Annotated in this window: 60 protein-coding genes, 1 tRNA gene and 1 other RNA gene (2 of these 62 running past the window's edge); 27 read left to right on the top strand and 35 right to left on the bottom strand. The window is 54.6% G+C overall.

Going from position 1 to position 55,749, the window contains the following annotated elements; translation table 11 throughout:
* The 7 genes from rplS to ffh form a co-directional block, all read right to left on the bottom strand.
* Nucleotides 1-169, bottom strand: partial view of a 50S ribosomal protein L19 gene (gene rplS, locus ACILP4_RS01415; protein ID WP_125230085.1) — the start only. 224 nt of this gene lie to the left of the window's left edge; the window shows 169 of its 393 coding nt (coding positions 1-169); its start codon is at nt 167-169; its stop codon lies beyond the left edge, outside the window.
* Between the two features lie 7 nt (nt 170-176).
* A complete protein-coding gene (gene trmD / locus ACILP4_RS01410) occupies nt 177-917 on the bottom strand; it encodes a tRNA (guanosine(37)-N1)-methyltransferase TrmD (protein ID WP_395618970.1) in 741 nt (246 codons plus the stop codon).
* A gap of 154 nt (nt 918-1,071) precedes the next feature.
* Nucleotides 1,072-1,374, bottom strand: coding sequence for a type II toxin-antitoxin system VapC family toxin (locus ACILP4_RS01405; protein ID WP_395618969.1), 303 nt, complete (start codon nt 1,372-1,374; stop codon nt 1,072-1,074).
* 71 nt (nt 1,375-1,445) lie between these two features.
* Nucleotides 1,446-1,706, bottom strand: coding sequence for an AbrB/MazE/SpoVT family DNA-binding domain-containing protein (locus ACILP4_RS01400; RefSeq protein ID WP_395618968.1), 261 nt, complete (start codon nt 1,704-1,706; stop codon nt 1,446-1,448).
* Nucleotides 1,707-1,736: 30 nt separating this feature from the next.
* The gene (gene rimM / locus ACILP4_RS01395; RefSeq protein ID WP_395618967.1) at nt 1,737-2,231 is read right to left on the bottom strand and encodes a ribosome maturation factor RimM; all 495 of its coding nucleotides are present in this window, start codon (nt 2,229-2,231) and stop codon (nt 1,737-1,739) included.
* Nucleotides 2,232-2,234: 3 nt separating this feature from the next.
* Nucleotides 2,235-2,807, bottom strand: a complete 573-nt coding sequence (rpsP, locus tag ACILP4_RS01390; protein ID WP_395618966.1) for a 30S ribosomal protein S16 — start codon at nt 2,805-2,807, stop codon at nt 2,235-2,237.
* Between the two features lie 44 nt (nt 2,808-2,851).
* A complete protein-coding gene (ffh, locus tag ACILP4_RS01385) occupies nt 2,852-4,339 on the bottom strand; it encodes a signal recognition particle protein (protein ID WP_395618965.1) in 1,488 nt (495 codons plus the stop codon).
* A gap of 243 nt (nt 4,340-4,582) precedes the next feature.
* Between ffh and dapF the strand changes: the two genes are divergently transcribed.
* From dapF to ACILP4_RS01360, 5 genes are all read left to right on the top strand, one after another.
* Complete coding sequence (gene dapF / locus ACILP4_RS01380; RefSeq protein WP_395618964.1) at nt 4,583-5,389, top strand: diaminopimelate epimerase; 807 nt, start codon at nt 4,583-4,585, stop codon at nt 5,387-5,389.
* Between the two features lie 8 nt (nt 5,390-5,397).
* On the top strand, nt 5,398-6,651 hold the full coding sequence (gene mtaB, locus ACILP4_RS01375) for a tRNA (N(6)-L-threonylcarbamoyladenosine(37)-C(2))-methylthiotransferase MtaB (RefSeq protein ID WP_395619026.1): 1,254 nt from the start codon (nt 5,398-5,400) through the stop codon (nt 6,649-6,651).
* Nucleotides 6,648-7,577 (top strand): signal recognition particle-docking protein FtsY, encoded by a 930-nt coding sequence (gene ftsY / locus ACILP4_RS01370; RefSeq protein ID WP_395618963.1) that lies wholly within the window; start codon nt 6,648-6,650, stop codon nt 7,575-7,577. The genes mtaB and ftsY overlap by 4 nt, the downstream gene beginning before the upstream one ends.
* Nucleotides 7,574-8,203 carry an inner membrane-spanning protein YciB gene (locus tag ACILP4_RS01365; protein ID WP_395618962.1) on the top strand — a complete coding sequence of 210 codons (630 nt, stop codon included), beginning with the start codon at nt 7,574-7,576 and terminating at the stop codon, nt 8,201-8,203. Before ftsY ends, ACILP4_RS01365 begins: the two co-directional genes overlap by 4 nt.
* Before the next feature lie 142 nt (nt 8,204-8,345).
* The gene (locus ACILP4_RS01360; protein WP_395618961.1) at nt 8,346-8,909 is read left to right on the top strand and encodes a urate hydroxylase PuuD; all 564 of its coding nucleotides are present in this window, start codon (nt 8,346-8,348) and stop codon (nt 8,907-8,909) included.
* Nucleotides 8,910-8,959: 50 nt separating this feature from the next.
* Here the strand turns inward: ACILP4_RS01360 and pspF are convergent, their stop codons facing one another.
* Nucleotides 8,960-9,997 (bottom strand): phage shock protein operon transcriptional activator, encoded by a 1,038-nt coding sequence (pspF, locus tag ACILP4_RS01355; RefSeq protein WP_395618960.1) that lies wholly within the window; start codon nt 9,995-9,997, stop codon nt 8,960-8,962.
* Between the two features lie 165 nt (nt 9,998-10,162).
* Between pspF and ACILP4_RS01350 the strand changes: the two genes are divergently transcribed.
* From ACILP4_RS01350 to ACILP4_RS01320, 7 genes are all read left to right on the top strand, one after another.
* Entirely contained in the window at nt 10,163-10,351 is a 189-nt protein-coding gene (locus ACILP4_RS01350; protein ID WP_395618959.1) for a hypothetical protein, read from the top strand.
* Nucleotides 10,352-10,460: 109 nt separating this feature from the next.
* Complete coding sequence (gene pspA / locus ACILP4_RS01345) at nt 10,461-11,144, top strand: phage shock protein PspA (protein WP_395618958.1); 684 nt, start codon at nt 10,461-10,463, stop codon at nt 11,142-11,144.
* A gap of 3 nt (nt 11,145-11,147) precedes the next feature.
* Nucleotides 11,148-11,435, top strand: a complete 288-nt coding sequence (pspB, locus tag ACILP4_RS01340; protein ID WP_395618957.1) for an envelope stress response membrane protein PspB — start codon at nt 11,148-11,150, stop codon at nt 11,433-11,435.
* Between the two features lies 1 nt (nt 11,436).
* Nucleotides 11,437-11,820, top strand: a complete 384-nt coding sequence (pspC, locus tag ACILP4_RS01335; RefSeq protein WP_395618956.1) for an envelope stress response membrane protein PspC — start codon at nt 11,437-11,439, stop codon at nt 11,818-11,820.
* A 24-nt stretch (nt 11,821-11,844) separates the two neighbouring features.
* Nucleotides 11,845-12,144: a hypothetical protein gene (locus ACILP4_RS01330; RefSeq protein WP_395618955.1), complete on the top strand. Its 300-nt coding sequence runs from the start codon at nt 11,845-11,847 to the stop codon at nt 12,142-12,144.
* 15 nt (nt 12,145-12,159) lie between these two features.
* Entirely contained in the window at nt 12,160-12,396 is a 237-nt protein-coding gene (locus ACILP4_RS01325; protein WP_395618954.1) for a hypothetical protein, read from the top strand.
* A 24-nt stretch (nt 12,397-12,420) separates the two neighbouring features.
* Nucleotides 12,421-12,825, top strand: a complete 405-nt coding sequence (locus ACILP4_RS01320) for a SufE family protein (RefSeq protein WP_395618953.1) — start codon at nt 12,421-12,423, stop codon at nt 12,823-12,825.
* On the opposite strand, the gene ACILP4_RS01315 is transcribed toward ACILP4_RS01320, so the two are convergent.
* The 9 genes from ACILP4_RS01315 to ACILP4_RS01275 all read right to left on the bottom strand — a co-directional run bounded on the left by ACILP4_RS01315 (nt 12,813) and on the right by ACILP4_RS01275 (nt 20,581).
* The gene (locus ACILP4_RS01315; protein WP_395618952.1) at nt 12,813-14,153 is read right to left on the bottom strand and encodes a PepSY-associated TM helix domain-containing protein; all 1,341 of its coding nucleotides are present in this window, start codon (nt 14,151-14,153) and stop codon (nt 12,813-12,815) included. The genes ACILP4_RS01320 and ACILP4_RS01315 overlap by 13 nt on opposite strands.
* Before the next feature lie 10 nt (nt 14,154-14,163).
* On the bottom strand, nt 14,164-16,137 hold the full coding sequence (locus ACILP4_RS01310) for a TonB-dependent receptor family protein (RefSeq protein WP_395618951.1): 1,974 nt from the start codon (nt 16,135-16,137) through the stop codon (nt 14,164-14,166).
* Nucleotides 16,138-16,188: 51 nt separating this feature from the next.
* Nucleotides 16,189-16,518, bottom strand: coding sequence for a hypothetical protein (locus tag ACILP4_RS01305; protein WP_395618950.1), 330 nt, complete (start codon nt 16,516-16,518; stop codon nt 16,189-16,191).
* A 102-nt stretch (nt 16,519-16,620) separates the two neighbouring features.
* Nucleotides 16,621-17,154 carry a J domain-containing protein gene (locus ACILP4_RS01300; RefSeq protein ID WP_395618949.1) on the bottom strand — a complete coding sequence of 178 codons (534 nt, stop codon included), beginning with the start codon at nt 17,152-17,154 and terminating at the stop codon, nt 16,621-16,623.
* Between the two features lie 50 nt (nt 17,155-17,204).
* Nucleotides 17,205-17,837 carry a Yip1 family protein gene (locus ACILP4_RS01295; protein ID WP_395618948.1) on the bottom strand — a complete coding sequence of 211 codons (633 nt, stop codon included), beginning with the start codon at nt 17,835-17,837 and terminating at the stop codon, nt 17,205-17,207.
* 463 nt (nt 17,838-18,300) lie between these two features.
* Nucleotides 18,301-18,678, bottom strand: an RNA gene (gene rnpB, locus ACILP4_RS01290) — RNase P RNA component class A.
* A gap of 6 nt (nt 18,679-18,684) precedes the next feature.
* Nucleotides 18,685-19,377: an N-acetylmuramoyl-L-alanine amidase gene (locus ACILP4_RS01285; RefSeq protein ID WP_395618947.1), complete on the bottom strand. Its 693-nt coding sequence runs from the start codon at nt 19,375-19,377 to the stop codon at nt 18,685-18,687.
* An 84-nt stretch (nt 19,378-19,461) separates the two neighbouring features.
* Nucleotides 19,462-20,115, bottom strand: coding sequence for a histidine phosphotransferase family protein (locus tag ACILP4_RS01280; RefSeq protein ID WP_395618946.1), 654 nt, complete (start codon nt 20,113-20,115; stop codon nt 19,462-19,464).
* 64 nt (nt 20,116-20,179) lie between these two features.
* Complete coding sequence (locus tag ACILP4_RS01275; protein WP_395618945.1) at nt 20,180-20,581, bottom strand: Mov34/MPN/PAD-1 family protein; 402 nt, start codon at nt 20,579-20,581, stop codon at nt 20,180-20,182.
* A gap of 22 nt (nt 20,582-20,603) precedes the next feature.
* Here ACILP4_RS01275 and ACILP4_RS01270 point away from each other — a divergent pair, with 22 nt between their 5' ends.
* The 3 genes from ACILP4_RS01270 to mtgA all read left to right on the top strand — a co-directional run bounded on the left by ACILP4_RS01270 (nt 20,604) and on the right by mtgA (nt 23,289).
* The gene (locus ACILP4_RS01270) at nt 20,604-21,545 is read left to right on the top strand and encodes an RluA family pseudouridine synthase (protein ID WP_395618944.1); all 942 of its coding nucleotides are present in this window, start codon (nt 20,604-20,606) and stop codon (nt 21,543-21,545) included.
* A gap of 73 nt (nt 21,546-21,618) precedes the next feature.
* On the top strand, nt 21,619-22,524 hold the full coding sequence (gene rpoH, locus ACILP4_RS01265; protein ID WP_395618943.1) for an RNA polymerase sigma factor RpoH: 906 nt from the start codon (nt 21,619-21,621) through the stop codon (nt 22,522-22,524).
* A gap of 63 nt (nt 22,525-22,587) precedes the next feature.
* On the top strand, nt 22,588-23,289 hold the full coding sequence (gene mtgA, locus ACILP4_RS01260; protein WP_395618942.1) for a monofunctional biosynthetic peptidoglycan transglycosylase: 702 nt from the start codon (nt 22,588-22,590) through the stop codon (nt 23,287-23,289).
* Between the two features lie 54 nt (nt 23,290-23,343).
* On the opposite strand, the gene ACILP4_RS01255 is transcribed toward mtgA, so the two are convergent.
* The 9 genes from ACILP4_RS01255 to gatC all read right to left on the bottom strand — a co-directional run bounded on the left by ACILP4_RS01255 (nt 23,344) and on the right by gatC (nt 34,821).
* Nucleotides 23,344-25,857 (bottom strand): TonB-dependent receptor, encoded by a 2,514-nt coding sequence (locus ACILP4_RS01255; RefSeq protein WP_395618941.1) that lies wholly within the window; start codon nt 25,855-25,857, stop codon nt 23,344-23,346.
* Nucleotides 25,858-26,118: 261 nt separating this feature from the next.
* On the bottom strand, nt 26,119-27,390 hold the full coding sequence (gene clpX, locus ACILP4_RS01250) for an ATP-dependent Clp protease ATP-binding subunit ClpX (protein ID WP_395618940.1): 1,272 nt from the start codon (nt 27,388-27,390) through the stop codon (nt 26,119-26,121).
* 134 nt (nt 27,391-27,524) lie between these two features.
* Nucleotides 27,525-28,157: an ATP-dependent Clp protease proteolytic subunit gene (locus ACILP4_RS01245; RefSeq protein ID WP_395618939.1), complete on the bottom strand. Its 633-nt coding sequence runs from the start codon at nt 28,155-28,157 to the stop codon at nt 27,525-27,527.
* A gap of 166 nt (nt 28,158-28,323) precedes the next feature.
* The gene (locus tag ACILP4_RS01240) at nt 28,324-29,433 is read right to left on the bottom strand and encodes an energy transducer TonB (RefSeq protein WP_395618938.1); all 1,110 of its coding nucleotides are present in this window, start codon (nt 29,431-29,433) and stop codon (nt 28,324-28,326) included.
* A gap of 116 nt (nt 29,434-29,549) precedes the next feature.
* A complete protein-coding gene (gene tig / locus ACILP4_RS01235) occupies nt 29,550-31,049 on the bottom strand; it encodes a trigger factor (protein WP_395618937.1) in 1,500 nt (499 codons plus the stop codon).
* A 93-nt stretch (nt 31,050-31,142) separates the two neighbouring features.
* Nucleotides 31,143-31,227, bottom strand: a tRNA-Leu gene (locus ACILP4_RS01230).
* A 104-nt stretch (nt 31,228-31,331) separates the two neighbouring features.
* The gene (gene gatB / locus ACILP4_RS01225) at nt 31,332-32,798 is read right to left on the bottom strand and encodes an Asp-tRNA(Asn)/Glu-tRNA(Gln) amidotransferase subunit GatB (RefSeq protein ID WP_395618936.1); all 1,467 of its coding nucleotides are present in this window, start codon (nt 32,796-32,798) and stop codon (nt 31,332-31,334) included.
* Between the two features lie 126 nt (nt 32,799-32,924).
* Nucleotides 32,925-34,409: an Asp-tRNA(Asn)/Glu-tRNA(Gln) amidotransferase subunit GatA gene (gatA, locus tag ACILP4_RS01220; protein ID WP_395618935.1), complete on the bottom strand. Its 1,485-nt coding sequence runs from the start codon at nt 34,407-34,409 to the stop codon at nt 32,925-32,927.
* Between the two features lie 124 nt (nt 34,410-34,533).
* Nucleotides 34,534-34,821 carry an Asp-tRNA(Asn)/Glu-tRNA(Gln) amidotransferase subunit GatC gene (gene gatC, locus ACILP4_RS01215; RefSeq protein WP_125230048.1) on the bottom strand — a complete coding sequence of 96 codons (288 nt, stop codon included), beginning with the start codon at nt 34,819-34,821 and terminating at the stop codon, nt 34,534-34,536.
* Between the two features lie 140 nt (nt 34,822-34,961).
* On the opposite strand from gatC, the gene ACILP4_RS01210 reads away from it, so the two are divergent.
* From ACILP4_RS01210 to ACILP4_RS01195, 4 genes are all read left to right on the top strand, one after another.
* Complete coding sequence (locus ACILP4_RS01210) at nt 34,962-36,071, top strand: DUF3089 domain-containing protein (RefSeq protein WP_395618934.1); 1,110 nt, start codon at nt 34,962-34,964, stop codon at nt 36,069-36,071.
* Nucleotides 36,068-36,529, top strand: a complete 462-nt coding sequence (ruvX, locus tag ACILP4_RS01205; RefSeq protein WP_395619025.1) for a Holliday junction resolvase RuvX — start codon at nt 36,068-36,070, stop codon at nt 36,527-36,529. The genes ACILP4_RS01210 and ruvX overlap by 4 nt, the downstream gene beginning before the upstream one ends.
* A gap of 250 nt (nt 36,530-36,779) precedes the next feature.
* Nucleotides 36,780-37,775 carry an aspartate carbamoyltransferase catalytic subunit gene (locus ACILP4_RS01200; protein WP_395618933.1) on the top strand — a complete coding sequence of 332 codons (996 nt, stop codon included), beginning with the start codon at nt 36,780-36,782 and terminating at the stop codon, nt 37,773-37,775.
* Complete coding sequence (locus ACILP4_RS01195) at nt 37,772-38,989, top strand: dihydroorotase family protein (RefSeq protein ID WP_395618932.1); 1,218 nt, start codon at nt 37,772-37,774, stop codon at nt 38,987-38,989. The genes ACILP4_RS01200 and ACILP4_RS01195 overlap by 4 nt, the downstream gene beginning before the upstream one ends.
* Before the next feature lie 57 nt (nt 38,990-39,046).
* Here ACILP4_RS01195 and hisI read toward each other — a convergent pair whose 3' ends face one another.
* Entirely contained in the window at nt 39,047-39,406 is a 360-nt protein-coding gene (hisI, locus tag ACILP4_RS01190; protein ID WP_395619024.1) for a phosphoribosyl-AMP cyclohydrolase, read from the bottom strand.
* Nucleotides 39,407-39,534: 128 nt separating this feature from the next.
* Here hisI and purF point away from each other — a divergent pair, with 128 nt between their 5' ends.
* Both purF and ACILP4_RS01180 read left to right on the top strand, forming a co-directional pair.
* Nucleotides 39,535-40,992, top strand: coding sequence for an amidophosphoribosyltransferase (gene purF, locus ACILP4_RS01185; protein ID WP_395618931.1), 1,458 nt, complete (start codon nt 39,535-39,537; stop codon nt 40,990-40,992).
* A 2-nt stretch (nt 40,993-40,994) separates the two neighbouring features.
* Nucleotides 40,995-41,705 (top strand): SDR family NAD(P)-dependent oxidoreductase, encoded by a 711-nt coding sequence (locus ACILP4_RS01180; RefSeq protein ID WP_395618930.1) that lies wholly within the window; start codon nt 40,995-40,997, stop codon nt 41,703-41,705.
* A 182-nt stretch (nt 41,706-41,887) separates the two neighbouring features.
* On the opposite strand, the gene ACILP4_RS01175 is transcribed toward ACILP4_RS01180, so the two are convergent.
* The gene (locus tag ACILP4_RS01175; protein ID WP_395618929.1) at nt 41,888-43,285 is read right to left on the bottom strand and encodes a cryptochrome/photolyase family protein; all 1,398 of its coding nucleotides are present in this window, start codon (nt 43,283-43,285) and stop codon (nt 41,888-41,890) included.
* Complete coding sequence (locus ACILP4_RS01170) at nt 43,282-44,241, bottom strand: metal-dependent hydrolase (protein ID WP_395618928.1); 960 nt, start codon at nt 44,239-44,241, stop codon at nt 43,282-43,284. The genes ACILP4_RS01175 and ACILP4_RS01170 overlap by 4 nt, the downstream gene beginning before the upstream one ends.
* Nucleotides 44,242-44,398: 157 nt before the next feature.
* Between ACILP4_RS01170 and ACILP4_RS01165 the strand changes: the two genes are divergently transcribed.
* Both ACILP4_RS01165 and ACILP4_RS01160 read left to right on the top strand, forming a co-directional pair.
* On the top strand, nt 44,399-45,358 hold the full coding sequence (locus tag ACILP4_RS01165) for an alpha/beta hydrolase (protein ID WP_395618927.1): 960 nt from the start codon (nt 44,399-44,401) through the stop codon (nt 45,356-45,358).
* A complete protein-coding gene (locus ACILP4_RS01160) occupies nt 45,355-45,840 on the top strand; it encodes an RNA pyrophosphohydrolase (RefSeq protein ID WP_395618926.1) in 486 nt (161 codons plus the stop codon). The genes ACILP4_RS01165 and ACILP4_RS01160 overlap by 4 nt, the downstream gene beginning before the upstream one ends.
* Before the next feature lie 4 nt (nt 45,841-45,844).
* Here ACILP4_RS01160 and ACILP4_RS01155 read toward each other — a convergent pair whose 3' ends face one another.
* From ACILP4_RS01155 to ACILP4_RS01140, 4 genes are read right to left on the bottom strand one after another with little or no spacing between them, the layout of a single operon-like run.
* Complete coding sequence (locus ACILP4_RS01155; protein WP_395618925.1) at nt 45,845-46,372, bottom strand: hypothetical protein; 528 nt, start codon at nt 46,370-46,372, stop codon at nt 45,845-45,847.
* 35 nt (nt 46,373-46,407) lie between these two features.
* Complete coding sequence (locus tag ACILP4_RS01150; protein ID WP_395618924.1) at nt 46,408-47,589, bottom strand: RsmB/NOP family class I SAM-dependent RNA methyltransferase; 1,182 nt, start codon at nt 47,587-47,589, stop codon at nt 46,408-46,410.
* Nucleotides 47,590-47,592: 3 nt separating this feature from the next.
* Nucleotides 47,593-49,053 carry an IMP dehydrogenase gene (gene guaB, locus ACILP4_RS01145; protein WP_395618923.1) on the bottom strand — a complete coding sequence of 487 codons (1,461 nt, stop codon included), beginning with the start codon at nt 49,051-49,053 and terminating at the stop codon, nt 47,593-47,595.
* Between the two features lie 54 nt (nt 49,054-49,107).
* Entirely contained in the window at nt 49,108-50,592 is a 1,485-nt protein-coding gene (locus ACILP4_RS01140; protein ID WP_395618922.1) for a M28 family peptidase, read from the bottom strand.
* A gap of 196 nt (nt 50,593-50,788) precedes the next feature.
* Here ACILP4_RS01140 and ACILP4_RS01135 point away from each other — a divergent pair, with 196 nt between their 5' ends.
* The gene (locus ACILP4_RS01135) at nt 50,789-51,022 is read left to right on the top strand and encodes an NfeD family protein (protein WP_395618921.1); all 234 of its coding nucleotides are present in this window, start codon (nt 50,789-50,791) and stop codon (nt 51,020-51,022) included.
* Between the two features lie 37 nt (nt 51,023-51,059).
* Here ACILP4_RS01135 and ACILP4_RS01130 read toward each other — a convergent pair whose 3' ends face one another.
* Nucleotides 51,060-51,512 carry a hypothetical protein gene (locus ACILP4_RS01130; protein ID WP_395618920.1) on the bottom strand — a complete coding sequence of 151 codons (453 nt, stop codon included), beginning with the start codon at nt 51,510-51,512 and terminating at the stop codon, nt 51,060-51,062.
* A gap of 38 nt (nt 51,513-51,550) precedes the next feature.
* Nucleotides 51,551-53,152 (bottom strand): phosphoenolpyruvate carboxykinase, encoded by a 1,602-nt coding sequence (locus tag ACILP4_RS01125; protein WP_395618919.1) that lies wholly within the window; start codon nt 53,150-53,152, stop codon nt 51,551-51,553.
* 190 nt (nt 53,153-53,342) lie between these two features.
* Here ACILP4_RS01125 and ACILP4_RS01120 point away from each other — a divergent pair, with 190 nt between their 5' ends.
* The 3 genes in view from ACILP4_RS01120 to ACILP4_RS01110 are tightly spaced (each overlapping or abutting the next) and all read left to right on the top strand, a layout consistent with a single transcriptional unit that may run on beyond the window.
* Nucleotides 53,343-54,050, top strand: a complete 708-nt coding sequence (locus ACILP4_RS01120) for a response regulator transcription factor (protein ID WP_395618918.1) — start codon at nt 53,343-53,345, stop codon at nt 54,048-54,050.
* Nucleotides 54,019-55,602 (top strand): ATP-binding protein, encoded by a 1,584-nt coding sequence (locus ACILP4_RS01115; RefSeq protein ID WP_395618917.1) that lies wholly within the window; start codon nt 54,019-54,021, stop codon nt 55,600-55,602. Before ACILP4_RS01120 ends, ACILP4_RS01115 begins: the two co-directional genes overlap by 32 nt.
* A protein-coding gene (locus ACILP4_RS01110; protein WP_395618916.1) for an HPr kinase/phosphorylase crosses the window boundary here: on the top strand, nt 55,599-55,749 show its 5' end (the start). 323 nt of this gene lie beyond the right edge of the window; the window shows 151 of its 474 coding nt (coding positions 1-151); its start codon is at nt 55,599-55,601; the stop codon falls past the right edge of the window. Before ACILP4_RS01115 ends, ACILP4_RS01110 begins: the two co-directional genes overlap by 4 nt.

Here is a 55,749-nt window from a genome sequence, read left to right as displayed (position 1 = left end):
TGTTCGAACGCGCGATGCACACGCCTTCGTAATTCTGAATACGCGTGCGCTCACCTTCGATGACCTTCACGCCCACCTTGACGGTGTCACCTGCACGGAACGCAGGAATTTTTTTGTTTTCTGACAAAGCTGCAATAGCTTCGGCTTCGAGTGTTTGGATGAGGTTCATGCCCCATTTAATCCTTATTCTTTTGTCGCACGTCAGAGGCAGGCTGAACCCGGGCGTCTTTGTAACGCCCCCAAAGGTCCGGTCTGCGTAACCGAGTAATTTCCTCTGCCTGTTGTTTCCGCCAAGCAGCTATTTTCGCATGATCCCCCGATCGCAACACTTCAGGGATCATACGCCCTTCCCAATCATTGGGACGGGTGTAGTGCGGATATTCAAGCAATCCTTGTTCAAAGGACTCCTCGTCACCGCTGGAAGAGGCGCCCATTACGCCGGGAAGTAGCCGAATGCAAGCGTCTAACAGCATCAGCGCCCCGATTTCACCCCCGGATAGAATGATATCCCCCATGGAAACTTGTTCAATTTCTGGATGCGCGTCGAAAAGGCGCTCGTCAAAGCCTTCAAATCGGCCACATAGCACAGTTACGCCGGGTCCGGCGGCAAGTGCACGGATACGGCCTTGCGATATTGGCGTACCGCGCGGTGTCATCGCGATGATTGGGGATTCAGGCTGTACTGCAGACGCATGCTCGACCGCAGCGGCAAGAATATCCGCGCGCAATACCATCCCTGCCCCGCCGCCAGCGGGCGTATCGTCAACGGTGCGATGCTTATCGCCCGCAAAGTCACGGATCTGAATGGGAGAGCAAGACCACTTCCCCTCCTCCAGCGCTCGGCCAGCCAAGGATATTCCGAGCGGTCCAGGGAACATTTCAGGATAGAGCGTGAGGATTTGCGCGCGGAAAGTCATGACTAAGAAAATTGCCCAACGACGGGAGGTAACATAAACACGTTCGGCCGGACCATTGCTCTAAGTTTCGAGTGCCATTTTCTGTATATCAGGCACCAGAGCATCGTTGTTTGTGTGACGAATAATCCAATGGAAAATAATAACAAAAAATTCATCAAACCGTCCAATTCTCTACCTTCAACCCCGGCACGTCGGCGAAGTCGGAAGGATTGTTTGTCACAACCGCAGCACCTAAACTCACCGCATGCGCCGCGAGTAACCTATCAAAGCGCGCACGTTTGAACGGCAGCATTGCGTAAGCTTTTGCGGCCGCTTCATCGAACGGCTGCAAAGGGACTACTGCAGTGAACGCTTCTAGCGCTTCCGCCGTTGGCGGCTTCCCCTGCTCCATCCCTAACACAATTTCAGCATAGCTAATGACAGAAAGCCCGAGTTCTCCGGGTTCATATTGCGCCATATATTTCGCTATCCGAGGATATTGAGCCGTCGTCGCAAATATAGCAGTGTCAGCGTCGATCAAAAATCGGATCAAGGATTTTTTCGCAGACTGCTCGGGCGGGGCTCGAAATCTTCCTGCGGAGCAGGTACATGAACCATGCCTGCAGCCTTGCCCCAAAAGCCACTCACATCGATCTTTTTGCGCGGCTGGTCAGCAAGCTTGAAGATAAATTCGCTCTGCTCTTCACGTAAAATCATTTCGTCGCCGTCTTTCAAGCCGAGCGCCTTGGGCAGGCGCAATGCGACGGAATTACCCGACTTAAAAACTTTAGCTCTATATTCGTTGCTCATAACGCGCTCCGTATATACATGATGTATATACTAAATCACGAAAGCCGCGTCAATGAGTATCCGCTCACCCCATTGAGGCACGGCATCGACGGTCATAGGGACCATGAACTTTTTGCCGGTTTTGCCATCCACAGATGGCATCTGGATTTCCAGAACATCGCTTGCACCGAAATTTTCGACCGCAACGCAAATACCGAGGTCGCTGCCATCGGTGGATACGCACGGCAGACCTAGAAGGTCGCTGTAATAATATTCCCCCTCGCCCAATTCGGGCAAAGCCTCCCGCGGAACGGTGAGCAGCGTACTACGCAGCTTTTCTGCGGCATTGCGGTCGTTGATTTCGGCAAAACGCGCAATCGCGCCGTCTTTGGTTGGGCGGAGGGACTTAACCGTCAACGCACCATCGTTAAAACTTTTGTAGCGTTTCAAGCTGTCCACATTTTCTGCAAACAGCTTGAGACGGACTTCGCCCGTCACGCCGTGCGCACCAGAGACGGCGGCAAGCGTGACGGTTTTGTCAACCAAGGCTTAGCCCTCGGCCTTTTCTTCAGTTGCTTCTTCAGCGGCTGGCGCAGCTTCTTCAGTGGCAGGTGCTTCTTCAGCAACTGCTTCGGCTGGCGCAGCTTCTTCTGCGGCAGGTGCTTCTTCAGCAGCAGCTTCAGCAGGTGCAGCTTCTTCGGCAGCAGGCGCTTCTTCAGCAACTACTTCTGGCTCTGGCTCAGGTGCTGGAGCAGCAGCAGCTGCTGCGGCCGCTTCTTCAGCTTCTGCAAGCTTGGTCGCCTTATCTTCGGCGCGATCCTTGGCTTTCTGGCCTGGCTCGCCCTTATTCGGGTTATTTCTGGCCTTACGCTCTTTAACGCCAGCGACGTCAAGGAAGCGGGCTACGCGGTCCGACGGCTGTGCACCAGCGGCGAGCCAATGCTTCGCGCGCTCTGTGTCGAGGATTACGCGCTCTGCGCTATCCTTAGGTGCCTGCGGGTTGTAGCTACCGATACGCTCGATGAACTTACCATCGCGCGGTGCGCGGGCGTCGGCTACGACGATTTTATAATAAGGGCGCTTTTTCGAACCGCCCCGCGACAAACGCATTGATAATGCCATAAAACTAACTCACCTTTCTTAAAATATTCAAACTAAACAGTATATTATTTCTTCTTATTCAAAAGTCTTGCGAGGTCAGGTGGCATCCCGCCACCGCCGCCCATTCCGGGAAATCCGCCCATGCCAGGTGGCATCGCGCCGGGGGGAAGGCCGTGCATCCCCTCCATCGCGCCACCCAAATCGCCGCCACCTTTGCCGCCGCCAAACATCGCAGCAAGGCCCTTAAGCCCTCCCATTTTGCGGATGCGCTTCATGGCACTTGCCATTTCCTGGTGCATTTTGATCAACTTGTTGACGTCTTGCACCGTCATGCCAGAGCCTTTGGCAATGCGGATCTTGCGCTTGGCGTTCAATAATTCCGGCTTGGCGCGTTCTTTCGGTGTCATCGAACCAATGATGGCATCCATGTGCACCAGCAATTTATCGTTCATACCGCCGGCGTCCATCGCCTGCTTGGCCTTTTTCATGCCGGGCATCATACCCGCCAATGCACCAAGGCCGCCCATCTTAGTCATCTGGCGGAATTGGGTACGCAGGTCGTCCATGTCGAACTGGCCCTTGGCCATTTTGGCCGCGAGTTTTTCCGCGTCCTCTTTTTCGACCATTTCGGACGCACGTTCGACCAAGCCGACAACGTCACCCATGCCCAATATGCGGCCAGCAACACGGCTTGGATTGAATGCCTCAATGGCGTCAAGCTTTTCACCGACGCCCGCAAATTTAATTGGCTTGCCGGTAATGGCGCGCATCGACAGCGCCGCACCGCCGCGGGCATCCCCGTCCATACGCGTAAGTACGATACCCGTCAGATCAACGCGCTCGCCAAAGCTTTTGGCTACATTAACCGCGTCTTGACCCGTGAGCGAGTCCACGACCAGCAATATTTCCTGCGGCACAGCGACCGTCGCCACTGCCTGCATTTCGTCCATCAACTGCTGATCGACATGCAAGCGACCCGCGGTGTCGAGGATAAGGACATCAAAGCCCTGCAGCTTTGCCGCCTGCATAGCGCGTTTGGCGATGTCGACGGGCATTTGCCCCTGAACAATCGGAAGCGTCGCGACATCAGTCTGCGTGCCCAGCGTGCCCAATTGCTCTTGCGCTGCCGGACGATTAACGTCGAGCGACGCCATCAGGACTTTCTTGCCCTGCTTTGTCTTCAACATCTTCGCGATTTTTGCGGTCGTGGTCGTCTTACCCGAACCTTGCAGACCGACCATCATAATGATGGCAGGTGGCGCAACGGCCAAGTTCAGGTCGCTTTGTTCCGCGCCCAACATGTCAACCAGCGCATCGTTAACGATTTTGACGACTTGCTGGCCGGGTGTGACGGATTTCAGGACCTGCGCACCAACGGCTTGCTCGGTTACCTTGTCGATGAAGTCGCGGACAACGGGCAATGCAACGTCGGCCTCAAGCAAGGCAACGCGCACTTCGCGCATCGCTTCACGCACATCGGCTTCGTTCAACGCACCGCGACCGCGCAGGCGATCAAACACACCTCCTAACCGGTCGCTTAGCTTGTCAAACATCGACATTCCTTACCAAATCACCCCATTTGGGGCATAAACGAACAAAAAGCCGGTGAGCGAATCTTCGCCGACCAGCTTGGAAATAATGGATTTCCAACAAATTATGAATGGCACACGACATGCCTTGGAGGGGCGCTTACCAACAGATTTTGCAAAAGGCAAATTATTCCGTGTGACGAAGCCCCCGATATCCGGCTCCATAAGCGGTGGACACTCTGGCCCACAGCCCCTAAATCGCCGACGATGGCAAAAGGCGAATTTCACAAGATGCATGGGCTAGGCAATGACTTTGTCATTATCGATGCGCGCGTATCTCCGATAGAAATGTCGCCTGCCCGTGTGCGGGCTATTGCCGACCGAAAGCATGGCATTGGCTGCGACCAATTAATCCTTTTGACTAAGTCCAATGTCGCCGATGTCACCATGCGCATATTTAACGCAGACGGCAGCGAAGTTGAAGCATGCGGCAACGCCTCGCGCTGCGTGGTGGCCTTGCTGAAACAAGATCTAAAAATCGAAACAAAGGGCGGGATTATCTTTGGGCAACTGTCCGGCAACGACGTGACCGTTTCCATGGGTGAAGCGAAGTTCGAGTGGCAAGACATTCCGCTTGCTTTTGCCATGGACAGTGCCTCCCTACCCCTGGCGTGGGAAGAATTGCAAAACCCCATGGCAGTCAACATGGGTAACCCGCATGCCGTGTTTTTTGTGGACGACGCCGATGCGGTTGATCTCGCGCGGCTTGGCCCCATGATTGAGCATGACGCCGCCTTTCCAGAACGCGTGAATATCAATGTCGCGTCCATCGACGGCAATGAAATCCATCTAGTAGTATGGGAACGCGGCGCTGGTCTAACCGGCGCATGCGGCACAGGGGCCTGTGCCACCGCTGTTGCAGCCATTAAGCAAGGTAAGGTCCAATCCCCTGTTGTCGTGCACCAAAAGGGTGGCCGTTTGACCATCGCTTGGGCTCCGGGGCAGCCCGTGATCATGGCGGGCAGCGCGACTTATGTCTTTACCGGCCACGCCGACTGGGACGATTTTGGATGAACGCACCGCTGCAGAAACCTGAAGTCATCAGCATGGGATGCCGCCTGAACCTTGCCGAGAGCAACGCCTTAGCCGAGCAACTTTCCGGGCATGACGATATCGTCATTATCAATAGCTGCGCCGTTACCAATGAATCGGTCCGCCAAACGCGCCAGGCCATCCGCCAAGCGCATAAACGTCGCCCCGATGCCCGCGTATGGGTAACGGGTTGCGCAGCGCAAGTCGAACCTGAAACCTTCCAAAATATGCCTGAAGTCGCTGGCGTATTCGGCAATCATGAAAAACAAAATGCTGCTTTGCTGCGCGAGATAATCGAACGCCCTGACCGCCCGGTTGTCGTTTCGGACATTATGACCATCGCGCAAACAGCACCGCATTTGGTTACCGCTTATTCTGGCAAAACCCGCGCCTTTGTTGAGGTGCAAAATGGTTGCGATCATCGCTGCACCTTTTGCATCATCCCTTATGGCCGGGGCAACAGCCGCTCGGTTCCCGCAGGAAGCGTTATCGAGCATATCCAAAAGCTGGTGGACAGTGGTTTTCAAGAGGTCGTGCTGACAGGCGTCGACGTCACCAGCTATGGCCATGACCTTCCCGGACAGCCTAATTTGGGTTCATTGGTCGAACGCATCTTGAAGCTTGTGCCAGACCTTCAGCGCCTGCGTCTTTCATCCATTGACGGAGTCGAAATTGACGCGCGGCTGTTTGACCTGCTGACCGGCGAAGCGCGCGTCATGCCACATGTCCATCTGTCATTGCAGGCAGGCGACAACATGATCCTGAAGCGCATGAAACGGCGCCACAGCCGTGAACTGGCGATTGACCTTGTTGCGCGACTGCAGGCAAAAAGGCCGGACATTACCATTGGCGCTGACATCATCGCCGGTTTTCCGACTGAGGATGACGCCATGTTTGCCAACAGTGTCGATCTCGTGCGCCAATGCAACATCGTTCATGGGCATATTTTTCCTTACTCACCCAAAAAGGGCACGCCAGCGGCGCGCATGCCACAATTGCCGCCGCAGACAATCAAGTCCCGCGCAAAGATATTGCGCGATGCTGTTGCCGCCAAAAAAGCCGTTTGGGCCCGAGCGCTTATTGGCACCCAGCAGTATGTTGCCGTCGAAAGCGGCGGATACGCTGGTCATGCTGAAAATTTCGCGTATCTGAAGCTTGATAAGAGGATGCCGGAAGGCCGTGTCGTATCGGCCCGCATAACCCATATCCAAGACGAAGTTTTACAGGCAGAGGTTATCGAATGAGCGAAAATGCTGGGTGGACGAACCGTTTGTTCGGTGGCCTTAAAAAAACATCAGGTAAGCTGACCGAGAATATTGCTGGACTTGTCACCAAGGCGAAGCTTGACGCAAGCGATCTTGACGAGATTGAGGATGCGTTGATTGCCTCTGACTTAGGCCCGGCCATGGCGTCGCAAATTCGCGACAAGATTGCCGTTGGCCGCTTTGACAAAGGCATTGATGCCAACGGCATAAGGCAGATTGTCGAGGATGAAATTGCCTCGGTCCTGGCGCCGGTCGCGTCCCCGTTGGAAATTGATGCTTTCCCGCGCCCTCAAGTCATTTTGGTCATTGGCGTCAATGGATCAGGAAAAACCACGACAATCGCAAAGCTCGCTAATCTGTTCCTGGAACAAGATTATGGCGTCATGCTGGCCGCTGGCGATACATTCCGGGCAGCCGCCATTGGCCAGTTGAAGATTTGGGCTGAACGCATTGGCGTGCCGATTGTCACAGGCCCCGAAGGCGGCGATGCAGCAGGCGTCGTGTTTGACGCGGTCAAAAAGGCAACTACCGAAGGGATCGATGTCCTCATCGTCGATACTGCTGGCCGTTTACAAAATAAACGCGAACTGATGGATGAACTTGCCAAAATCCGGCGGGTATTGGGCCGCCTGAACCCGGCCGCACCGCATAATGTTGTGCTCGTGCTGGACGCCACTACAGGTCAAAATGCGTTGTCACAGATTGAAACCTTTAAGGAGGTCGCTGACGTGACCGGGCTTGTGATGACAAAATTGGACGGCAGCGCACGCGGCGGCATATTGGTGGCGGCGGCCAAACAATTCGGCCTGCCCATTCACGCCATTGGTGTGGGTGAATCGATTGATGATTTGCGGCCGTTTAACCCGCAAGATGTTGCCCGCGCGATTAGCGGCGGTTCGTTGTGAGCCAAACCACACAAACAACAAAGCCATCGGGCACATTGAACTTTGTCCTCGATTTCGGGCCATTGTTGTTATTCTTTGTCGCATCAAAATTGGGCAGTTCCGAAATCGATCCAAAACAAAGTGCAATTGTCGGCACTGCGGCCTTCATGGCGGCCATAATCGTCGCGGTAATCGTGTCCAAGTTCAAACTGGGCAAAATTTCCCCTATGCTAAAGCTGACGGCCGCGTTGGGCGTTTTCTTTGGCGCGCTGACCATATGGTTTCACGATGAACGCTTTATCCAGATTAAGCCGACGATCATTTACGCCTTTTTCGCTGTCCTTTTACTGGGTGGATGGTTGCGCGGCAAAGCGATGCTCAAATATGTGCTAGAGGCAGCCTATCAGGGTCTCAGCGAAACCGGCTGGTTAAAGCTGTCATTACACTGGGGCCTATTTTTCTTAGTGCTCGCGGGATTGAACGAGATTTTCCGTCGGCCCGAATGGTTTTCGTTTGATACCTGGCTCTCAATCAAAGTGTGGGGCGTGACCGCACTCACCTTTCTGTTCGCCTTAGCCAATATCCCTATGCTCATGCGTCACGGCTTAAAACTGCGCGATGATGCCGAGCTTCCGCCGCAGGGATAAGCGACGCTATTGGTCGGCGCGTGACGCGCCATAACAATGATCTGATGCAGCAGGCGCAGAAATTATGTGACAAGCCTCTGCCATCCAGATAGTCAGCATGCCATCAGGGGCAATACCACCTGAATGCCTACAGGAGGAAAAAATGGCGAAGTTTTTTGGAAATCTACATCTGGTGCTGGTCGCTGGGCTAGTGCTGGCATTAGCATTGATGTTCACTCTGCACGGCGACGGAATCACCGCGCAAGCAATCACGCGCTGGTTGCATACATTTTTCGGGATCGTCTGGATTGGATTATTATATTATTTTAATTTCGTACAAATCCCCACCATGCCAAAGGTACCTGCTGAGCTAAAACCGGGCATTTCGAAGCATATCGCGCCATCGGCGTTGTTCTTCTTTCGCTGGGGCGCGGCACTGACCGTATTGTTTGGCCTCATCATTGCCGTTCAAGCTGGCTACGCGCATCAAGCGTTTACGCTGCAAGATCCTTACAAGCTCATTGGCGTTGGCATGTGGCTTGCGGTCATCATGGCGTTCAACGTGTGGTTCATTATATGGCCAAACCAAAAGAAAGCGCTCGGCATCGTAGAAGCTGATGACGCGACAAAGGCGAAGGCAGCTACTACAGCGATGATGACATCGCGTCTGAACACATTGCTGTCGATCCCGATGCTGTACACGATGGTCAGCTTTAACGGCGGCTAAACCCGCGTATCTGGATTTCAAAGAAGGGGTGGCACATGCCGCCCCTTTTTTTATCCTAAAAGATCGTGCTTTTTCAACGTGTGACGTAGCTGGTCATAGCTGAGATTGAGCGCCTTGGCGGTCTGGCGTTGGTTGTAACGGCACTTTGCTAGCGCTTGCTCCAACACAGATTTTTCAAACTTCTCAGTTGCCTCTCGGAAATCCGTTACATCCAATGCTTGGCTGAGGTCCGTTGCGTAACGCGCCTCGGCGGCACTAGGTTGATTGTTAGCTTGCACCTGCGCAGGTGCAGACGCCGCCACCCCGCCGCGCCACGGGCTGTCAAACGGATCAAATTGAATATAATCGACTGGCTGTGCGGGGTCGGCCCAGCGATATACAGCGCGCTCCACAACATTACGCAGTTCGCGGACATTGCCCGGCCAGAGATGGTTTTCTAACGCGCGGGTTGCAACTTCGCCAAATCCGGGCCAGCCTTCCCAACCCAATTCCGCCGCCATCTTGCGTCCATAAAATTCGGACAGAACCTCAATATCACCTTCGCGCACACGCAGCGGCGGCAATGTGATGACCTCAAAGCACAGCCGGTCCAGTAAGTCGGCCCTGAACCGTCCCTTGTCGACCATATTAGGCAGATGCTCATTTGTCGCCGCTACAATGCGCACGTCAACGCGCATGGGCCGCGATGAACCGATCCGCGTAACCTCGCCATATTCGACCGCACGCAATAGTCGTTCTTGCGCACCCATGCTTAAGGTACCAAGTTCATCGAGGAACAAAGTGCCGCCATCGGCCTCTTCGAAGCGCCCCTCGCGTGCCCGTGTTGCACCAGTAAACGCCCCTGCCTCATGCCCGAACAATTCCGCCTCAATCAGCGTCTCTGGCAAAGCCGCGCAATTTATGGTGACTAAAGGCCCATCCCAACGCGAACTTAGGCGGTGAAGGCGCTCGGCAATCAACTCCTTGCCTGTCCCGCGCTCTCCTACCACTAATACAGGGCGATTGAGCGGCGCAGCGCGGCTTGCACGCTCCACGGCGTCCAAAAATGCCGTTGATTGGCCAATGAACTGAACATTGTCTCGATCCATTTTCAAATATTGGCATATTTCACCATAGAGTGGCAATAATTACCAGCAACTATCCATCGTAATTTTGCAGAAATGGCCCAAATACAACATAAACGCGAATTGGCACGGTCCCTGCAATATATCTTGCAAGTCAGCAAAACTGGCAAGCAGCACAGGATAAAAACAATGCGTAAGGATATTGAAACTAGTGATTATCTAAACGGACAAGATAGCCGCCTTTGGCTGGCGGTCGCTGTGTCCTTCATGATGATTTTTACAAGCTATGCCGTGTCGGTTCTAAACCACCGCAGCGCAGGCGAGATCAGCGCACACACCCAACCGAATAGGTCGATCGTTGTCAGCTATCTTGCTTGACTTCGATAACCTGCGACCGGAGTGCCTCAGCTCCCCCTCCCGCTCCCAAAGGCACCCGGTCGCCACTTTCTTGAATGAAGTTACCAATATACATTATCGGAGTTACCCCATGGGCATATTTTCACGAACCCGCGATATCATCGCTGCCAATGTGACTGACCTTCTCGACAAGTCGCAGGACCCCGCCAAAATGATCCGCATGATCATATTGGAAATGGAAGAAACGTTGGTTGAGGTCCGGGCCTCCGCCGCCCGCACGATTGCGGACCAGAAGGAACTGCGCCGCCATATCGACAAGTTGAACACTCTGGAAACCGACTGGACCGATAAAGCGCATCTGGCGCTTTCAAAGGAGCGTGAAGACCTTGCGAAAGCGGCCTTATTGGAAAAGCGCAAGGCAACCGACATGAAAGAGCAATTGACCGCGGAAGTCGATGTTCTGAACGATGCGCTCAAGGCCTCCGAGCAGGATATTCACAAGCTGCAGAAAAAGCTTGCCGACGCCCGCAGCCGCCAAAATGCACTGATGACGCGTTTGGAAAGCGCCGAAAATCAAGTCAAGCTGCGCACCATGTACAATGGTGACAAAGTCCGCGAGGCATTCTCGCGCTTTGATGTCCTCGAACGCCGCGTCGATGAAGCGCAAGGTTATGCCGACTCCCTGTCGATCGGGTCCGAAGCGCCGCGCACTTTGGGTGACGAAATCGCTGCACTTGAAAGCTTCGATGTCGTCGACGCTGAATTGGAAGAAATGAAAAAGGCCATGCAGGCCGACCAGAAGAAGGGAGCTTAAGCGATGGAAGATGTTCTTGTCCCCGTAATGGTCGTGGGAATGCTATTCGTCGCCCTCCCATGGCTTGTACTCCATTATGTGACGCGCTGGAAAACCGCTGCAACGCTGACAAATGATGATGAGCGGATGCTTGGCGACATGCATGAATTGGCGCGCCGGTTGGAAGATCGCCTCGACACCGTTGAACGCTTGGTCGCGCAAGAAAATCCCAATTGGCAACCACGCCGCATGGAACTTGATTCACCCGATTTTAACCCAGAAAATTTACGTAGGCCGGAAAGGAACCGCTGATATGTCAGGGAAACATACCAAATTCTATCTCGATAAGCAGAATGCCAAATGGAAAGGCGTTTGCGCCGGGATTGCCGACTACACCGGCGTTGACGTTCTGTGGGTTCGCTTAGGCACCGTCATGCTCACGCTAATGGGCGGCTTTCCTTGGACGCTGATCGCTTATGTCATCACGGCCTGGATGGCCAATCAAAAGCCAATCCATCTATACACCGACGACCGGGAAGAGCAGAAATTCTGGCAAGGCGTGCGCCAATCGCCGGCCCGTACCACCCGCGACATTCGTTCACGCTTTCGGGAAATCGACCATCGCTTGGCCGAAATGGAAACCTATTATGTCAGCAATAATAAGCAGCTGGCAGAGGAAATCGAAAGCCTGCGGTAACCAAGGGCATTGGAAGGAACTATAATGAATCTTGGTGGACCAAATTTCGTTATTGCGATTGTTGCGCTGTTGACAGTGGGTTGGCTGGTCAACAACTGGATCCGGGCCAGACATGGCTATCCTTTGGAAGATGAATGGGGCGGCAAGACTGCGCTAACCGATGGTGACTATCCCGAAGCCGAACGCAAAATCATGCTTTTAAGTCACGAGAATGAAACGCTCAGCGGTAAGATCGGGCATTTGGAAGAACGCGTGGCCGTGCTTGAGCGCATCGTGACGGACAAGGCCGTGCGCTTGTCCGAAGAAATCGAACGACTTCGTTAAAACAGGAGGCATGATATGGATCCCAATTTCTATATCATTATCGGCGCCTTTGCGGTGTTGTCCGTCGGCATTGTCTCTTCCTTGGGACTACGCGGATGGCGCGATTGGCTTGCACTGAAGCATGCTGAACTCGATATAGCGCGCCGCAGCGGTGATGCCCCAGTACCGTCGGCAACATCGCGTATCGAAGTCGCTGACTTAAAAGAGCGCGTCAAAAAGCTTGAGGCTATTGCGGCAGGGATTGATATCTGACCCCTGCGGCCATATGCGGGCCCCATGACCACACTCAGCGATATTCAAGAAGAATATGAATTCCTCGAAGCCGACGACCGTTACCGTTTGTTGATCGATCTTGGCCGCGAACTGGCGCTTATGCCGGATGCGCTGAAAACCGATGCGACATTGGTCCGCGGTTGCTCGGCAAGTGTCTGGGTGTATCCGGTCACCGACAACAACCAGCTTTCGTTTATGGCGGATAGCAATGCCGCGATCACCAAGGGCATCATCGCGCTGGTGCTCAAAACGGTGGACGGCAAAAACGCCGCCGAAATTTTAAGCACCGATATTGAAAATGCCCTCGCCCCGTTTGACCTGAAAAACCAACTCAGTTCAAACCGGACGCAGGGCATCCCCAATATGATTGCACTTATCCGCGAAACTGCCGCGCGTTATGCCGCCTGAGCTGGCCTAGCGCCCAGCCAAAGCGCAAAGGCTGGAAGGCGGGGCAGCAGCAACCGATCAAACAGCCATAATGCCAGCAGCGAAATCGCAAGCAACGGCAACAATATGGCCATCACAGCAATGATCACCGCAACACCGCGTATTTTTTGCGGTACAGCTGGGGCAATAGGCGCCCCAAGCGCATCAACCGGCTTGCGCCGTCGCCACATGATAAAGCCCGATATCACCAAAGTGATCAAGCCAAGCGCGGTGACAACACCCACAAGCTGATTGATCCAGCCAAAAAGCTGCCCCTCATGCCAGGCAATTCCATAATTGACTGCCTGATCAATGGCATGCTTATCCGCAAAGCCCGTGCGCGATACCTCCTTGCCCGTCGCAACATCAAAGGTGATGCTGCGGTTTAATGGCCGATTTTGGGCCTCCGACTTAATCGTCCACGCCATGGGTGTCGGGGGACCAAAACGCTCTGGCGCGCCCGGTGGCTTGACTAAAACGGGATGCGGTAGCTTTTCCAATTTCGCCTTGCCCACCATATCGGCGAGGCCAACAAGCGGTATCCCGGCAGACTGCATTTTCATCATGGCATCATGATCATGCTCTGCATGTGCGGCTTGACTGCCTGTTTTCCAGTCTTGTGCGCCTTGAACAAGGCCCAACTCCGCCCTAACTAGTCGAAAGGCATCGCCCCAGACACTCGCCCAGGGCAATCCTGTGGTTAGCAAAACAAGTGCGAGCCCGGAAACCCAGAAACCCGTCACCGCATGAAGGTCGCGCAGGAATAGGCGCTTGCCCCTCTTCAATCTGGGCCAAAGAACGCCGCTGAGACCCTGCCCCCGCGGCCACCACATATAAAGGCCGGTGAGGATCATCACAATGGCCCAACAGGCCGCCAGTTCGACAATCCAATCCCCCATTTTGCCTATCAAAAGCGAACCATGAATGCGCGAGACCGTTGCGGAAATACGACTTTCGGGGTCGATGCTTCCCAAAACTTTGCCCTGCGGCGACACATAGACGTCACGCATGGAACGGCCATCGGCTAGCCCGACATGTATCATTGCAGCGTCCCCGTCACGCGCGGGCAACCGATAACTGTGAAACTGCGCGCCCGGATTAATGTCCATGACCGCTGCCAATTGCGCATTGGGGGACACCGCCCCATTGGTCGAAAGGTTGCTAAAAGCGCGCTCCTCCCAACGGTCCAATTGCGGCTTAAACAAATAGATTGCGCCTGTTGTCGCCAGCACAAGAACAAGCGGCATGACGAACAAAGACGCATAAAAATGCCAGCGCCACATTGTGCGGTAAAATGACGTATTTTCCATGCCTTATCTCCTAGAACCGCGCACGAATACCGCCATAAATGGCGCGGCGTTCAACCGGATAATAAATAGCAGAAGTTGGCGTTGCCACGATTGCTGCTGACACATCGCCAATGGCTTTTACGCCTGCCAGGTTCCGCGCATCAACGAATATATCGACACCGTTTTTGATGCGCGCACCCGCGGACAAGCCCAACAGAGTATAGCCGTCATTTCGGGTTGTGTTCCGATAATCAGCCCAGGCACCTTGAGGCACCCATTCAACATTTGGCGATATATGGAGGCCATCACCACCAAGCCGAAGCTCAGACCGCAGGACATGCACGGGAACCACAGGCAGTCGGCGGTTGCCATATTGGACATCGCCCACGAATCTGAAGTCCGAATATTGCCAGATTTGTCTAAAGCGCAGCCAATTGGTTGGCGTGGCGCTAAACGCGGCTTCAACGCCCTGATGACGAGTCTTGTCTGCGTTAAAGGTTGTTGCTGGAATGTCCGGCCCGATTGTAAACTGAAGCATCTCATTTTTGATATTGGCGCGATACAAAGCGACATCCCAGCTTACACCGCCCAATTCCCCACGCGTTCCAAATTCCGTGGTCCATGCGGTTTGTACCCGCACCGGAACAAAGGCCGCAATTTGTGCGAGCTCGACAAAGGTTGGAAATTCAGCTGATTTGCTGTGGTTCGCAAAAAACTGGATTTTGGCGGTCGGCTCCCAAAGCACACCAAATTTTGGCGACACCGCGTCAAACGATGCCTTGCCGGTGACGGTTGTGGGCACAATTTGCGATTGCTGACGATATCCGTCGGCATAAATGCCGCCTGCGATTAAGGTGAGCTTTTCGATTGGGCTGACCCTGATTTCACCATAAATATTGGTCGTGCGGGCCGTCTGATCGGCATCAAATGTCAACGCGCCACGTTTGCCGTTGAGGTTCACGAAACGCTTTGCATCAATGGTCCCCCAACGGGATTCACCACCCAATGTAATACTCCAAACATCACCTGCGCGGTCATAGCGTGCGAACACGCCGCGATCTGACGATATTTGATCGACCACTTGGAAAATCGGGTGGTACAATTCCTTGGAGTTCAAAAAGGCCCCGACATCCAAATAGCTGTCGCCCCAGTCAAAACGGGTTCGGTTCTGGATACGTATCGAATTGATGTCGCGGGCCTGATCACCAATGAAATTGCCGCTACGTGGCGCATTCATGGCTGTTGCACGAGTCATGGCGCCCGGCAACTCCTGATCCAATGTCGTCATGCTGCCGTAAAATCGCGTGGATATAATGTCCGAAATGCGCAAGCCGACATTACCATTGAACCGAATGGAATTCCTCCGCGCATGTTGGCGATCGCCCTTATGACTATCTGCGCTGATTGCTGCCCAAGCATTGGCATCTTGGTCACCTGCACCGAACGATGCCAAACCGCGATAAAAATCAAAGCTGCCGACATCACCCCTAAGATATAGCCCCGCAGCATTATCCCCCGTTGGTGTCACGCCGTTAACTGCGCCGCCCAGCGTTCCGGAACCGAACCTCAACGCGTTTGCGCCGCGATAAACCTCCAAATGGTCGAAGAATATCGGTTCCAGTTCCTGAAAGTCGCCATTGTCATCGGCAAGATTAATAGGAATGCCGTCCTGCAATAACGTCAACCCGCGCATATGGAACCCGCGCGAGAGGCCAGAACCGCGAATGGAAATGCGGATTTCCTGCCCAAAACGTGGTTGCGTATATACGCCGGGAGAAAAGGCCAATGTATCGCGCAACGACACAACCGTCTTATCAGCATAATCCTGATGACTGACAATATCGGTACCGCCTGCGGTCTTCTGTGCGGTTACTTCAGCTTGGTCGGCCGCCGCGCGGCCTGTGACAATGATTGTGGCATCGGCAGCATCTTCAGCGGCTGCGGGTGTAATGATCGCACAAAAACTGCACGCCGCAGTGGCGCGCAAAATGGATAAAAATTTCATGATATTTTCCTAAATCTAAACGAGAAATAAGCCGCGAAGCAGCCCGTTGGTTTAGACGTAAGAAGGTGGCCCGATGGCCGGAGGTGGTGGTGCGGCGAGGCCAGAACCTATCGATACTTCGCGTTTGGCAAAAACCGGTGCCGCCAGCGCCACAGGATCCATATCAATTTGAAAAGCGGTCGCAGGAAAATCTGCCGTAATCGCGGCACCAGCAAAAGCACAAGGCTGGTGTTCAACCGATTTGCCTATTGAGGGATCTTCCTTGTGCAGCTTGCCCGATTTATCCATCCAGACAGTCTTGGTATCCATGCCCGCGCAGATGGTCAGAGCAAAACCACGTTCCGATGACGGCATATAACCGGACGGAATGATGACACGCATGGCCAGTGCCATCAGTACAAATACTGCAGCAAAGCTCCGTAAAGGTGTCGAAGAAAGACTCACACGCTTCCTATAGACTTGCATCTTGGTTCGAACAAGATGCTAGCCTCTCCACTCGCGACGTTCTTCCGCAACGCGCAGGACGTCATAGGCCGCTTGGCCCGCCTGAAACGCCTTGGCGGCATCGGCATTGCCTGGGTTCACATCAGGATGCGTTTCCTTGGCGATCTTGCGCCACGCCTTTTTCGCGTCCTCAAAAGTGGAATCGCTTTCGAGGCCTAATATATCCAACGCATGCATTTCATCACGACTGCGGCTGCCATCACCAGAGCCTGCCCAACCATAATGCGCGGATTCCTTGTAACCCGAAGAATCCCGACGCTCATTGGCCTCGCGTTCGTCAGCCTCTTCCTTGGTCAGACCCTCAAAATAATCATAACCGCGATTATACTCGCCTGCATGCTCTTCACAGAACATCCAGCGGTCGGGATTATTGGGAGATTTTGGCGCGGGGCAGTCTCCAGCCTTGTTGCAGCCATATCGATCACACAGGCGCACTTGCTGCGCATCACTGCTACTACCGTAGCCGCGCCAGCGGGGAAAACCCCAGTCATTTCGTCGTGTAGATCGGACCATGCCGCCGACTTAGCGACGGCATGGAAATTTTGCTAGGGGCGTAAACGCAATTATGCGCCGGATATACCGCCGCCCATCATCGGATTGCTAAAGTATGTCGAATAAAGCAGCCCCGCAACGATGCCAGACATGATGAGCGCGACAACGACATAAATGAGCACAATGACCACGGTAAAGCCGGCAATCTTTTCCTTTGGAACGCCCATTACAGGATTTAGCCCGCAATAAATCAGGTAAACCACATAAACAATCGCTGCAAAACCAAGCACTGCTCCCAAAAATGGTATCCAGCTTACCAACGCCACAACCCAAGTTGGTGTGCTGGCGTACGTCATCAACTTCATGGCCTGCACTTTGTCCGAAGTACCGTCAAAGCTTGGCGATACGAACTTAACGACCGTTCCCATTACAAACAACGAAACAAGCGACACAATGAAGCTCAGTATTGCCATGCCCGCGATAGCCGTAAGGTCCAACGGCATGCCGCTGCCAAACCCCATCATGTCTGCAGCTGATATACCCAATAGCCCGGTAAACAATATTGTGGAGACCAAAGGTATCAGCACCAAAGGCGCTGCGTAACCCTTGAACAGCCCCCCGATCGTTGCGGGCTCGGACGCAATGACATTCCATTCATACGTCGGCTTCAAAATGATATTTTTGGCACGTTCCACAATCGACATTGACTTAGCCCTCCAGAATTGGCTTGTTATGAAACAGAACATATTGGTGCCAATATGTAAATATTGACGTTCGCGTCAATTCGGGGGGAAGTATGATTATCTTATCCAGAGTTTTAGTCGCCATCATCGGCGTCATTGCGTTGCTCGGTGTTGGCCAGCATTGGTTCGACCTTGGCGCCGTAGCTGCGGAGCGCGGCATGCAAGCCATTGGTGACATTGGCCGTGCAAACCTGCGCGCAGATGTTGGCGGGCTGTTCCTAGGCATCTCGTGCCTCGCGCTGTTCGCTGCGGTGCGGCAGCATCAAGGCGCAATTCTCGCTGCTATAGTGTTGTTGGGCGCGACATTGATTGGGCGCTTCGTCAGCATCGCGATCGATGGCTATAGCGCAGCTGTCGCACCGCCAATGGTTGTTGAAGCGATCCTCATCGCTATCTTGCTATTTGTTTATCGCGCATGGGGTAAAAAGCCAGAGGGTCTGTAAGCCGGGTTCTGTCCTCCGCTTCGGAAAACCGAAGCGGATGTGCGACCATTCATCTAGGCGACGCATTGCTGCGGCACTCATGCAACCAACCCGGGCGACTGGCAGGAGGATGCCATATGCCGCCCCTATTCGGTTTTGCTCCCGGTGGGGTTTGCCCTGCCGTTTCTGTTACCAGAAACGCGGTGCGCTCTTACCGCACCGTTTCGACCTGGCCGCATCGAAATGCGGTGGACTATTTTCTGTGGCACTTTCCCTAAAATTGCTTTCGCCGGACGTTATCCGGCACCGTTCCTCGCTGGAGCCCGGACTTTCCTCCCCTTAGCAGTTACCCGCTAAGCGGCGGTCGCCCAACCCTCTGGCAGACGTCAGATAACAGAACTGCCCTCAACCGCCAAGAGCAAGCTGTGCAAGATAGCGCGAGATTCGCCGTCAATCACACCGTCAATGTTTGCGGGCCGAAACCGTCGCTGAAATGCCACTGTCGTCGCGCGGCCATCTGTTATGCCATAGCCATAACGTTCCAGTGCCAAAAGAAATGCAGCGTCAGACCAAAGGGGATCAACGAGATTTTCAGTTGGCCGTTTTATGGCAAGCCCAAGCTTAGCTAACCGTTCCCAGTCAAACAGCTCGCCTGGATCTTCTTTACGAGTTGGAGCGACATCGCTGTGTCCCACAACGTTGCGCGGTTGTATTCCATAAGTTCGTACTAATTCTGCGACCAATCGAGTCACGGTGTCCATTTGCGCCTCAGGAAACGGGCGGTAGCCAAACTCATGGCCGGGATTGACGATCTCAATGCCAATGCTGGCGCTGTTGCAATCGGTTACGCCGCGCCAATACGACAATCCGGCATGTTGGGCGCGCTGTTCTTCGCGCACCATGTACACCAATTGCCCATCTTCATCGACCACATAATGCGCGGAAACCTTGGACGCCGGGTTCGCCAGCCAGTCAATAGCCGCCGCTCCGGACTGCATGCCGGTATAGTGCAGCACGATCATATTGATGGGCAGGCTACGCTCGCCGAAATTGGGTGATGGGTTCCAGATCATAGTCATGTCCGGACCATAGGTAAGTCGGGAGCGACGCGCAATATCAGGCCCACACACTCTTTACGTTGCGTTGCGCTCGCGCGGTCCACTCTAATCTTCAGTGCGGATGAGCGCGCCAATCACCAGATGTTCGGCATCGGGCTCGGCCAATTGCAACATACCACCATCTTGAAAGGCCAGTGCATGTGCCATCCATGCGGCCGCGGTGCGGGGTTCCAGAGCTGCGGGGGCAAGCTGACCAGTCAGCGCCTCTCGAATAGCTGGCTCCATGAGGATTTTAGGCCCGCTTGCGCGAATAACAATTTCTTGCTCGCCGGCGCGCGCTTCGGCGCCCACGGACAATGTCCCGCCACGCACCAACGCGTCATTCGCCAATAAAACCAAATTCAGCAGTATTTTCACCGCCCGTTTGGGCATCATCTGCGCAGGCACAGCCCAATCAAGGACCGTCCGCCCGCTTGAAGTCACCATTGGCTCAATCACCAATCTTGCATCATTTGGGTCAACTTCAGCACCAAATCCGCCCGCTGCACCAAAGGCCAAGCGGAAAAACTTCAGTCTGTCGGCAGCTGCCTTTGCACTTTCTGCCAGCAAATCCATGCACCGTTGCCGCATTTCGGGATCATGTTCATCCGCCAAGAGCTCAAGGCCATTATTCATCGCGCCGACGGGGCTTAACAAGTCATGGCAAAGGCGCGAGCACAGTAGGCTGGCAAAATCGATTTCGGTTTTGGTTTCGGACATTACGAAAAATTCCTGAGGGCATCGGGCGGGTTAGCGCCGCTCATGGACCGAGTTGGCGGGTGTTTCAACCCTCGACTATTAATGCCACGGGGGTAAATCCGCTCACCTGCGTGCCTGCAACCACAGGCTGCCAAGCGGTGATCGCACCAGCGGCAATAATCAGCCAAAACCGCCCGTCTGGCGCGGCTTGCGCGACATCAGTTGCGGACGGCGCGGCGACGCCATTGGGGTGCGAGTGGAAATATCCCAACACAGGAATTCCGCCACTTCTCACGTCCTTGCCTGCAGAGAACAATGCGGCGGGATCGATTTCAAAATGCCTTGCAGGATCGGCTGCGACATTTTGTGCCAGCTGCACCGCAGCGACACGATCCCCCTCCCCCCGCAGTAAACCGCAGCATTCATGGTCCCCTGCACTTTCTGCCCAGTCCAGAAGTTGTCGCCAGTCGCTGCTTGATAAATGCAAAGCCATCACCCATGTCTAGGCGATGGTTGGGGAAATTACCACATTTACAGGCGTTTTGGGTGCCGGACGACTGGATAGCGCGCTTGCCGCTGCATTGCCGCAATATTCGCGCGCGCGCATTCAGGCTTTGATCGCGGATGCCGCGCTGCGCATCAATGGTCAGGTCTTTACCGACGCGGGCAGCAAGAAAATGGCGGGCCAGAATTTTGAATTTAATGTCCCTGCCCCAGTCCCCGATAAAGCAATGGCGCAGAACATTGCGTTGGATGTGGTTTTTGAAGATGAGCATTTGATCATCGTCAACAAGCCTGCTGGCCTCGTCGTGCACCCTGCCGCGGGTCATAGCGACGGGACGCTTGTTAACGCGCTGCTGCATCATTGCGAGGGCAAGCTATCGGGCATTGGCGGGGTTCAGCGCCCCGGGATAGTCCATCGCATTGATAAGGATACTTCTGGGCTTCTGGTTGTCGCCAAAAGCGATGCCGCGCATGAGGGGCTTGCGAAACTTTTTGCCGCGCATGACATAGAACGCAAATATATTGCGATCGTAAACGGTATTCCTGCGCCGCCAGCAGGCACGGTGCGCACACAAATTGGCCGATCCACCACAAATCGTAAGAAAATGGCGGTGCTGCCCGAATCAAAGGGCCGTCATGCCGTTACGCATTACCGCATGGTCGAAGCCTTTGCCAAAACAGCGATGGTCGAATGCACGCTAGAAACGGGGCGCACGCATCAGGTCCGCGTGCACATGGCACATATCGGCCATCCGCTCATTGGCGATGGCGTCTATTCTAATCGACAAAACCATTACAAAATTGGTCCAAATCAGGCCAAATTCGACCGGCAAGCATTGCATGCCGCCTCTTTGGGGTTTATTCATCCCATTACCGGCGGAACTTTACGGTTTGAATGCGGTATACCAGAAGACATGCAGCTTCTGTTAAGCAAGCTTCAGTTATAAAAGTTTCGAAGGGAACGCTTTGCCATCGGGTGCTTGATGAGGCCCGGCGGAAGGCACAATGAAAGAGGAAAACATGTCTGTTAAAAAGAATGTTCCGGCTACGATACCTGCCCTTGGGGGGGACGCGAGCCTTAATCGTTACCTAAGCGAAATTCGGAAGTTTCCGATACTCAAGCCCGAGCAAGAATATATGCTTGCCAAGCGCTTACAAGAACATGGCGACACCAAAGCAGCTGAACAGCTGGTGACGTCGCATCTCCGCCTCGTCTCGAAAATCGCAATGGGCTATCGCGGCTACGGCCTGCCGGTGTCCGAGCTGATTTCCGAGGGGAATATCGGATTGATGCAGGGCGTAAAGAAATTTGACCCCGATCGTGGCTTCCGCCTCGCGACCTACGCGATGTGGTGGATCCGCGCGTCGATGCAGGAGTTCATCCTGCGCAGCTGGAGCCTTGTCAAAATCGGGACCACCGCCGCGCAGAAGAAGCTTTTCTTCAACCTGCGCCGCATGAAAAACAATCTTCAGGCTTTTGAAGACGGCGACTTGAACCAGGAAGCGTTGCGCAAAATCGCAACGGACCTTGGCGTTTCCGAAGAAGAAGTGAACAATATGAACCGCCGCATGGCGATGGGCGGTGATACATCGCTTAACGTACCTATGCGCGAAGATGGCGATGGCCAGTGGCAAGACTGGTTAGTCGATGACACGCCGTTGCAGGACGAACGCGTTGCCGACGCGCAAGAAGGCGACATGCGCCATGCCTTGCTGTCCGAAGCGATGGACAGTCTGAATGAGCGCGAGAAGCACATTCTGACACAGCGCCGCCTGATTGAAGAGCCGCAAACGCTCGAAGAACTCAGCCAGACCTACAGCGTCAGCCGAGAGCGTGTGCGCCAGATTGAAGTGCGCGCTTTTGAAAAGCTGCAAAAGGCAATGTTGCGGATTGCGGGCGAAAAACGGCTACTTCTCACATATTAAAGAGGTTTATCCCTCAGTGTAAAAATAGATGACGGGCGGAAAGCACTGCGCTAGTTTTTGCAAATGACAAAAACCAAGCGCTCGCTTTCCGCCCGTATTCTTCGTTCCAGCTTTAAGGGCGCTGTCTACTTCATTGGCGGCACGGTCGCACTTACGGCCGTCTATGCCGTGGTCCCCGTGCCCACAACCTTGACGATGTTGTTTGACAGTAACGGGGCAAAGCGCGACTGGACGCCCCTTTCCGATATTTCGCCTAACCTCGTACGGGCAGTCATCGCAGCCGAAGATGGCAAATTTTGCAGCCATGATGGCTTTGACCGCGAAGCAATCGAAAAGGCGCTGACCCGCAACATAAAGGGCGGCCGCATGCGCGGTGGGTCAACCATAAGTCAGCAGACGGCGAAAAATGTATTCCTATGGCAAGGGTCGGGCTGGACGCGTTATCTGCGCAAGGTGCCGGAGGTATATTTCACCTTCTTGATCGAAAAAATCTGGGGCAAGCGCCGGATCATGGAAGTATATCTGAACGTCGCAGAGACCGGCATTGGCACTTATGGCGCCGAGGCCGGTGCCCAGCGTTATTACAATAAATCCGCCAAGAACCTGACCCGGATAGAGGCCGCGCGCTTGGCAGCCATCTTACCCTTGCCGAAAAAGCGGGCCGTCAACGGCGTAGGCGGTTTCACCCGCCGCTATGGCAACAGCATCTCCGCGCGTATCCGCGTTGTGAAACGCGACGGCCTCGACGCTTGCATCTACACATAAAAAAAGGGCGGAGCCGAAGCCCCGCCCTGATTTTCAGAAACCAAACCCAAAGGATCAGAACTGGAAGTTGATCGTTCCACTGACCGTGCGTGGTGCGCCAATCTGTGCAAAGCCCGGGCTACCTGATTGGAACGTCGCTCCACCACCTGAACCAACGTACAATTCATCAAACAGATTGTAGACGTTGAGCTGGAAGAAGGTCTTGTCGTTCAGACCCAGAAACTCGAGATTTACGCGAGCATCAAAGTTCACCAACCAATAAGCAGGCTTTTTCGCGCCAAATACAACCGCAGGCGCGGTGTAGGTAGAGTCAGTACCCAAACGGGCGTAGTCAGGAGCCGAAACATAAACAGGCAAGTTAGTGTCATAAATATAACGACCACCCGTACGTTTCGCGACGCCGCCAATTGACACAGGGCCAAGATTAACCTGCGAGCCTACACCAAAGCTATAATTCGGTGTGTCGTTCAATTTCTTACCAGCCAAAGGAACAGTCTGTGTGGCCGAACGCTTCACGTTATCCTTGATTTCACTCTCATTGAGTGAACCAAAAGCATAGACGTTGAAAAAGTCGACGGGTTGGAATGCTAAGCTGGCATCCAGACCATATACATCCACCTTACCAATGTTTGTGAAGATTGACTCGTTGGTCTCAACATCAAAAACAGTCTGCAGGCGGTTGTTATACTTCGTGAACCAACCAGAAACCATAGCCTGCACAGGACCGGAACGATAACGCAGACCGCCATCAAAGCTGTCAGTTGTTTCAGGTGCCGGCTTCACCCCAGCAGTGCCGGGTACGAAAAAGAAGCTGCTGTAAAGTGGATCGGTACCGGGAACGGAAAGTCCCTGCGCGTAGCTACCGAACAAGCTAACATTATCGACCAACTTGTAGGTAAATCCAACGTTTGGAAGCAGCTTGTTATAGTTAAACTCCCGGTTCTGTGGCCCTTGGCGGGTTGGGAAGGACGCCGCATAAGATGCATTCAGCGTGTTGCTACCGAAGCAGTCAACAAATCCGCTGGCGGAAGTTGTGAAGCAATTTTGTGTTAGGTCGCGCGTAAAGAATGGCAAACGTACGCCAATATCGAGCAACAATTTTTCTTCCATGAACTTGCCGTTGTAACGACCGGAAGCTTGATGCAATGTTGCGATCGACTTACGATCACGCTTTTGCAAAACATTGCCAGCCGCATCCTTCAAACCTTCGTTACAGAATACGTCTTCTGGTGTGCCGCCTGAATTCAACAAGCAAGTTTCACCGGTTTGGCGGTGGCGACCACGGTCGAATGTGTAAGAAACCTGGATCGACTGGGTATCGGACATGTCATAACGCAGGTTGGCTATTACGCCAAAACGTTGGGTCCGCGTATTGCTGGGTGCCAAGATTGCAACTTCGTCTAACAAGTCAGCATCGCCATTTAAATCGCTACCAAAGTAAGGACGCCCACCAATATATCCCGTGCGCCCTCCTTCTAAACGCTCACGCGCGTTCACAGTACCGCCCCCATTGGCCTTTACAGACTGGAAGCTAGGGTCAACTGTCAATGTCAGGGTGTCGGTAAGGCTAAACTTCGACTTGATACGCACGTTGCCTGTGTTCGAAGGGTTGAAACGACGATCAAACTCCGATCCGCAGCTTGTTGCAGCATCCGCTAAGCCAGGGCGCGCGATAACAAGTGTCGTACAAGGAAAGTTAATGTTATACTCCCGCTCATCCGTCGTTAAAGGAAAACGATTGGGAACGACGCGGTTTCCAGTGGTATCTTCACGCAGCGCTACCGAACCAAAGAAATTGTTACGATTCTGGTTATAATGCGCCGAAACTTGAACAAAATCGCCATTTTCACCAATAGGTTGGAAGAATGAAGCATTATACTGTTGCTTATCTACCTTACCATAATTGTTGAACGGATTATCGTTTGTTGCCTTCGAGGCTGAAACGTAGAAACGCGAACCGCTAGCGTTCAAATTTCCAGAATCAACGCTGGTGAAAACGCGCTTGAAATCAAACTGACCAGCAGAAGTCCCGACGCGAACTGAGAAATCTTCATTAGGACGGCGGGTACGATAGTTTACTGTGCCGCCAACCGCTGAAGCTGTTGGGCTATCTACGTCAGTTGAACCCAGGTTTACGTTAACTTGCTCAATCAACTCGGGATCCAATTGCTGGTTCGAATAGATTGCATAGTTTCCTGTGTCGTTCAAAGGAACGCCATCGAATGTTAAGCTGATGCGATCACCACCAAAACCACGGATGTTCAGCGATCCGCCAGACGAACCATAGGCATCGTTATTCGTAAAGGTAACACCTGGGATGGCGTTGATGGTATCCAAGACCGTTTGCCCTGGGTTCTGGCGCTGAATATACTCTTCAGTCAGGACCGATTTTGACTTCGGTGTGTCAGGAATCTGAACGCCACCAACATCCTGCGAACGCGACCCGGAAACAACAATCACTTCGTCTTCAAAGTCTACCGATCCAGTAGATTGCGCGAAAGCCGCGCTGGAAAAGCTGCAAATGGTAAGTGCAACAGCGCTTGCTGCAAGCTGGTAACGAATTTTCATGCTCTTAACCCCTATGATTTTCACATGCCGTAACTTCGACAGATATTGGTTTTTGGTCGAATCACGCGAACGAAATAGACCTTACGCTCCCTTTGGGGCTGGTAAATGTCAGTAAAATGACAGTCAGACCCGCAGATGCGAGCCGATTAGCCGAGAGCGCGGCGCAAGCATAGTTTTGCCTCACATCAAATTGTGCAAAGCAACATTTTCGTTAATTTTGTCGAAAAATGTGGCAAGTTTGCCACAGTTTCTCGGGCGCGATTAGGCGGCGTCTTCTTTGCTGGCTTTGGCAGACTTGGCATATACCAAAACGGGGGTCTTGCGGCCTTCAACAACGTCCTTGTCCACAACAACCTCGTCCACGCCGTCATAGGTCGGCAAATCGAACATGGTATCGAGCAAAATCGACTCCAGAATGGACCGCAGCCCACGCGCACCCGTTTTGCGTTCAATCGCCTTCTTGGCAACGGCTTCCAACGCATCATCGGTGAAGCTTAGGCCGACTTCTTCCATTTCAAACAGCTTGCGATATTGCTTCACAAGCGCGTTCTTTGGTTCTGAAAGAATTTTCACCAAAGCCGCGATGTCGAGGTCTTCCAGCGTGGCCGTGACCGGCAAGCGCCCTACGAATTCAGGGATAAGACCAAATTTCAACAAATCTTCAGGCTCAATCTGCTTGAGGATTTCGCCCGTGCGGCGCTCGTCCGGGTCGGCGACATGCGCACCAAAACCAATCGACTTGCTCTCCAGGCGGTTTGAAATAATCTTTTCAAGCCCGGCAAATGCACCACCGCAAATGAACAAGATGTTCGTCGTGTCGACCTGCAGAAACTCTTGCTGTGGATGCTTGCGTCCGCCTTGTGGTGGAACGCTAGCTGTTGTGCCTTCCATGAGCTTGAGCAAAGCCTGCTGGACGCCCTCCCCGCTGACATCGCGGGTGATGGAGGGATTTTCGGCCTTGCGGCTGATCTTGTCGATTTCGTCGATATAGACGATGCCGCGCTGCGCCTTTTCGACATTATAGTCCGAAGCTTGCAGCAGCTTGAGAATGATATTCTCGACGTCTTCACCGACATAGCCGGCCTCGGTCAAGGTTGTCGCATCCGCCATGGTGAACGGCACGTCAAACGTCTTGGCGAGCGTCTGCGCCAACAATGTCTTACCGCAACCCGTAGGGCCAACAAGCAGGATGTTGGACTTCGCAAGCTCAACATCCGCGCCTTTTGCGCCATGGTTCAAGCGTTTATAATGGTTATGGACGGCAACCGACAATACGCGCTTTGCCTGTGGCTGGCCGATGACATAGTCGTCCAATACTTCGCAGATTTCCTGCGGCGTGGGCACTTCGCCCTCTTTACGGCCGTTCAAGGCGCCCTTGGTTTCTTCGCGTATGATGTCGTTGCAAAGCTCCACACATTCATCACAGATGAACACAGTGGGCCCAGCGATCAGCTTGCGTACTTCATGCTGCGATTTTCCGCAGAAGGAGCAATAAAGGGTGCTTTTTGTATCGGAACCGCTCAACTTCGTCATAATATGTCCTGCTTGCACGCCAATTTTAAACGCACCTTATTGAACCAACATCCTAAAGATGCGTTCCGATTTGGCAATAGCCCAATGCGGGCTGCGCCATCACGGCAAATCTATGAAAATTATCGACGATAATATCAGCTTGCGTCGGTTTCCGCATTGGCCGGGCGCTTGTCGAATACCTCATCGACGATACCAAATGCCTTTGCTTCGTCCGCTTCCAAGAAGGTATCGCGGTCCATCGCCTTTTCGATATCTTGCAATGGTTTACCGGTATATTTTGCATATAGGTCGTTCATACGCTTGCGAATACGCAAGATTTCGTTTGCCTGAATCTGGATATCCGATGCCATGCCGCGTGCGCCGCCCGAAGGCTGATGCACCATGATGCGCGAATTGGTCAATGCGACGCGCATGCCGGGTTCGCCCGCCGCAAGCAGGAAGCTACCCATCGAAGCCGCCTGCCCGATGCATACCGTACCAACTTTCGGACGGATATATTGCATCGTGTCGTGAATCGCCATGCCCGCAGTGACCACGCCGCCCGGCGAGTTAATATACATCCAGATGTCTTTCTTCGGATTATCCGATTCGAGAAACAGCAGCTGCGCGGTAATGACGGAGGCCATATTGTCCTCCACTTCGCCCGTCACGAAAATGATCCGTTCGCGCAAAAGCCGCGAAAAAATGTCCCAGCTGCGCTCCCCACGGTTCGATTGCTCGATAACGACGGGGACCAATGCTTGGACGGGATCAAAAGGAACGTGCATGAAATACCTCTAAGAATTTATGTTTATGCGTCTTTGCCTACATCGGCGTGGGCAAGCAAAGTTTCAAGCACGAAAACGGTTTAGTTTGGGGATGAATTGGAGCGCTTGGTCGAGAGCCGCGGGTCCATCATTCACAAAATTGATTATTTCTTGTTTATTTGACGACTTAATCGAAATTCACTTGTGCCGCACGGTCCTGCTTCTGCATGGCGTAACGCACCTTTACAACGCAATTTCTGTAGCCCTGTTTGGATGCCGCCGTTGCGCTGCCAAGCACGATCCTTTGCGCAGCTTCGCCAAATTCGGCAGCAGGCTCGGCGGCTACGACCTTTGCATTACCGACCGCGCCCCATGGCGCCAGATCAAACGCAATGACCGCCCAGCCTTCAATATAACGCCGCCGGAAATTTTCCGGATAGACCAAAGTTGGCTGAGATTTCCACTCTACCGTCTGGAGGCAATCACTGTCTTCGGGGCGATATGCGGCGATCTCCTTGCTTTCCGGCGCGGTCAGCGTGCCGCTGCGCCGCCAATAAGGATAGAGACAGCCCTGCCTCGCACCCTTTGTAAAGCGTGATTGCGCCATGGCCTTCAAAGAGGCTTTATCAAGCGCAACATTGCCCGTTGTCCCATATATTCGAAGACGCACGGGTTTGCCTACGTCGTCAATGTCGAACTGCACCATGCTCCAGTCGGACCGGCCGGTTGTCGCGGGGATTTTTTCAAAATCGGGAGAAGCGCGCAATAAATAGGCTGGCCGCTCTGTGTTGCAATCTGATCCCGCGGGTGCAATCCGCTCAAACAGCTCTTTGGGTGGCCGAGTTTTTGCAAAAATCGCGTAGCCGATGAGGTCGTGGATGTCGGCCTCCGCGATGCTGCTACGCTTGGGCTGATAGACAATCGTGCATCCCTCTCGCCTAGAATTGGGTGCAAATTGGCTCGCCGCGAGAGATGGCGTCAGGTCGGCCATCACGCCATAGCCCACCGGATCGCCCGTTATGCCAAATGGGCGGCCATTTTCGTCAATGCGGAAACGCACATTCACGGGCTGGTCTGCATCGCTGCTGCTCCAGAAAAGGTCCGCCATGGGCGTTTGTACGCGCGAAATATCGAGCAGATCATCGCCGCAACGGCCTGACATAGGGACCATAGCAAGCACAGTCTGACGCCGTGTGGATCTTTCAATGGGGCTGACCGTCGTCACAATCGGGGACGGCGCAGGCGACGGCGATATGGTTATCGCTGGCGCGACCATGGCGAGAAAAAGGTTCAACATGAGACAACTTGTGCCATGCACCATTAGCGACCGCAAGTCGCCTTAGCCTTGGCAGATTCAAAAAGGGGGGGACGCATCGCATCCCCCCCTTTTTGCTTTATCGCATGATGCAGCGATTATTTCTTAGGCGCAGCCTTTTTGGCAGGTGCCTTTTTAGCTGGTGCAGCTTCTGCGTCCTTTTTAGGGGCGGCCTTCTTCGCAGCAGGCTTGGCGTCCTTGGCAGGTGCCTCGTCCTTTGCGGCTGCCTTTTTGGCAGGTGCCTTTTTCTTGGCGGCAGGCTTTGCATCTGGTTCAGCTTCAATCGCTGCTTCCAGAACGTCCTTAGTCACGGTCTTGTCCGTCACGGTCGCCTTTTCGAACAGGAAGTCGACAACCTTGTCTTCAAACATAGGCGCACGCAATTGCGCAGCTGCCATTGGGTTTTCCTGCAGATATTGCACAAAACGCTGACGATCTTCAGGGCGATATTGCTGTGCAGCTTGCTGCACAAGCATGTTCATTTCCTGCGAAGTCACTTCAACGCCATTGGCTTGGCCAATTTCCGACAGGAGCAAGCCCAAACGCACACGGCGGACGGCGATATCGCGATACTCTTCGCGCTCGGCTTCCATTTCCTTCTTCGCAGCTTCAGCATCTGCTTCGCGCGCAGCTTCCTGCTCCAATTGGGCCCAAATCTGCTCGAACTCTGCTTCGACCATCGAAGGCGGCACGTCGAAATCATGGCCGGCGGCCAGCTGATCCAGCAACTGACGCTTCATATATGTGCGCGTCAGGCCGTTATGCTCTTGCTCAACCTGAACCTTCATCAGCTCGCGCAGCTTGTCGATACCGTCTAGGCCGAACATCTTGGCAAGATTGTCATCGGCCTTGGCTGCAACGGGCTTGCGCACTTCGTTGACGACGATGTCAAAAGTTGCCGCCTTACCCTTTAGGTTTTCAGCGTTGTAATCGTCTGGGAAGGTTACGTTGAGAACCTTTTCGTCATTGGCTTTTACGCCAACCAACTGGTCTTCGAAACCGGGGATCAACTGACCAGAGCCAAGCTCAACGGCCATGCCTTCGCCCTTGCCGCCTTCGAAAGGCACGCCATCAACCTTGCCTTCAAAATCGATAACAACGCTGTCACCCATTTTTGCTGCATATTTCTTGTCAGCCGCTTCAAAGCTCTTTTGGCCTTCGGCAAGCTTCAGGATCGATTCGTCTACTTGTGCGTCGCTGACTTCGACCGTCAGGCGCTCCAGCGTAATGCCATCGATAGAAGGCGCTGCAATCGCAGGCAGAACTTCCAGATGGAAATCGACAACCGCGTCTTTGCCCGGCGCATAATCATCGCCCAAATGGACATGCGGCTGAGTCGCTGGACGCAATTTATTGTCGGAAATCGCCTTTTGGACGCCTTCTTGGATCGTGCTGTTCAGCGCGTCCTGAAGAAGCGAATCCTTATGCATCTTCTTGACCAGATTGGCGGGAACCTTGCCGGGACGGAAACCGGGCATACGCACTTGAGGCGCGATTTTCTTCACCTCGGCATCGATGCGGGATTCAACGTCCTTTGCGGTAATCGTCATGCGATAAGCGCGCTTCAGGCCTTCATTCTGTGTCTCGACGGTCTGCATGTTTTCTTCTCTATCTACGACAGGCCCGCTGGCCTGCCAAAAACTGTTAAATGGCTTTCGGGTTCAACGACAGCCCGGGATATCCCTTTTTCGTGGTGCGGGCGAAGGGACTCGAACCCCCACACCTTGCGATGCCAGAACCTAAATCTGGTGCGTCTACCAATTCCGCCACGCCCGCTTACGAAAAGCTGTCGTTTAACAAACGACGGGAGCCTCTAACGGGAAAGCCGCTGCGGGGCAAGGGGAGAAGCGGCGAAACCACCGCCCCCCTGCACCGCCTGCTTACCCTAAAGCCTTTTTCAGCAAATCGTTGATGATTTGCGGATTAGCCTTGCCCTGCATGGCCTTCATGGTTTGGCCCACGAAGAAGCCGAACAATTTGTCCTTACCGGATCGATATTCCGCAACCTTGTCTTCGTTCGCGGCCATGATTTTGGCGATTTCGGCTTCGATTGCGCCTGTGTCGCTGGTTTGCTTCAGGCCCTTTTCTTCGACGATTGCCGATGCGGCCTGCCCCGTTTCAAGCATGATTTCAAAAACTTGCTTCGCGATGCTGCCGCTGATCGTGCCATCGGCAACTAGACCCAGCAATTCTGCGGCTTGCTTTGGATTGACCGGGCTTTCGTCCAAAGTCTTGCCCATCTTGTTCAGCGCGCCGAACAATTCGGACATCAGCCAGTTCGAACCTTGCTTGGCATCCACGCCTTCGGCCAACAAATCCTCAAACCAAAACGCCGTTTCGGCCTCCACCGTCAGAACGGCGGCGTTATAGGCCGTCAGGCCCATCGCCTCATACCGTGCACGCTTGGCATCGGGAAGTTCAGGCAAGGACGCACGGCATTCCTCCAAAAACGCGTCGTCGAGTTCCACCGGCAATAAATCGGGGTCGGGGAAGTAACGATAGTCATGCGCGTCTTCTTTTGACCGCATCGACCGCGTTTCCATTTTGTTGGGGTCGAACAGGCGGGTTTCCTGCACCACTGCGCCGCCGCTTTCGATCAGGTCCACCTGACGCTGCGCCTCATATTCAATCGCCTGCATCATGAAGCGGATAGAGTTGACGTTCTTAGTTTCGGTGCGCGTGCCCAATTCGCCGCCTGGCTTTCGCACCGAGACATTGACATCGGCGCGCATCGAGCCTTGCTCCATATTCCCATCGCAAGAGCCGACGTAACGCAGGATCGAGCGCAGTTTTTTAAGATATGCGCCGGCTTCCTGCGGACTGCTGATATCAGGGCGCGATACTATTTCCATCAAGGCCACACCCGAACGGTTCAAATCAACGAAAGACATCGTTGGATGCTGGTCATGCATCAACTTACCCGCGTCTTGTTCGACATGGATGCGCTCAATACCGATTTTCTTGGTCGGGCTGTCGGGATCTTTTTCGTTCAGCGTAACCTCAATCTCGCCCTCACCCACGATCGGGTGATAAAGCTGGGAAATCTGGTATCCCTGCGGCAAATCGGCATAGAAATAATTCTTACGGTCAAAGCGTGACCAGCGGTTGATCTGCGCATTGATTGCCATGCCCGTGCGGACGGCCTGACGCAGGCATTCGCGGTTGGGCACGGGCAACATGCCCGGCATGGCGGCATCTACCAAGCTCACATGGCTGTTCGGCTCTCCGCCATAAGCCGCAGAAGCGCCCGAAAATAGCTTGGAATGGCTCGTCACCTGCGCATGGACCTCAAGGCCAATCACGACCTCCCATTCGCCGGTGTTTCCCTGGATGCGGTATTCACTCATCTTCTATCTGCTTTCCAGTTTTGCTATCAAAGCGCGCCTCGCCAATATTCCGCTTGCGCCCAATCCAAGAGATCAACCCTATCACGCTCCCTAATAGCAGCGTTAATGCTGTCTTCTGGAGATCGTTCACCACCACTCTCCAGCTTCCGCCGTAAATCCTGAACGTTGTTCAATCGCGAGGCCCGCGTTCAACACCGCCTGTTCATCGAGCGCTTTGCCGATAATCTGAAGTCCCAAGGGCAAACCCTCTTTGCTCAGGCCACCGGGCACGGACATGGCAGGCAGACCAGCCAGCGAGGCAGGCACCGCGAATACGTCGTTCAGATACATCGACAATGGATCGGCGTTCTTTTCACCCAATCCAAAGGCCGCGCTTGGTGCGGTTGGCGCGAGGATGAGGTCACAGCTTGCCCATGCATTGTCAAAATCACGCGCGATCAAGGCGCGGACCTTTTGCGCTTGGGTGTAATAGGCGTCGTAGAAACCAGCGCTCAACACATAAGTGCCGATCATGATACGGCGGCGCACTTCTTCGCCAAAGCCAGCGGCGCGGGTCGCGGCATACATGTCTTGCAGGCCAGCACCCTCCGGCAAGTCGCGCAGACCGAAGCGCACACCGTCATAGCGCGCAAGGTTCGATGACGCTTCTGCAGGGGCGATGATATAATAAGCTGGCAGCGCATATTTGGTGTGCGGCAGGCTGATATCGACGATTTCCGCGCCCGCATCCTTCAACCAAGCGATGCCATTGTCCCACATACTGGCGATATCTTCGTCTATACCGTCGAGGCGATATTCCTTGGGGATGCCGATACGCTTGCCTTTGAGGTCGCTGTTCAGGCCAGCTTCCCATGCGGGGACTGGCAAATCGAGCGAAGTCGAATCCTTAGGGTCAAAGCCCGCCATCGCCTCCAACATGATCGCGCAATCGCGCACGTCGCGGGCCATTGGGCCAGCTTGGTCCAAGGAGCTGGCAAACGCCACAACGCCCCAGCGCGAGCAGCGACCATAAGTCGGCTTGATGCCGCTAATGCCGACAAAAGCCGCTGGCTGACGAATCGATCCGCCCGTGTCGGTTCCGGTGGCCGCAGGGCAAAGCCGCGCCGCGATAGCCGACGACGAACCGCCCGAAGAACCGCCGGGCGCCAATGCGGCCGTGCTGCCGTCATTGCGCCGCCATGGCGAGATGACATTGCCAAAATAGCTGGTTTCGTTCGACGAGCCCATCGCGAACTGGTCAAGGTTGAGCTTGCCTAACATCCCTGCCCCGGCCTTCCACAAATTAGCAGAAACCGTCGATTCATAGGTCGGCACAAAGCCTTCGAGGATATGGCTAGCGGCAGTCGTCTGCACGCCTTCGGTGCAGAAAAGATCCTTCATACCAATCGGCACGCCAGCCATTTTGCCCAGCGGCTTGCCAGCGGCGCGGTCAGCATCGACGGCTTGCGCAGCCTCTATCGCCTTTTCTGGGGTTTCCACGATGAAAGCGTTCAAGGCCTTTGCCTTGGCGACATTAGAATTGAAGGCGGTCGCCACTTCAACTGCAGTAAATGCGCCGGAAGATACACCGTCACGGATCGCGGCAACGCCTAATTTGGTAAGTTCGGTCATACAAAATCCTCGTCATCCTGAACTTGTTTCAGGATAACACGCGATGGTTGAGCGTTATCCTGAAACAAGTTCAGGATGACGATGAGGGGGCAAAGAACGGCGGTACCGGGAGTGTGAAGGCCCATTATTCAATCACCTTCGGCACGCCAAAGAAGCTGCCTTCCTTGGCTGGTGCATTGGCGAGCACTTTGTCGCGCACATCGCCATCGGTCACAACATCATCGCGCAGGCGCAGCTTATTGGCGATGACAGCTGTCATCGGCTCGACGCCGGTGACGTCGACCTCTCCCAATTGTTCCACCCAGGCCAAAATGCCATTGAGCTCGCCGACCATTTTGTCAGCCTCAGCATCGCTAATCGCGATACGCGAAAGCCGTGCGATTTTGTTCACGGTATCTTTATCTACAGACATAAGCCCGCCGCTAGCATTGCGCCTGCATTGCTTCAACGGAAAAGCTTGGGGTAAAGACCTAATCTTTCAGCCCCCATTCAATTTTCCGATGCTATTTCCATCTAATAGGGTAAATCGCATCAAAATCTTGGGACATACACTTGGCACGTAAATTTCTTTATATCGTCGCAGCGCTCATCGTACTTGTCATTGCCGGTGGCTTTGTCATTCGTATTTATGAAAGCGAGCTGACCGAGCTTGCCTTTGTCCCGACGGCCAAGTTTGAACGACAACCCGCCTTTGATCCCAGTAAATATGCGGGCAATGACATGTGGTTTGCGCGCCCCGGCAAAACAGACAATCCCGCGGACTGGTTGCCGACTGGCGCAGCGAAACCCGAAATGCCAGGTTCAGCCGCGATATTCTTTGTGCATCCTACATCCTATATCGGCCGGGATTATTGGAATGCGCCGCTGAACGATGCAGAATCACAGGACCGCGCGCGTATGTTCCTGCGCGGCCTTGCCTCGCCGCTGGTCAGTGCAGGCGAAATGTGGGCGCCACGATACCGTCAGGCAGCAATTGGCGCGTTTCTGACCACCAAGCCAGAGGGCCAGCAAGCCTTGAATGCCGCTTATCAAGACGTCCTTTTGGCTTTTGATGAATTTGCGGCAAAGGTGCAAAAGGACCGCCCGATCATATTGGCGGGGCATAGCCAAGGCGCCCTGCACCTGACAAATTTGCTTAAGGACCGCGTGGCGGGCAAGCTAATCGCAAAACGCATTGTCGCGGTCTATGCCGTTGGGTGGCCGATATCGATGACCGCTGATCTGCCACAAATGGGCTTACCCGCTTGCGCTGGTCGTGATGACACAGGCTGCATCATGGCATGGCAAAGCTTTGCCGAGCCTGCCGAATATGAACGGATCGTCAAAGTCTATAACGCCACAACCGGATTTAACGGCACGCCGCGCAAGGACACGCCGATGCTGTGCACCAATCCGCTTAACGGCGGCGCGAAGCCTGCGGCTTTGATGGAGGCCAATTTGGGCACGTTGAAACCGGATGATAAGCTAGAGACCGGCGCGCTGATTGTCGGCGCAGTACCGGCGCGATGCGATGGCAAAGGCTTTTTGTTGATAGGTGATCCGCCGGAGATTGGCCCTTATGTCCTGCCCGGTAACAATTATCATGTCTATGACTTCCCCTTATTCTGGGCCAATGTGCGGGCGGATGCGACATGGCGATTGAAGAAGTATCTGCAGAAATGATTTTTGAATCGGTTGCCAGCTTCCGCGATCAACTGCCTAACGGCGGGGTTTTAATCGGGCTCGATATCGGCAGCAAAACCATCGGCACGGCCTTTTGCGATGCTGGCTGGACGTTCGCCTCGCCTGCGGACCTGATTAAGCGCGCCAAGTTTACGAAAGATAAATTCGAATTAAAGGCCGCTATTGCGACGCGGCCAACGCGCGGCATTGTGATTGGCCTGCCGCTCAACATGGATGGCAGCGAAAGCCCGCGAAGCCAGTCGAGCCGCGCCTTTGCAAAAAATATCGAAGATTTGGGTCTTCCCATTTTACTGCGCGATGAACGCTGGTCGACCCAAGCCGTCGAACGCGATATGATTGCCGCCGACATGAGCCGCGCCAAACGCGCCGAGAAAATCGACAGCGGCGCGGCGGCGTTCATCCTGCAAGGTGCGATTGATGCGCTGACCAGTGGGTGATGTTGGTTGGCGGGTTTATGGACGCCTACCGCTCCTGCATGATGAAAGTCAGAATAAGTCTAGATCGTCATCCTGAACTTGTTTCAGGGTCTATCGCGCAGCAAGCCCAGAGCTAGAAAGACTAAATAGACCCTGAAACAAGTTCAGGGTGACGGATAATTTTTTAGAACCGTGCTGAATGGCGCGCCGAAGCCCCAACCTTACAAAACATTTGAGTCTCACCCAAATCCCCGTTAAGGGCATCGCTTTAATGACATGGACATCACCTTTCGCAGCCGACAGCTTTCCTAGCGGGTCGGATGCCTTTCCGCACAAGCATTTGCTTGGTATTGCCGGACTTCAGCCCTGGGAAATTCTCTACATCCTCAAAGAGGCAGAGCAATGGGTTGCTCTCAACCGCGCAGGCGCTGCGAAACATGCGGACACGCTATCTGGCCTGACTATCATCAACGCCTTTTTCGAGAATTCTACCCGCACATTATTGTCGTTCGAAATCGCGGGAAAGCGGCTCGGCGCCGACGTTGTGAATATGCACGCAGCGCAGTCGAGCGTGAAAAAGGGTGAGACCCTCATCGACACGGCCATGACACTCAACGCCATGCGCGCCGATGCCATTGTGATTCGCCATGGTAGTTCGGGCGCTGTGCAACTTATCTCCAGCAAGGTTGACTGCCCGGTCCTCAACGCCGGTGACGGCAGCCACGAGCACCCGACGCAAGCCCTACTAGACGCGCTGACCATCATGCGCCGTAAGGGCAAGGTCGAAGGACAAACCGTCGTGATTTGTGGCGATGTCCTGCACAGCCGCGTCGCCCGGTCAAACCTGTTCTGCCTCAAATCATTGGGCGCAGAAGTACGCGTTGTCGCGCCCCCTGCCCTGATGCCGAGCGGCATACAAGCATTTGGCGCCATTCCCTTCAGCAATTTCGATGCCGCATTGAACGGGGCCGATGTGATCATGATGCTGCGTCTGCAAAACGAACGGATGCAGGGCGATTTCATCCCCTCACCGCGTGAATATTTCCATCTATATGGCCTCGACGAACGACGGTTGGCGTTGGCCAAGCCGGACGCGCTTGTCATGCACCCTGGCCCGATGAACAGGGGCGTGGAAATTGCCAGCAGCGTTGCCGACCATGTCGACCGCTCCGCCATTACCGAGCAAGTAGAAATGGGCGTTGCGGTACGGATGGCCTGTCTCGACATTTTGACCCGCAAAGCGCGCTGTCAGGAGGGTTGGGCATGACCAGCGTGAACATCCTTCAAGGCAATATCATCCTGCCCGGTGCGAAGAAGGCAGAGCTGTTGCCGCTGCATATCGCGGACGGCAAAATTGCATCGGTTGGCAAGGCTGACCAAACAGCAGACCATATTGACGCCAGCGGGTTGATCGTCGCGCCGGGCGTCATTGATTTGGGTGTTTTCAAAACCGACAAGCCCGCCTTCCGATTCGGCGGGATAACCCGCGCGGCATTGATGCCCGATCAATCACCTGTGCATGACGATCCAGCGACCGTGCGCTTTGCCGCATTAAAGGGTAAGCCTGATCTATGGGTGCACCCGCTTGCCGCCGCGACCCAAGGCCTTGATGGTCTGCATATGGCGGAAATTGCGTTGATGAAAGACGCTGGCGCTGTAGCAGTGGCGACTGGCCGCAAATGGATAGCTGACAGCGGCGTCATGCTCCGCATCATGCATTATTGCGCCGCTTTAGACCTTCCCGTCATTGTGCATAGCGAAGATTCAGGGGTGGCCGGCCATGCCGTCGCAACGGCAGGTGAAACCGCCACATTGCTAGGCCTTGCAAGCGCCCCCATTGTTGCCGAAACATTGGCTATCGCCCGCGACCTCTTATTGGCGGAAGAAAGCGGCGCGCATGTGCATTTCCGGCAAGTCACCACCGCACGCGGCCTCGATCTAATTCGCGCAGCAAAAGCGAAAGGCCTACGCGTAACCTGTGGCATCACGCCAGCGCATCTGTTCCTGTCGGACAATGCCATTTCGGATTTCCGCACCTTTGCGCGGCTATCACCGCCGCTGCGATCCGAAAGCGACCGACTGGCATGTATAAAGGCCATTGCCGATGGCACCATTGACGTCATCGCATCAGGCCATGATCCGCGCGGTCCAGAAGACAAGCGTCTGCCGTTTTCCGAAAGCGCGCCTGGCATGGCGGGAGCAGAGACATTGCTGGCGCTGTCGCTCAACCTCGTCCGCGATAATGTGATTTCGATGGGCCGTATGTTTGAATTGCTCGCGTCGAACCCTGCGAAGATATTAGGATTGAACGCAGGTCAAATAGGTGAAGGACAAGAGGCCGATCTGATCCTGATTGACGCTGATGCACCCTGGCAGGTCGATGGTGACCGCATGGCCGCACTGGCCGGCAACACACCCTTCGACCGTTTGCCAGTACAGGGCCGTGTTCGGAAGATGTTAAAGGGCGGCAAGCTTATTTAGCGTCAGGCAGATATTGCTTTAATATCCCGTGGCGGGCCTGCAGCATCGCTGCTGCGTTCAAACGGGCTCCAACCCGCCATCGGTCACCTTACGATAAAAGCAGCTTCTTGCGCCGGTATGGCAGGTTGGTCCTTGCGGCCGCGCGATGATCCACAGGGCGTCTTGATCACAATCGATACGCATGTCGACAATATGCAAGACATTGCCACTGCTTTCGCCCTTTTGCCAAAGCCGCTGACGGCTGCGCGAGAAAAACACGGCCGTGCGCGTTTCGATGCTTTTCGCAAGTGCCTCTGCATTCATATGCCCCACCATTAACACGGCACCATCGGCTTCATCCGTGATGACGGCAGTCACCAGTCCGTTGGCGTCATATTTGGGGTTAAGCGTCGATCCGCTCTCTTGTTCGTCGGTCATATCGGGTAGGTAACCCAAGCATCTTTGCCCCGCCAACATTTTCTTTGTGACAATCGCACGACAAGGGGGAGACAATTGTAAAAGCCATGCCTATAGGCGTCACAGCGAAGCGCAGCGGGATTCGATATATGCTGACCACCGACCCTTTTGATGACGACAAACTTCGCGAGGAGTGCGGAATTTTCGGTGTCTATGACACTGAAGGCGCCTCTGCTATGGTGGCTCTTGGCCTCCACGCGCTCCAACATCGCGGCCAAGAGGCTGCGGGTATTACCAGCTTTGACGACCATGATTTCCACACGCATCGGGCGATGGGCCATGTTGCAGGCAATTTTGACCGCGAAGAAATCATCGGCGGCCTCGTCGGACGATGTGCGATTGGTCATGTTCGTTATTCAACGACGGGCGAAACATCACTGCGCAATGTTCAGCCTTTATATGCCGATCTTGCCACGGGCGGCTTCGCTATTGCGCATAATGGCAATATTTCGAATGCGATGACCCTGCGCCGCGACCTTGTGCGTCGTGGTTCCATTTTCCAGTCGACGTCCGACACAGAAGTGATCATTCATCTGGTTGCGACTTCCGGTTACCGGACGTTGCTCGACCGTTTGATTGACGCGTTGAAGCGCGTAGAGGGTGCCTATTCGCTCCTGTGCCTGACGACAGAGGGCATGATTGCCTGCCGCGACCCGTTGGGTATTCGGCCATTGGTCATGGGCAAGCTTGGCGACACTATCATCTTTGCCTCGGAAACCGTCGCGCTCGATATCGTGGGCGCGGAGTATATCCGTTCGGTAGAACCTGGCGAATTGGTTGTGGTGCGCGGAACCGAAATTCAATCGCACAAGCCGTTCATTCCCATTTCGCAACGGCCCTGCATCTTTGAACATGTCTATTTCTCACGCCCAGACTCGATCGTTGAAGGCATCAGCGTCTATTCGGTCCGCAAGGCAATTGGCGCTGAACTCGCGCGGGAAAATGGCATTGATGTCGATTATGTCATTCCAGTGCCCGATAGCGGCACGCCAGCGGCCATTGGCTATGCCGAAGCGGCGAAAATCCCGTTTGAACTGGGTATCATCCGTTCGCATTATGTCGGCCGCACCTTCATTCAGCCGGGTGACGGCGTTCGCCATTTGGGTGTGAAGTTAAAGCATAACGCCAACAGAAATTTGGTTGCCGGCAAACGCATTGTCCTTATCGACGATTCCATCGTCCGCGGCACAACGTCGCTCAAAATCGTGCAGATGATGCGCGAGGCCGGTGCCGCCGAAGTACATATGCGTATCGCCAGCCCACCGACAATGAACAGCTGCTTTTACGGCGTGGATACCCCCGAACGCTCCAAGCTGCTCGCCAGCCGTATGGATGTCGAAGAAATGCGTCAGTTTATTCAGGCCGACAGTCTCGCGTTTTTGTCCATCGACGGCCTATATCGCGCGCTTGGCGAAGATTCGCGCCATGCGGACACACCGCAATATTGCGACGCGTGTTTCACCGGCGATTATCCAACCACCCTGACCGACCATGAGGAACATGCGGCAAGCGACCTCATGATGCTTGGCGAGCAAAAACTGGCATAACTATGACCAAAGCATTTGAAGGCAAGATTGCGCTCGTAACTGGCGCAAGTCGCGGGATTGGTGCGGCGACGGCGACGGCATTGGCGGCGCAAGGCGCGCATGTCATTTTGACTGCACGTACGGCCAAAGACCTTGAGGCGGTTGAAGACGCAATTTTTGCTGCTGGCGGTAGTGCGACCATTGCGCCGCTCGATTTAACCGATGGCGACAGCATCGCCCGTCTTGCCGCCGCAGTTACCGAACGTTGGGGCAAGCTCGATATCCTTGTCTTGAATGCGGCCATGCTGGGGACCTTAAGCCCCGTGCCCGCGATTGATGGCGCGGAATTTGCACGATTGTTCACATTGAACGTCACGGCACAGCAAGTGATGATCGCATCGTTCGATGCCTTGTTGCGTAAAAGTGATGCAGGCCGACTGGTTGCGCTGACCTCCTCCGTTGGCGCCAGCCCACGTGCGTTTTGGGGCGCATATGGCGCGTCAAAGGCGGCGTTGGAAAATTTGGTCGAATGCTATGGCGATGAGGTCAAAAACCTTTCGCAGGTGCGCACCGCAATCGTCGACCCAGGCCGCACGCGCACCGCGATGCGGGCAAAGGCCTATCCGGGCGAAGACCCGTCAACGGTCAAAGAGCCATCGGTTGTTGCAGATGCAATACTACAGATACTGCAGACCGAATTTGCGACCGGGCATCGGTTGGTGGTTGCGGGTTAAGAAGTTTTTTCGTCATCCTAAACGACCCATCGTCATCCTAAACGACCCTCAGTCATCCTAAACGACCCTCAGTCATCTTGAACGCCCCCTCGTCATCCTGAACTTGTTTCAGGATAACAAGCGACATTGGTTCGTTATCCTGAAACAAGTTCAGGATGACGACCGATAATAGGCGGATGGTCCTATCCCTTCACCACAGCATGGGCCTGTAACGCACGTTCACGCGCGGCTTTGTGACCTATGATCTTGCGTGGATAGTTTTTAGGACGCGCGCCATATTCATCGGGGTCGTGGATATAAGGTTCTTGCAACGCTGCCAATTCAGGCACCCATTCACGGATATAGCGCGCGGCATCGAATTTCTCTGATTGCGACAAGGGCGCCATGATACGCACGAACATATTGCTGTCGACACCTGTTCCAGCCGTCCACTGCCAATTGACGCTGTTGCTGCCATAATCGGCATCGACCAACGTATCCCAAAACCACTTTTCACCTTCGCGCCAATCGATCAGCAGATGTTTGACCAGAAACGATGCCGCAATCATGCGCACGCGGTTATGCATCCAACCCGTCGCCCATAATTGCCGCATGCCGGCATCGACGATGGGATAGCCCGTCCGACCCTTAGTCCAAGCAACAAAATCCGCCTGAACCGCCGGATCAGAAAGGTCACGCCACGGAAGATTATCAAATGCATCACGCGCATTTTTTGCGCCATATTCGGGCATCTGGACAATGACATTCTGCGCATAATCGCGCCAGACCAGTTCTTTCAGAAACACATCCACCGAACCGCCCTGATCCATGGTTGCATGCCAGCAGGCGGCAGGTGATATCTCGCCAAAGTGTAAATGCGGAGACAGAAAGGAGGAGCCTTCTACCGACGGCAGGTTGCGTTTCTCGTCGTAAAACTTTGCCTTATCGACAAAGGCCGTGAGCCGGTCTTGTGCGCCTGCCGCACCAGGCGTCCACATGTCTCCCATGTCGCCCGACCAATCGGGCTTCGTCGGCAGCAAATTCCATGCGGAGAGACTATCGCTATCGGGCCAACTATCTGGCGCGGCAATTTTTGTTGGAGCGGGATGCGGCACTGGCGGCGGCATATGCTGCCACAAAGCGCGCATGAACGGGGTGTAGATCTTATACTGCCCACCGCTGCCTGTGGTCACGCTGCCGGCGGGAAGTAGATAATTACCGTCATGGCATATCAACGCCGTACCTTCGCGCAATCCGTTCGCCACCGCTTTTTCGGCATTGCGCCACCAAGGTTCATAATGGCGGATGCAATGAATGACCGACGCATTGGTTTCTGCGGCCAAGGCGCGCAAAATCTCATCAGATTTACCTGTGCGCAGGAGCAGCTTTGAACCTAACTTCTGCAAATCCGCATCCAACGCGGTCAGGCTATGGTGCAACCACCAACGCGATGCAGCGCCCATTTTGCGATGTTTCGGCGTATCATCGTCGAGGATATACACTGGAATGACCGGCGCGCCGCTCGCAACGGCCGCTGTCAATGCGGGCTGATCCGACAGGCGCAAATCACGGCGGAACCAGAGTATCACGGGCGCTGTCATTTGCCGTCATCTCCGATCGGAAAAGTCTCAGAAAAGCGATCACCGACCATCGGGTCGACAAAGCGTTGGTCGGAAACTTTCAACGCCTTCCTATCGCCCTCACGCACGATCTGCGCGACGGGCATGCGAGACCAAAACAGCAATGGAGACTGCTCGGTTACATTTTCTGCGAAGGACTGCTTATCCGCCACGCCCATATAATGCGCGCGCGCCGCGTCATCGATGCGGACGGTGCTGAAAGCGGTGTAGATGCCCTGCCCATAAAGTCTGTCATTGCGCCACAGCATTTCCCGCTTCCAAAATTGGACAGGAACGGGGTTTGCCACGACGAGGGTGGGCACAATATCATGCTTTTGCTGCACGGCCTCCGCCGTCAATTGCTCGGCGCGGTTCGTTATCAGGCCATTGGCGAGAATATAGGCGCAGATGGCTGTGAAGCTCACCAGAGCCGGCGCGCGCCAGCTTGCGCCTTGCCGCTCACGCCGCCGTGAAATCCAAACGCCCGCGATCAAAGCCGCCCACAACCAAATATCAATGATGAACAATGTATCGCCATAGAACCACTGACTGGAAAAGGGTTCCAAGAAGCGGATGCCATAGCTGTTGAACCAATCAAACAAGGGATGGCTGAGGCAACCGATATAGGCCAAGGCAAGCAGCCAGCCCTTATGCAAAGGCAGCCGCTTCTCCGGTCGCTTCCCCCGCTGGGTTTGCCAGCGGTCATAGCACAGCATGATGCCCCACAAAATCAGCGGCAGGACCAGCATTGCAATCGGCCCATGCGTCAACCCACGCCGCAAAGCGAGATGCTGTTGCCCGCCAAGCAAAGTCGCCACAGCGTCAATATCGGGAATGTTCGCCGCAATGATAAGCGTCGGCATCGCAAGGCCGGTTTTCCGCTTAAGTCCCATTTGGCCAATAAGCGCACCGACAAGGCTATGTGTGAGATTATCCATAGGCCCGCTGCTGGCGCAATGGTTCCGGAATGGCAATACGGCGTTATCGCTATGCTGATTTTCTGCACCCCGCGGCGCGAACCACATCGTCTTGCGACCCAATAAGCTAGACCTGTCCTATTCAGCGCCCTATCATCCAACCAACATGGAGAATGAGATGACTGAAACAACACCCTTTGTTCGCCCTGATGTGGCCCTGTTCCTGCAATTTTTGAACGCGGCGCCAGGTCCTAAATTTTGGGAAGTGCCCGCAGCAGAAGCGCGTGCGATCACGTCGGCGATGCGCGATGTTGCTGATGCGCCTGTCGGTGAACTTGCCGTCATTCGCGATATAGACATTCCCGGCCCTGCAGGAACGATTCCCGCGCGGGTTTATGACCGCCGTGCTGATCGGGGCCCTGGCCCTGTCATGGTGTTTTACCATGGCGGCGGCTTCGTCATTGGCAGCCTGTATAGCTATGAGCCTTATTGCGCCGAAGTTGCGCGCTTGCTTGACCTGCCCGTCATTTCCATCGATTATCGCCTATCGCCGGAACATCCCTTCCCCGCCCCTGCGGAAGATTGCGAAGCGGCAACGCGGTGGATTGCATCTAGCCCCGCGGAACTTGGCCTTACGGTAACTGGTCTCATCACCTCGGGCGACAGCGCGGGCGGAAATCTGACTATTGTGACCAGCATGGCGCTGCGCGACAAGCCGGCTGCTGTGCCGGTATTGGTGCAGTTTCCCATTTACCCTGTCGTCACGCTTGACCCCGATTGGCCAAGCATGCGGGCGTTTTCCAGCGGCTATTTGCTGACCGAAGAGGGCATGGCCTATTTCGGCGAAGGCCATGCAGCTGTGCCGGGTGACTATCGCTCTGAACCTCTCAATTTCCCGCAAGAGGGTATGCCCCCCAGCCTCGTCACCACCGCCAGCCTTGACCCCTTGCGTGATCAGGGTCTTGCTTATGTCGAAAAGCTGAAACAAGCGGGCGTTAAAGTGCAGCACATCAGCGCCGACGGCAACATCCACGGCCATATCAACATTCGCCAAGCGATTCCGTCGGTTCAGGCCGATGTCGAAGGCTATATCAATGCTTTGAAAATCATGCTCGCTGAAGTATCGCCTGCCGCATGACCACTCGTTTTGACGACCTTCCCTACCGCCCCTGCGCGGGCATCATGCTTACCAATATGCAAGGCAAGATTTTCGTAGGGCAGCGCATGGACCGGCCCCAAGGCACAGACGCTTGGCAGATGCCACAAGGCGGCATTGACGAAGGCGAAGAAGCGGAGGCCGCGGCTTTACGCGAATTGTTCGAAGAAACCGGCGTCCGCGCGGACTTGGTCGACATTCTCGCCCGCAGCAAAGAAGAGCATTTCTACGATTTACCCGACGATATGATTGGGCGGATCTGGAAGGGCAAATATCGCGGTCAGCGGCAGATATGGTTTCTCATGCGGTTCAAGGGCAGAGATAGCGATATCAACATTGAAACCGAGCATCAGGAATTCACAAGCTGGCAATGGGTGGACGCGCTTATGGTCCCGCAACTCATCGTGCCGTTTAAAAAGCGGCTATATGAGAATATTCTCGCTGAATTTGCCGACCTGATTTAGGCGATCAATTCGCCTTAGGCTCCGGCATTGCGCCCAATTTCGTTTTTAGGTCAATGGCACTTGCCTGCGCCTGTTCCTTGCGTGACGCTGCTTCGATAGCTATCGACAAGCGAGCAACGGAGACGCAATCTGTGCGACACACCGTTGTCAGGCGGGCCATATTCTTTCGCGCCTGTTCCAGCGCGCCTTTAGCAATAAAGGCATTGGCTTGCTCGGCCAATGCGATCTGGTCATTTGGATCAATCTCCAGCGCCTCTGTATAAAAACTGATGGCCTTGCCGTTCAATCCTTGCGTTTGAACCGCCCGCGCCATGCCGACATAAGCGGCACGGTTGCGCGGGTCGACTGCGAGCGCGGTTTCATACCAACCGATTGCGCTATCTACGCGGCCAGCTTTGGCTTCCTCGTCGCCGGTTTTCACCAAAGCGATGGAACGGGCGTCAATGTCCGCGTCCGCCCGGCCGCTGATGCTGGCGCTCGACATGATGGCGAGCGTGAGTGACAGAGCAATCGCCGCGGGTGAAAAACGCATACATTTTATCCAAAAATTTTCGGTCCGTTTCGCTATCACAGCTTTTGGAGCCTCGCGAAGAAAAAGCCGTCGCTGCCGTCATGTAAAGGCGTCAGCAACACACCGTCACCATCGGCACGCCCCATGGAAACACCAGCATCCACCGCGCGCCAGCCATTATGCGATTTCAAGAACGCTGCCACTTGCCCCTTGCCCTCATTTTCGATGAGCGAGCATACCGCATAGACTATATGCCCGCCACGCGCGACCATTTCCGAACCAATGTCCAACAGCTTGGCTTGTTCATCGACCACGCGCTTCAACCGTGCAGCATCCAAGCGCCAGCGCGTTTCGGGGTTCCGCCGCCAAGTGCCACTGCCTGAGCAAGGTGCGTCGATCAGAACAAGATCACATTTATCCTTAAGATCAGACAGCATGTCTTTCTCTTTATTAGGATTTAACAAGCGCGTTTCAACATTACTTGCCCCTGCCCGCGCGGCGCGTGGCTGTAACTGGTCCAGACGGTTGCGGTTGGTGTCGGTCGCTATAAGGCGCCCCGCGTTTCGCATCGCTGCGGCCAAAGCAAGCGTCTTACCGCCCGCACCAGCGCACAGGTCAAGCACGGTCCCAAGCCCCTTGGCCTGACACGCCTCAACAATAATCTGGCTGCCCAAATCCTGTATCTCAACTTGTCCATTTTCGACTGCGGGATGACTGTCGATTGCGGTGCCACCGGGCAAGCGCAGCGCAAAGTCGAGCGCTGGCAATATTTCCGCCTCTGGCAACAAAGCCGCAACTTCCTCCCGCCGGGCCTTTAACGCGTTGACCCGTAAGTCCATGGGCGCGCGATCGAGCAAGGATGCTTGCTCGGTTTCATCGATATGTGCGGAGAATAAAGGCTTTATCCATTTGGGCAAAGCACCGCCCGTCGAACGCGCCTCTGCTGGGTCAATGATCGCCGGGCCATAATCGCTGCCGTCGAACAGTGCCGCAAGCTCCGAATCCGCATCCGCCATTGCGGCGAAGGCCGAGCGTGCAGTCGCAGGGCGCTTGCCAAAACGCCGGATGACACCCCACGCCAAATCACGCACAGCGCGGCGGTCCTTTGACCCCGCATAGCGCCGCTCGGCAAAAAAGCGTTTGGCAATCTGATCCGCAGAAGCACCACCATCACGGGCCGCAAGGATGATCTGATCAACCAACTCAATCGCCGATTGCAGGCGCGCAGCGGGCCTCATGACTTAACGCGTCGGATAATTGGGTGCTTCGCGTGTGATGGTAACGTCATGAACATGGCTTTCCCGTAATCCGGCATTGGTGATACGCACAAACTGCGCGCGTTCCTGTAGGTCGGCGATCGTGCGCGAACCTGTATAACCCATCGCAGCCTTTACGCCGCCGACAAGCTGATGAATGACATCACGTGCAGGCCCTTTGAAGGGCACCTGCCCTTCAATGCCTTCAGGGACCAGCTTAAGCTGATCCTTGATATCCTGTTGAAAATAGCGGTCAGCGGATCCGCGCGCCATTGCGCCCACGCTGCCCATGCCGCGATAGCTTTTATAGGCGCGGCCTTGATACAAAAATGTCTCGCCCGGTGCCTCTTCGGTGCCCGCGAGCAATGATCCTACCATAACCGAGGATGCACCAGCGGCAAGCGCCTTGGCCAAATCGCCCGATGTACGCAAACCGCCATCGGCAATGACAGGAATTCCGGATTTTGCCGCTTCTGCTGCTGATTCCATAATTGCCGTCAATTGCGGCACGCCAACGCCCGCAACCACGCGAGTGGTGCAGATTGATCCGGGGCCAATGCCAACCTTGATGCCATCTGCGCCCGCATCAATCAACGCGCGGGTGGCGGCGGCGGTTGCGACATTGCCAGCCACAATCTGAACCTCTGGAGCCATCCGCTTGATTTCGGCAACCGCAGCGGCGACCATCGCGCTATGGCCATGCGCCGTATCCACGACGATCAGGTCGCATTCGGCGTCAATTAACGCCTTTGTATAAGCCAAGCCTTTTTCACCGACGGTGGTCGCTGCAGCGACGCGCAACCGTCCGGAGCTATCCTTGGTCGCATTGGGGTAAAGAACAGCCTTTTCGATATCCTTGACCGTAATCAGGCCAATACAATGATAAGCATCATCCACAACCAACAGCTTCTCAATCCGCCGCTGATGCAGCAAACGCCGCGCTTCTTCTTGCGTGACGGACGCCGACACCGTCGCCAGATTTTCGTGTGTCATTAGTTCGGACACAGGTTGCGCTGGATTTTCGGCAAAGCGCACATCGCGGTTGGTTAATATGCCCGCAAGCTTTCCGCTCGCTTCCACCACCGGTATGCCGGAAATGGCATTGGCCAGCATCAGCGCCTGCGCTTCGGCCAATGTTGCATCTGGCGCGATGGTGATGGGGTTGACGACCATGCCGCTTTCAAAACGCTTCACCTGACGGACCGCGGCGCATTGTTCTTCGATGCTGAGATTGCGGTGCAAGACACCAATACCGCCAAGCTGCGCCATGACGATGGCCATGCGCGCTTCGGTCACGGTGTCCATCGCCGACGACAAAACGGGAATATTCAAAGAAATGCTTTTGGTCAGTCGCGTGCGTGTATCGGCTTGGCTGGGCAAAATATCGGACGCACCGGGCTGTAACAGCACGTCGTCAAATGTAAGACCGAGGGGAATTTCTTTCATGGGGCCACCGCTTTAAGCTTTGATTCGTGGCGGCCCATGTAAACAGTAACCTTTTTATTCGCCAGCCTTCTTCGCTTTATATTTTCGCGTATCGGCAAAATGGCGGCCGAGCGCGATATGGAGGTCGGCGTCTTCGGCTGCACCGCCCAATTCTGTAATGTCGGTCAACTCATCATTGGGACCATGATAATCACTGCCCAAAAATTTCTGCATCAGGTTCAGGTCGGCGAATGAACCGCCCACCATCAACGCAGGAACACCCTTTTGCGCCAGCGCCCACCCGTCCTGGCGTTGCAGGAAGGCATTGGCATCGGTAGACCCTTCAATTGCCCGACCCGTCTTCTTTGCAACGGATTCAACCTCGGCATCCAGCGGCGTTGTTCCCCGGCCAATAATCGCCACTTTCGACCCGCGCGGGGCAATCGCGATAGTGTCGATGTTTAACGAAAGAATGATCTGGTCCAAAGGCAGCACAGGTTTGTCAGCAAAGGCATAAGCGCCCAACAAGCCGCTTTCCTCTGCTGTGGTCGCCAGAAAATAGATATCACGATCATGCTTTTTCTTGGCCAAAGCTTCGGCAACTTCATTCATCACGGCAATGCCGCTGGCGTTATCAACCGCGCCATTACAAATACGGTCGGGCGCGCCTTCGGGCGCACAAATGCCCAGATGGTCCCAGTGCCCCATGAACAATAAAGCGCCGCTGTTTTTCTTGCGCCCGGGGATCTTGCCGATGACGTTGGAACTGTTGAAACGATATATGTCGGTTTTCACCTCCAGATCCGCTTCAATACCAAGCGCTTCTCCCGCATAATCCGCCTGTTTGGCATTGGTGCGTAATTTGTCCCAATCCTGTCCAGCCGCGGTAACCAACTCGACCACAAACTCGGTACTGATGGCGCCCTCCAATGGCGCGCGCTTCTCTCTGGCCTCCAGCGCGATAGGGCGCGACAAAAGCTGACGGCGCAATGTCGGCCAATTGCCTTGGCTGTCTCCCACAAAAATGACCGCCTCTGCACCCGCCGCAATCAAGGCTTCGCGACGGGCACGCGGCGATTTCATATTGTCCGGTACATTATCCGCACCAAATAGGACGATCGCTGCCTTACCCTTAACATCAGCCGCCACCTTACCATTCGCTGTCACGCCTGCTCCAGTGAATATCAATGGCACGTTGCTGCGCACATAAGCCGCTTGCTGACCGATCAGGACGATGTCGTCCGAAACGATCCGTAATTTCCGGCCTTTGGCGGTGAAAGCATGAGAAGAGCTGCCCCGCCCGCGTTGAATCAGCGGCACTGGATCAAACCAGCTGCCGTCGGCCGCCGCAGGTTTCAGCTCTGCCTTTGCCCAAGCTTCGGCAATATATTTGACTGTCTTGGCTTCGCCTTCGGTGCCCGGTTTGCGCCCTTCAAATGCGTCGCTGGCAAGTATTTCAACATGGCCGCGCAAGTCCGCCTCGGTCACGCCTTTTGCAGATAATGGCCCGCAAGCCAGCGCGGCTGTGCTTATAAGAAAGGCATAACGGGCAAGACGCATATTTATCGCTCCGGATCAGGATATAACGCCGCCCATCGCATGTCGGGAACGCTCTATCGTCAACTTCGCTTTCTCTACATGCATCGATTCAATCATGCGACACTTAAATCGCTACGCAGCGCCTCGGTTCGCCGCAATTCACTCTTCTGCTTCGGTAATATTTGCGGTCCGGAAATTAACAATATAGGGTGAAAAAATGTCTGAGTGGCTCGACACATTATCAACGCATTGGTTCTGGCTTGTGCTTGGGATCTCCCTAATACTCGCCGAATGGGTTGCGCGGGGCCGATATCTGATGTGGGTTGGCTTGGCTGCATTGATTATAGGCACAGCGGACTATTTCCTGCCCATCACCCTTGCCTATCAAGTCGCAATGTTCGTCATATTGTCCGTCTTGACCGTCTTTGCGGGTAAAAAGTTTCACCAGTAAACACGCCATCAAGCCAGAGATGCAACGCAATCATGCTTTACATCCGATCTAGACTGCCAAGATCAGGCGCCACAAAGGTCCGCCGAGCCTCCGCCGAAAATAGAAGCTCTTTGGAATAAAAGCGAAGCGGATAATCCCGGCGTCCGCGTGCTGATAGCAACAGGCTATTGACCGACTGATAGAGAAATAGGTGGCTCCCGACATCCGCGAAATGCGCCTTCACCGCTGCGACATACACTTGGGTGATTGTCTCGTGATAACCTTGGGCATCATCATTCACGCCGCCACTAGCGAGATTGTACCTCGATATAATCCCCGGCAATTCGCACTCTATATCAATATCGCAACGATCACGGACAAGCCAGCTGCACGCCGCCAAATGCGCCTCATGTGTCCACGCGTCACGCGGCAAAGTGGCAGCCAACAAGCCCTCACCAATAGCGACTATCGACGCATCATCGGCGAACAAGCGAACATCAAAACTGGACATTCTCCGGACTTCCAATCAGTCCGGCATATCCGGACGTGTTAAGGCACTTTAGGTGCCGACTGCCTAACACCTTCATCAACATGATCGGCAAATTGCGCGAAATTATCAATGAATTGTTGTGCCAGCTTTCGCGCCGTCACATCATATTCCGCGCTGTCGGACCATGCCGCCCGCGGGTCAAGGATGCCACTGTCGACGCCCGGCACCGCCACCGGAAATTCAAAGCCAAAGTTTGGATCCTGGCGGAATTCGGCATTGTTCAGGCTACCATCCAGCGCCGCATTCAAAAGCGCACGCGTGGCCTTTATCGGCATACGGCTGATGCCGGGCATCGTTGCCTTACCACCGGTCCAGCCAGTGTTGACCAACCAGCATTGGACACTGCCCTTGGCAATGCGCTCTTTCAACAAATTGCCATAGACGCTTGGGTGCCGCGGCATGAATGGCGCGCCAAAGCAGGTGGAGAATGTCGCCTCCGGCTCCGTTACGCCAATTTCGGTCCCGGCAACACGTGCCGTATAGCCCGAAAGGAAATGATACATCGCCTGATCCGGCGTTAACCGCGCGATGGGCGGCAACACGCCATAGGCATCGGCGGTCAGGAAGATGATCGTATTGGGCACGGGGCCCATATTTTTTTCCGATGTATTCGGAATAAATTCGATGGGGTACGAACCACGGCTATTTTCGGCGAGGCTGTTGTCGTCAAAGTCCAATTCGCGTGTTTTCGGGTCAATGACAACATTTTCAAGCACCGTGCCAAAACGCTTTGTAGTGGCGAAGATTTCAGGCTCCGCCTCAGGCGACAGCCGGATCATCTTGGCGTAGCATCCACCTTCAAAGTTGAAAACGGCGGTGTCGGACCAGCCATGTTCGTCATCACCTATCAATGTGCGGCTGGCGTCGGCTGACAATGTGGTCTTGCCGGTGCCTGACAGGCCAAAAAACACAGCGGTATGCCCATCCGCACCAATATTGGCCGAACAATGCATGGGCATCACGCCTTTTACCGGCAGCAAGTAATTGAGGATACCGAACACCGACTTCTTCATTTCGCCAGCATAAGCGGTGCCGCCAATCAGGATCAGCTTTTCAGTGAAGTTGACCGCAATCACCGTCTCACTGCGGCAACCATGGCGTGCCGGATCGGCGCGGAAGCTCGGCAAATCGATGATGGTATATTCGGGAACGAAGCTCGCCAATTCGTTTTGGGTCGGGCGCACCAGCAATGTGCGAATGAACAAATTATGCCACGCAAATTCGTTGATAACGCGGACATTGACCCGATGCTCAGGCTGCGACCCGCCAAACAGATCAGCAACATATAACTTGTCTTTACCGCCAAGCGCCGCAATGAAATCTTCCTTCAAAGCTGCGAAATGCGCGGGATCCATGGCGACATTGGTCTTGCCCCACCAGATGCTGTTTTCGGTTTCGGCGTCGCGGACAATATATTTATCCTTCGCCGAGCGGCCAGTATGCGCGCCGGTTTTGACAACAAGCGGACCATCCTTGGCCAGCATGCCTTCTGAATTGGCCAAAGCGGCTTCCACCAATGGCGCCGTGCCGAGGTTGCAAAACAGTGTCGCTTCTGTGTCGAAACCCTGTTGCGCAAGTGAGATATTCAGTGGTGTCGACATTACAAGCTCCGGCAAAAATTGCGAATCTAGTGCATACGTATGCACATTGAAGACGCCGCCGGTATACGATGCATCGTAGAAGGTCAAATAGGGGGCGTGTCATTTTGCAAGACACAGGTTATCCACGACAGACTTTGCTTAGAATGCGCAATTGATTGAACCCCCGCGTTTGCCACCCTATAGTTGAGATATGAGCGCAAATATCGCCTTGGTTGATGACGATCGGAACATCCTGACCTCTGTATCGATTGCGATGCAGGCAGAAGGATATGTGACGCGGATTTATTCGGACGGCGAAACGGCGTTAAAGGCTTTGTTCGAAAATCCCGCAGATCTTGGCATTTTCGATATTAAAATGCCGCGCATGGACGGGCTGGAATTGCTGCGGCGGTTGCGCGAAAAAAGCGACATGCCCGTCATCTTCCTCACATCAAAGGATGAGGAACTGGATGAGGCACTTGGTCTCGCCATGGGTGCTGATGACTATATAACTAAGCCATTTTCACAACGCCTGTTGATTGCACGGGTAAAAGCCATATTGCGACGCGCAACCTATGATAAAGCCCCCGGCAACGGTGAGGCAGAGCCCGAACCAGAACCGATGGTCCGCGGCAAGCTGGAAATGGACCCGGCTCGCCACCATGTCAGATGGGATGGGAAGTCGCTTACGCTGACGGTGACAGAGTTTATGATACTTGAGGCGCTGGCCAACCGACCGGGCGTCGTGCGCACCCGGGACCAGCTGATGGATGCGGCGTATCAGGACGACGTCTATGTGGATGACCGCACCATTGACAGCCATATCAAAAGGCTCCGGCGCAAATTCCGTGAAATTGACCCTGAATTCACCGCTATTGATACGCTTTATGGGGCCGGATATCGCTTCGCAGACAGCTGAGCCCGCGCATTTGCAGCTGGGATGGAGCCGGGGGTTATCGCTGACCGCCCGTATACTTGCCGTCAACCTCTTCGTACTTGCTCTGTTAGGCGCCGGTCTGTTCTTCCTCGACAGCTATCGCGTCCGCTTAATCGCCGAGCGCGAAAACGCAGCCCGCGTTCAGGCCAGTTTCCTTGTGTCCAGCCTGCCACTTATCGCCCCGGAAAAGCGAGATGACTATATCGCCAAATTTGGTCAATTGAACCTGTCGCGCATTCGGGTTTACGATCAAGACGGCACGAAAATATTGGACAGCTTTGCGGGCCGCGAACCCACTTATGTCTTTCGCGACCCCGACAGCGAACCCTGGCCCAAAATCGCGGCGCGGTGGATTGATGTCTTATTCGATTTTCTGGTCGGCGCGGCCAAGCTGGAACGCTATGTTGAACCTGCAGAAGACATCCCTTCGGCATGGCCAGAAATTCGCGCGGCAACGCCTTCCAATGCCGCATCAAAGGTAAGCTTTGCGCCAGACCTCACGCACATGATTAGCGCTGCCTCAACGGCGCGCGACCGAAGCTTGACTGTGCTAACAACTGCCAATGAACGCGACATCCGCTTGTTCGTCCGCGCAGAGCGGTTCAACGTCGGCATGTTTTTCCTATTCACGCTTGGCATCGGCGTTCTGCTCTCTGTATTCCTCGCCCGCACCATTGTTCGTCCATTGCGCCATTTGGCCCGCGCCGCTGTAAAGGTGCGGCTGGGCCGCGCCCAAGAAGTTACCGTTCCCCGCCTGCCCTCGCGTCGCGACGAAATTGGCATGCTGGCGCGTGCGCTATCGGATATGAGCATTGCGCTACGCCAGCGGATCGACGCGACCGAAGCCTTTGCTGCCGATGTCGCGCATGAAATCAAAAATCCCCTCGCTTCGTTACGGTCGGCGCTAGACGGCGCAGAGCGGATCGAAGATCCCCAATTGCGGAAACAACTCATGGACGTTGCAAAAGCAGACGTTCAGCGCATGGACCGCCTTATCAGCGATATTTCCGACGCCAGCCGTGTGGATTCGCAACTGGCCAAGGCAAAATTTGAACCCATCGACCTTGGCGATATGATCGAACAATTGCTTCAGGCACGCGAAGACCGGGGCAGCGACAAAGACGTCAACATTGCCTTTGCACGACCGCGCCGGAATATTACGACCGTCATGGGCGAAGATGTCCGTCTTGAACGCATGTTGACCAATTTGATCGACAATGCGGTGTCCTTCTCCCCGCCGGGGGCAGTTGTCGAAATATCCGCGACACTGGCTGAGGAAGACGTCATCATCCGGATCAGCGATGAAGGCCCTGGAGTGCCCCCACAAGATCGGGAGGCTATTTTCCGGCGTTTCCACAGTGAACGGCCGGCGACCGAGAATTTCGGCAAGCATAGCGGGCTTGGCCTCGCGATTGCGCGAACAATTATCGAAGGACATCATGGGCGCATTGGCGTGCGCGACCGGGTCGATGGCAAAGGCGGGGCATGTTTCGAAATCGCCCTGCCCTGCGCAGCTGCGGCAACACGCCCATGACTGCGATGGTCCATGGCAGCGCAGTCGCCATACAGGGCAACGGGCTGTTACTGCTTGGACCCTCCGGTAGCGGGAAATCAGACCTCGCGCTTCGCCTGATTGACCGGGGTGCAAAACTCATCTGCGACGATGTCGTAAACATCGAAA

Source organism: Sphingorhabdus sp. (genome assembly GCF_044239045.1).
Lineage (GTDB): Bacteria > Pseudomonadota > Alphaproteobacteria > Sphingomonadales > Sphingomonadaceae > Sphingorhabdus_B.
This window is presented reverse-complemented; position numbering and strand designations above follow the sequence as displayed.

Excerpts from the sequence above, each read along its gene's own strand:
- trmD (WP_395618970.1), bottom strand. The coding sequence starts at position 917 with ATGACTTTCCGCGCGCAAATCCTCACGCTCTATCCTGAAATGTTCCCT.
- ACILP4_RS01405 (WP_395618969.1), bottom strand. The coding sequence starts at position 1,374 with ATGGCGCAATATGAACCCGGAGAACTCGGGCTTTCTGTCATTAGCTAT.
- ACILP4_RS01400 (WP_395618968.1), bottom strand. The coding sequence starts at position 1,706 with ATGAGCAACGAATATAGAGCTAAAGTTTTTAAGTCGGGTAATTCCGTC.
- rpsP (WP_395618966.1), bottom strand. The coding sequence starts at position 2,807 with ATGGCATTATCAATGCGTTTGTCGCGGGGCGGTTCGAAAAAGCGCCCT.
- ffh (WP_395618965.1), bottom strand. The coding sequence starts at position 4,339 with ATGTTTGACAAGCTAAGCGACCGGTTAGGAGGTGTGTTTGATCGCCTG.
- dapF (WP_395618964.1), top strand. The coding sequence starts at position 4,583 with ATGGCAAAAGGCGAATTTCACAAGATGCATGGGCTAGGCAATGACTTT.
- ftsY (WP_395618963.1), top strand. The coding sequence starts at position 6,648 with ATGAGCGAAAATGCTGGGTGGACGAACCGTTTGTTCGGTGGCCTTAAA.
- ACILP4_RS01360 (WP_395618961.1), top strand. The coding sequence starts at position 8,346 with ATGGCGAAGTTTTTTGGAAATCTACATCTGGTGCTGGTCGCTGGGCTA.
- pspF (WP_395618960.1), bottom strand. The coding sequence starts at position 9,997 with ATGGATCGAGACAATGTTCAGTTCATTGGCCAATCAACGGCATTTTTG.
- ACILP4_RS01350 (WP_395618959.1), top strand. The coding sequence starts at position 10,163 with ATGCGTAAGGATATTGAAACTAGTGATTATCTAAACGGACAAGATAGC.
- pspA (WP_395618958.1), top strand. The coding sequence starts at position 10,461 with ATGGGCATATTTTCACGAACCCGCGATATCATCGCTGCCAATGTGACT.
- pspB (WP_395618957.1), top strand. The coding sequence starts at position 11,148 with ATGGAAGATGTTCTTGTCCCCGTAATGGTCGTGGGAATGCTATTCGTC.
- pspC (WP_395618956.1), top strand. The coding sequence starts at position 11,437 with ATGTCAGGGAAACATACCAAATTCTATCTCGATAAGCAGAATGCCAAA.
- ACILP4_RS01330 (WP_395618955.1), top strand. The coding sequence starts at position 11,845 with ATGAATCTTGGTGGACCAAATTTCGTTATTGCGATTGTTGCGCTGTTG.
- ACILP4_RS01325 (WP_395618954.1), top strand. The coding sequence starts at position 12,160 with ATGGATCCCAATTTCTATATCATTATCGGCGCCTTTGCGGTGTTGTCC.
- ACILP4_RS01320 (WP_395618953.1), top strand. The coding sequence starts at position 12,421 with ATGACCACACTCAGCGATATTCAAGAAGAATATGAATTCCTCGAAGCC.
- ACILP4_RS01315 (WP_395618952.1), bottom strand. The coding sequence starts at position 14,153 with ATGGAAAATACGTCATTTTACCGCACAATGTGGCGCTGGCATTTTTAT.
- ACILP4_RS01310 (WP_395618951.1), bottom strand. The coding sequence starts at position 16,137 with ATGAAATTTTTATCCATTTTGCGCGCCACTGCGGCGTGCAGTTTTTGT.
- ACILP4_RS01305 (WP_395618950.1), bottom strand. The coding sequence starts at position 16,518 with ATGCGTGTCATCATTCCGTCCGGTTATATGCCGTCATCGGAACGTGGT.
- ACILP4_RS01300 (WP_395618949.1), bottom strand. The coding sequence starts at position 17,154 with ATGGTCCGATCTACACGACGAAATGACTGGGGTTTTCCCCGCTGGCGC.
- ACILP4_RS01295 (WP_395618948.1), bottom strand. The coding sequence starts at position 17,837 with ATGTCGATTGTGGAACGTGCCAAAAATATCATTTTGAAGCCGACGTAT.
- ACILP4_RS01285 (WP_395618947.1), bottom strand. The coding sequence starts at position 19,377 with ATGACTATGATCTGGAACCCATCACCCAATTTCGGCGAGCGTAGCCTG.
- ACILP4_RS01280 (WP_395618946.1), bottom strand. The coding sequence starts at position 20,115 with ATGTCCGAAACCAAAACCGAAATCGATTTTGCCAGCCTACTGTGCTCG.
- ACILP4_RS01270 (WP_395618944.1), top strand. The coding sequence starts at position 20,604 with ATGGTTGGGGAAATTACCACATTTACAGGCGTTTTGGGTGCCGGACGA.
- rpoH (WP_395618943.1), top strand. The coding sequence starts at position 21,619 with ATGTCTGTTAAAAAGAATGTTCCGGCTACGATACCTGCCCTTGGGGGG.
- mtgA (WP_395618942.1), top strand. The coding sequence starts at position 22,588 with ATGACAAAAACCAAGCGCTCGCTTTCCGCCCGTATTCTTCGTTCCAGC.
- ACILP4_RS01255 (WP_395618941.1), bottom strand. The coding sequence starts at position 25,857 with ATGAAAATTCGTTACCAGCTTGCAGCAAGCGCTGTTGCACTTACCATT.
- clpX (WP_395618940.1), bottom strand. The coding sequence starts at position 27,390 with ATGACGAAGTTGAGCGGTTCCGATACAAAAAGCACCCTTTATTGCTCC.
- ACILP4_RS01245 (WP_395618939.1), bottom strand. The coding sequence starts at position 28,157 with ATGCACGTTCCTTTTGATCCCGTCCAAGCATTGGTCCCCGTCGTTATC.
- ACILP4_RS01240 (WP_395618938.1), bottom strand. The coding sequence starts at position 29,433 with ATGTTGAACCTTTTTCTCGCCATGGTCGCGCCAGCGATAACCATATCG.
- tig (WP_395618937.1), bottom strand. The coding sequence starts at position 31,049 with ATGCAGACCGTCGAGACACAGAATGAAGGCCTGAAGCGCGCTTATCGC.
- gatB (WP_395618936.1), bottom strand. The coding sequence starts at position 32,798 with ATGAGTGAATACCGCATCCAGGGAAACACCGGCGAATGGGAGGTCGTG.
- gatA (WP_395618935.1), bottom strand. The coding sequence starts at position 34,409 with ATGACCGAACTTACCAAATTAGGCGTTGCCGCGATCCGTGACGGTGTA.
- gatC (WP_125230048.1), bottom strand. The coding sequence starts at position 34,821 with ATGTCTGTAGATAAAGATACCGTGAACAAAATCGCACGGCTTTCGCGT.
- ruvX (WP_395619025.1), top strand. The coding sequence starts at position 36,068 with ATGATTTTTGAATCGGTTGCCAGCTTCCGCGATCAACTGCCTAACGGC.
- ACILP4_RS01200 (WP_395618933.1), top strand. The coding sequence starts at position 36,780 with ATGACATGGACATCACCTTTCGCAGCCGACAGCTTTCCTAGCGGGTCG.
- ACILP4_RS01195 (WP_395618932.1), top strand. The coding sequence starts at position 37,772 with ATGACCAGCGTGAACATCCTTCAAGGCAATATCATCCTGCCCGGTGCG.
- hisI (WP_395619024.1), bottom strand. The coding sequence starts at position 39,406 with ATGACCGACGAACAAGAGAGCGGATCGACGCTTAACCCCAAATATGAC.
- purF (WP_395618931.1), top strand. The coding sequence starts at position 39,535 with ATGCTGACCACCGACCCTTTTGATGACGACAAACTTCGCGAGGAGTGC.
- ACILP4_RS01180 (WP_395618930.1), top strand. The coding sequence starts at position 40,995 with ATGACCAAAGCATTTGAAGGCAAGATTGCGCTCGTAACTGGCGCAAGT.
- ACILP4_RS01175 (WP_395618929.1), bottom strand. The coding sequence starts at position 43,285 with ATGACAGCGCCCGTGATACTCTGGTTCCGCCGTGATTTGCGCCTGTCG.
- ACILP4_RS01170 (WP_395618928.1), bottom strand. The coding sequence starts at position 44,241 with ATGGATAATCTCACACATAGCCTTGTCGGTGCGCTTATTGGCCAAATG.
- ACILP4_RS01165 (WP_395618927.1), top strand. The coding sequence starts at position 44,399 with ATGACTGAAACAACACCCTTTGTTCGCCCTGATGTGGCCCTGTTCCTG.
- ACILP4_RS01160 (WP_395618926.1), top strand. The coding sequence starts at position 45,355 with ATGACCACTCGTTTTGACGACCTTCCCTACCGCCCCTGCGCGGGCATC.
- ACILP4_RS01155 (WP_395618925.1), bottom strand. The coding sequence starts at position 46,372 with ATGCGTTTTTCACCCGCGGCGATTGCTCTGTCACTCACGCTCGCCATC.
- ACILP4_RS01150 (WP_395618924.1), bottom strand. The coding sequence starts at position 47,589 with ATGAGGCCCGCTGCGCGCCTGCAATCGGCGATTGAGTTGGTTGATCAG.
- guaB (WP_395618923.1), bottom strand. The coding sequence starts at position 49,053 with ATGAAAGAAATTCCCCTCGGTCTTACATTTGACGACGTGCTGTTACAG.
- ACILP4_RS01140 (WP_395618922.1), bottom strand. The coding sequence starts at position 50,592 with ATGCGTCTTGCCCGTTATGCCTTTCTTATAAGCACAGCCGCGCTGGCT.
- ACILP4_RS01135 (WP_395618921.1), top strand. The coding sequence starts at position 50,789 with ATGTCTGAGTGGCTCGACACATTATCAACGCATTGGTTCTGGCTTGTG.
- ACILP4_RS01130 (WP_395618920.1), bottom strand. The coding sequence starts at position 51,512 with ATGTCCAGTTTTGATGTTCGCTTGTTCGCCGATGATGCGTCGATAGTC.
- ACILP4_RS01125 (WP_395618919.1), bottom strand. The coding sequence starts at position 53,152 with ATGTCGACACCACTGAATATCTCACTTGCGCAACAGGGTTTCGACACA.
- ACILP4_RS01120 (WP_395618918.1), top strand. The coding sequence starts at position 53,343 with ATGAGCGCAAATATCGCCTTGGTTGATGACGATCGGAACATCCTGACC.
- ACILP4_RS01115 (WP_395618917.1), top strand. The coding sequence starts at position 54,019 with ATGGGGCCGGATATCGCTTCGCAGACAGCTGAGCCCGCGCATTTGCAG.